General features: G+C 60.8%; 53 protein-coding genes and 2 pseudogenes. 22 read left to right on the forward strand and 33 right to left on the reverse strand.

Annotated elements, in window-relative coordinates; translation table 11 throughout:
* Nucleotides 1–1317 (forward strand): RHS repeat domain-containing protein (locus tag BB029_RS12235; protein WP_141696525.1); only part of this gene is annotated, 1317 nt, incomplete at its 5' end.
* Nucleotide 1318: 1 nt separating this feature from the next.
* Complete coding sequence (locus BB029_RS12240; protein WP_065939350.1) at nt 1319–1702, forward strand: hypothetical protein; 384 nt, start codon at nt 1319–1321, stop codon at nt 1700–1702.
* Between the two features lie 420 nt (nt 1703–2122).
* Here the strand turns inward: BB029_RS12240 and hemB are convergent, their stop codons facing one another.
* The 3 genes from hemB to BB029_RS12255 all read right to left on the reverse strand — a co-directional run bounded on the left by hemB (nt 2123) and on the right by BB029_RS12255 (nt 4757).
* A complete protein-coding gene (gene hemB, locus BB029_RS12245) occupies nt 2123–3097 on the reverse strand; it encodes a porphobilinogen synthase (RefSeq protein WP_065939351.1) in 975 nt (324 codons plus the stop codon).
* A gap of 118 nt (nt 3098–3215) precedes the next feature.
* Nucleotides 3216–4055, reverse strand: a complete 840-nt coding sequence (locus BB029_RS12250) for a PhzF family phenazine biosynthesis protein (RefSeq protein WP_065939352.1) — start codon at nt 4053–4055, stop codon at nt 3216–3218.
* A 3-nt stretch (nt 4056–4058) separates the two neighbouring features.
* On the reverse strand, nt 4059–4757 hold the full coding sequence (locus tag BB029_RS12255) for a glutathione S-transferase N-terminal domain-containing protein (protein ID WP_065939353.1): 699 nt from the start codon (nt 4755–4757) through the stop codon (nt 4059–4061).
* 253 nt (nt 4758–5010) lie between these two features.
* On the opposite strand from BB029_RS12255, the gene BB029_RS12260 reads away from it, so the two are divergent.
* Both BB029_RS12260 and BB029_RS12265 read left to right on the forward strand, forming a co-directional pair.
* Nucleotides 5011–5712, forward strand: a complete 702-nt coding sequence (locus BB029_RS12260) for a histidine phosphatase family protein (RefSeq protein WP_065939354.1) — start codon at nt 5011–5013, stop codon at nt 5710–5712.
* Between the two features lie 45 nt (nt 5713–5757).
* On the forward strand, nt 5758–6813 hold the full coding sequence (locus BB029_RS12265) for a permease (protein ID WP_065939355.1): 1056 nt from the start codon (nt 5758–5760) through the stop codon (nt 6811–6813).
* Here BB029_RS12265 and mnmH read toward each other — a convergent pair.
* From mnmH to BB029_RS12285, 4 genes are all read right to left on the reverse strand, one after another.
* The gene (mnmH, locus tag BB029_RS12270; RefSeq protein ID WP_065939356.1) at nt 6803–7903 is read right to left on the reverse strand and encodes a tRNA 2-selenouridine(34) synthase MnmH; all 1101 of its coding nucleotides are present in this window, start codon (nt 7901–7903) and stop codon (nt 6803–6805) included. The two genes, BB029_RS12265 and mnmH, sit on opposite strands and share 11 nt — an antisense overlap.
* Nucleotides 7903–8937, reverse strand: a complete 1035-nt coding sequence (gene selD, locus BB029_RS12275; RefSeq protein ID WP_065939357.1) for a selenide, water dikinase SelD — start codon at nt 8935–8937, stop codon at nt 7903–7905. Before selD ends, mnmH begins: the two co-directional genes overlap by 1 nt.
* A 94-nt stretch (nt 8938–9031) precedes the next feature.
* Nucleotides 9032–9781, reverse strand: a complete 750-nt coding sequence (locus BB029_RS12280) for a TerC family protein (RefSeq protein ID WP_065939358.1) — start codon at nt 9779–9781, stop codon at nt 9032–9034.
* 29 nt (nt 9782–9810) lie between these two features.
* Nucleotides 9811–10062: a hypothetical protein gene (locus BB029_RS12285; RefSeq protein ID WP_027603160.1), complete on the reverse strand. Its 252-nt coding sequence runs from the start codon at nt 10060–10062 to the stop codon at nt 9811–9813.
* A 134-nt stretch (nt 10063–10196) separates the two neighbouring features.
* On the opposite strand from BB029_RS12285, the gene nhaR reads away from it, so the two are divergent.
* A complete protein-coding gene (nhaR, locus tag BB029_RS12290) occupies nt 10197–11099 on the forward strand; it encodes a transcriptional activator NhaR (protein ID WP_065939403.1) in 903 nt (300 codons plus the stop codon).
* Nucleotides 11100–11103: 4 nt separating this feature from the next.
* Here the strand turns inward: nhaR and BB029_RS12295 are convergent, their stop codons facing one another.
* Nucleotides 11104–12261: an MFS transporter gene (locus BB029_RS12295; RefSeq protein WP_065939359.1), complete on the reverse strand. Its 1158-nt coding sequence runs from the start codon at nt 12259–12261 to the stop codon at nt 11104–11106.
* A gap of 232 nt (nt 12262–12493) precedes the next feature.
* On the opposite strand from BB029_RS12295, the gene sstT reads away from it, so the two are divergent.
* From sstT to BB029_RS12310, 3 genes are all read left to right on the forward strand, one after another.
* On the forward strand, nt 12494–13714 hold the full coding sequence (gene sstT, locus BB029_RS12300) for a serine/threonine transporter SstT (protein WP_065939360.1): 1221 nt from the start codon (nt 12494–12496) through the stop codon (nt 13712–13714).
* Nucleotides 13715–13881: 167 nt separating this feature from the next.
* Nucleotides 13882–15615 (forward strand): DEAD/DEAH box helicase, encoded by a 1734-nt coding sequence (locus BB029_RS12305; RefSeq protein WP_065939361.1) that lies wholly within the window; start codon nt 13882–13884, stop codon nt 15613–15615.
* Nucleotides 15612–17603, forward strand: coding sequence for a 3'-5' exonuclease (locus BB029_RS12310; RefSeq protein WP_065939362.1), 1992 nt, complete (start codon nt 15612–15614; stop codon nt 17601–17603). Before BB029_RS12305 ends, BB029_RS12310 begins: the two co-directional genes overlap by 4 nt.
* 58 nt (nt 17604–17661) lie before the next feature.
* On the opposite strand, the gene BB029_RS12315 is transcribed toward BB029_RS12310, so the two are convergent.
* Nucleotides 17662–18171, reverse strand: a complete 510-nt coding sequence (locus BB029_RS12315) for a DUF1993 family protein (RefSeq protein WP_065939363.1) — start codon at nt 18169–18171, stop codon at nt 17662–17664.
* Between the two features lie 116 nt (nt 18172–18287).
* On the opposite strand from BB029_RS12315, the gene BB029_RS12320 reads away from it, so the two are divergent.
* On the forward strand, nt 18288–18938 hold the full coding sequence (locus BB029_RS12320) for a YceH family protein (protein ID WP_065926946.1): 651 nt from the start codon (nt 18288–18290) through the stop codon (nt 18936–18938).
* Between the two features lie 120 nt (nt 18939–19058).
* Here the strand turns inward: BB029_RS12320 and BB029_RS12325 are convergent, their stop codons facing one another.
* Nucleotides 19059–19877, reverse strand: coding sequence for a shikimate 5-dehydrogenase (locus BB029_RS12325; RefSeq protein WP_065939364.1), 819 nt, complete (start codon nt 19875–19877; stop codon nt 19059–19061).
* Nucleotides 19878–20033: 156 nt separating this feature from the next.
* On the opposite strand from BB029_RS12325, the gene BB029_RS12330 reads away from it, so the two are divergent.
* The 3 genes from BB029_RS12330 (at nt 20034) to BB029_RS12340 (ending at nt 21089) form a co-directional block, all read left to right on the forward strand.
* Nucleotides 20034–20387 carry a hypothetical protein gene (locus BB029_RS12330; protein WP_027603153.1) on the forward strand — a complete coding sequence of 118 codons (354 nt, stop codon included), beginning with the start codon at nt 20034–20036 and terminating at the stop codon, nt 20385–20387.
* Nucleotides 20388–20620: 233 nt separating this feature from the next.
* Nucleotides 20621–20815: a hypothetical protein gene (locus BB029_RS12335; RefSeq protein WP_027603152.1), complete on the forward strand. Its 195-nt coding sequence runs from the start codon at nt 20621–20623 to the stop codon at nt 20813–20815.
* Between the two features lie 91 nt (nt 20816–20906).
* Entirely contained in the window at nt 20907–21089 is a 183-nt protein-coding gene (locus BB029_RS12340; protein ID WP_065939365.1) for a hypothetical protein, read from the forward strand.
* Between the two features lie 3 nt (nt 21090–21092).
* Here BB029_RS12340 and BB029_RS12345 read toward each other — a convergent pair whose 3' ends face one another.
* A complete protein-coding gene (locus tag BB029_RS12345; RefSeq protein WP_027603150.1) occupies nt 21093–22160 on the reverse strand; it encodes an AI-2E family transporter in 1068 nt (355 codons plus the stop codon).
* Nucleotides 22161–22321: 161 nt separating this feature from the next.
* On the opposite strand from BB029_RS12345, the gene yegQ reads away from it, so the two are divergent.
* The gene (yegQ, locus tag BB029_RS12350; protein ID WP_065939366.1) at nt 22322–23641 is read left to right on the forward strand and encodes a tRNA 5-hydroxyuridine modification protein YegQ; all 1320 of its coding nucleotides are present in this window, start codon (nt 22322–22324) and stop codon (nt 23639–23641) included.
* Here the strand turns inward: yegQ and BB029_RS12355 are convergent.
* From BB029_RS12355 to BB029_RS12375, 6 genes and pseudogenes are all read right to left on the reverse strand, one after another.
* Entirely contained in the window at nt 23638–24846 is a 1209-nt protein-coding gene (locus tag BB029_RS12355) for a pyridoxal phosphate-dependent aminotransferase (protein ID WP_065939367.1), read from the reverse strand. The two genes, yegQ and BB029_RS12355, sit on opposite strands and share 4 nt — an antisense overlap.
* Entirely contained in the window at nt 24843–25502 is a 660-nt protein-coding gene (locus BB029_RS12360) for an RraA family protein (protein ID WP_065939368.1), read from the reverse strand. The genes BB029_RS12355 and BB029_RS12360 overlap by 4 nt, the downstream gene beginning before the upstream one ends.
* Entirely contained in the window at nt 25499–26167 is a 669-nt protein-coding gene (locus BB029_RS12365) for an RraA family protein (protein ID WP_065939369.1), read from the reverse strand. The genes BB029_RS12360 and BB029_RS12365 overlap by 4 nt, the downstream gene beginning before the upstream one ends.
* Nucleotides 26168–26268: 101 nt before the next feature.
* Nucleotides 26269–27090, reverse strand: coding sequence for a methyl-accepting chemotaxis protein (locus BB029_RS34180; protein ID WP_371856068.1), 822 nt, complete (start codon nt 27088–27090; stop codon nt 26269–26271).
* A 36-nt stretch (nt 27091–27126) separates the two neighbouring features.
* Nucleotides 27127–27948 (reverse strand): annotated as a pseudogene (locus tag BB029_RS34185) (cache domain-containing protein); the annotation flags it as partial.
* Between the two features lie 61 nt (nt 27949–28009).
* Nucleotides 28010–29329 (reverse strand): Na+/H+ antiporter family protein, encoded by a 1320-nt coding sequence (locus BB029_RS12375; protein WP_168166809.1) that lies wholly within the window; start codon nt 29327–29329, stop codon nt 28010–28012.
* Between the two features lie 1380 nt (nt 29330–30709).
* Here BB029_RS12375 and BB029_RS34190 point away from each other — a divergent pair.
* A pseudogene (locus BB029_RS34190) lies at nt 30710–30856 on the forward strand (HAMP domain-containing protein); the annotation flags it as partial.
* A 102-nt stretch (nt 30857–30958) separates the two neighbouring features.
* Entirely contained in the window at nt 30959–31714 is a 756-nt protein-coding gene (locus BB029_RS34195) for a methyl-accepting chemotaxis protein (RefSeq protein WP_371263343.1), read from the forward strand.
* 174 nt (nt 31715–31888) lie between these two features.
* On the opposite strand, the gene BB029_RS12385 is transcribed toward BB029_RS34195, so the two are convergent.
* Genes BB029_RS12385 through BB029_RS12400 form a run of 4 tightly spaced genes read right to left on the reverse strand, consistent with a single transcriptional unit; the run spans nt 31889 to nt 34486 of the window.
* Complete coding sequence (locus tag BB029_RS12385; RefSeq protein ID WP_065939373.1) at nt 31889–33208, reverse strand: sensor histidine kinase; 1320 nt, start codon at nt 33206–33208, stop codon at nt 31889–31891.
* Nucleotides 33205–33873 carry a response regulator transcription factor gene (locus BB029_RS12390; protein WP_027603141.1) on the reverse strand — a complete coding sequence of 223 codons (669 nt, stop codon included), beginning with the start codon at nt 33871–33873 and terminating at the stop codon, nt 33205–33207. Before BB029_RS12390 ends, BB029_RS12385 begins: the two co-directional genes overlap by 4 nt.
* Nucleotides 33873–34184 carry a PepSY domain-containing protein gene (locus BB029_RS12395; RefSeq protein ID WP_065939374.1) on the reverse strand — a complete coding sequence of 104 codons (312 nt, stop codon included), beginning with the start codon at nt 34182–34184 and terminating at the stop codon, nt 33873–33875. The genes BB029_RS12390 and BB029_RS12395 overlap by 1 nt, the downstream gene beginning before the upstream one ends.
* Nucleotides 34184–34486, reverse strand: coding sequence for a PepSY domain-containing protein (locus tag BB029_RS12400; RefSeq protein ID WP_065939375.1), 303 nt, complete (start codon nt 34484–34486; stop codon nt 34184–34186). The genes BB029_RS12395 and BB029_RS12400 overlap by 1 nt, the downstream gene beginning before the upstream one ends.
* 194 nt (nt 34487–34680) lie before the next feature.
* Between BB029_RS12400 and BB029_RS12405 the strand changes: the two genes are divergently transcribed.
* The 6 genes from BB029_RS12405 to codA all read left to right on the forward strand — a co-directional run bounded on the left by BB029_RS12405 (nt 34681) and on the right by codA (nt 40831).
* The gene (locus BB029_RS12405; protein ID WP_065939376.1) at nt 34681–35760 is read left to right on the forward strand and encodes a hypothetical protein; all 1080 of its coding nucleotides are present in this window, start codon (nt 34681–34683) and stop codon (nt 35758–35760) included.
* Nucleotides 35761–35836: 76 nt separating this feature from the next.
* Complete coding sequence (gene queD, locus BB029_RS12410; protein ID WP_003237990.1) at nt 35837–36193, forward strand: 6-carboxytetrahydropterin synthase QueD; 357 nt, start codon at nt 35837–35839, stop codon at nt 36191–36193.
* A gap of 96 nt (nt 36194–36289) precedes the next feature.
* Complete coding sequence (locus tag BB029_RS12415; RefSeq protein WP_065939377.1) at nt 36290–36913, forward strand: NUDIX hydrolase; 624 nt, start codon at nt 36290–36292, stop codon at nt 36911–36913.
* Between the two features lie 190 nt (nt 36914–37103).
* Entirely contained in the window at nt 37104–38366 is a 1263-nt protein-coding gene (gene codB / locus BB029_RS12420) for a cytosine permease (RefSeq protein ID WP_065939378.1), read from the forward strand.
* On the forward strand, nt 38363–39568 hold the full coding sequence (locus BB029_RS12425; protein ID WP_065939379.1) for a PucR family transcriptional regulator ligand-binding domain-containing protein: 1206 nt from the start codon (nt 38363–38365) through the stop codon (nt 39566–39568). The genes codB and BB029_RS12425 overlap by 4 nt, the downstream gene beginning before the upstream one ends.
* A gap of 27 nt (nt 39569–39595) precedes the next feature.
* Complete coding sequence (gene codA / locus BB029_RS12430; RefSeq protein WP_027603134.1) at nt 39596–40831, forward strand: cytosine deaminase; 1236 nt, start codon at nt 39596–39598, stop codon at nt 40829–40831.
* Nucleotides 40832–40840: 9 nt separating this feature from the next.
* Here codA and BB029_RS12435 read toward each other — a convergent pair whose 3' ends face one another.
* The 5 genes from BB029_RS12435 to BB029_RS12460 all read right to left on the reverse strand — a co-directional run bounded on the left by BB029_RS12435 (nt 40841) and on the right by BB029_RS12460 (nt 47928).
* Nucleotides 40841–42991: a lipase family protein gene (locus tag BB029_RS12435; protein WP_065939380.1), complete on the reverse strand. Its 2151-nt coding sequence runs from the start codon at nt 42989–42991 to the stop codon at nt 40841–40843.
* Nucleotides 42992–43003: 12 nt separating this feature from the next.
* Nucleotides 43004–43786 (reverse strand): hypothetical protein, encoded by a 783-nt coding sequence (locus BB029_RS12440; protein WP_065939381.1) that lies wholly within the window; start codon nt 43784–43786, stop codon nt 43004–43006.
* Entirely contained in the window at nt 43779–44615 is an 837-nt protein-coding gene (locus BB029_RS12445; RefSeq protein WP_065939382.1) for a DUF4123 domain-containing protein, read from the reverse strand. Before BB029_RS12445 ends, BB029_RS12440 begins: the two co-directional genes overlap by 8 nt.
* Nucleotides 44615–46630, reverse strand: a complete 2016-nt coding sequence (locus tag BB029_RS12450) for a type VI secretion system tip protein VgrG (protein ID WP_065939383.1) — start codon at nt 46628–46630, stop codon at nt 44615–44617. The genes BB029_RS12445 and BB029_RS12450 overlap by 1 nt, the downstream gene beginning before the upstream one ends.
* Nucleotides 46631–46941: 311 nt before the next feature.
* A complete protein-coding gene (locus BB029_RS12460) occupies nt 46942–47928 on the reverse strand; it encodes a diaminopimelate epimerase (protein WP_065939385.1) in 987 nt (328 codons plus the stop codon).
* Between the two features lie 342 nt (nt 47929–48270).
* Between BB029_RS12460 and BB029_RS12465 the strand changes: the two genes are divergently transcribed.
* Nucleotides 48271–49422: an MFS transporter gene (locus BB029_RS12465; RefSeq protein ID WP_065939386.1), complete on the forward strand. Its 1152-nt coding sequence runs from the start codon at nt 48271–48273 to the stop codon at nt 49420–49422.
* A gap of 58 nt (nt 49423–49480) precedes the next feature.
* Here the strand turns inward: BB029_RS12465 and BB029_RS12470 are convergent, their stop codons facing one another.
* The 7 genes from BB029_RS12470 to BB029_RS12500 all read right to left on the reverse strand — a co-directional run bounded on the left by BB029_RS12470 (nt 49481) and on the right by BB029_RS12500 (nt 56817).
* Nucleotides 49481–50386, reverse strand: a complete 906-nt coding sequence (locus BB029_RS12470; RefSeq protein WP_256558219.1) for a hypothetical protein — start codon at nt 50384–50386, stop codon at nt 49481–49483.
* A 127-nt stretch (nt 50387–50513) separates the two neighbouring features.
* A complete protein-coding gene (locus tag BB029_RS33705) occupies nt 50514–50831 on the reverse strand; it encodes a hypothetical protein (RefSeq protein ID WP_065939387.1) in 318 nt (105 codons plus the stop codon).
* 141 nt (nt 50832–50972) lie between these two features.
* Nucleotides 50973–51905, reverse strand: a complete 933-nt coding sequence (locus BB029_RS32005; RefSeq protein ID WP_083236375.1) for a hypothetical protein — start codon at nt 51903–51905, stop codon at nt 50973–50975.
* Nucleotides 51906–52103: 198 nt separating this feature from the next.
* On the reverse strand, nt 52104–54509 hold the full coding sequence (locus tag BB029_RS12485; RefSeq protein ID WP_065939388.1) for a TonB-dependent receptor: 2406 nt from the start codon (nt 54507–54509) through the stop codon (nt 52104–52106).
* Between the two features lie 97 nt (nt 54510–54606).
* A complete protein-coding gene (locus tag BB029_RS12490) occupies nt 54607–55560 on the reverse strand; it encodes a FecR family protein (protein ID WP_065939389.1) in 954 nt (317 codons plus the stop codon).
* Between the two features lie 29 nt (nt 55561–55589).
* Nucleotides 55590–56090: a sigma-70 family RNA polymerase sigma factor gene (locus tag BB029_RS12495; RefSeq protein ID WP_065939390.1), complete on the reverse strand. Its 501-nt coding sequence runs from the start codon at nt 56088–56090 to the stop codon at nt 55590–55592.
* A gap of 91 nt (nt 56091–56181) precedes the next feature.
* Nucleotides 56182–56817 (reverse strand): CGNR zinc finger domain-containing protein, encoded by a 636-nt coding sequence (locus BB029_RS12500; protein WP_065939391.1) that lies wholly within the window; start codon nt 56815–56817, stop codon nt 56182–56184.
* Between the last annotated feature and the right edge of the window lie 78 nt (nt 56818–56895).

Here is a 56895-nt window from a genome sequence, read left to right on the forward strand (position 1 = left end):
GCCCACGCGATCACCCAGCAACAAGACCATCTCTACCAACGTCAATACGACTACGACAAAACCGGCAACCTCACCCGCCTGCTCGACACCCGCAAAGGCGAACACCACTACCACTACGACCAGCTACACCGCCTGACCCGCGCCGACCACTCCCAAGACCTGCAGGAACGCTTCGGCCACACCCCGGCCGGCACCCTGCTGATGCAAGACCGCCCCGGCCCCGATATCGTCGCCGGCAACCGCCTGATGATCCAGGGCGACCGCCACTATGACTACGATGCCTTCGGCAACCTGATCCGCGAACGGCGGGGTCGTGGGCACACGTTGATTACCGAATACCGCTACGACTGCCAGCACCGGCTGATAGGCCTCACCCAACCCAACGGCCAAACCGCCAGCTATCGTTATGACCCGTTTGGGCGACGCATCAGCAAAACCGTGGACGGCCTAACGACGGAGTTTTTCTGGCAAGGCGACAGGCTGATTGCCGAGCACCATGCAGATCGCCTCCGCAGCTATCTCTATGAACCCGACAGTTTCCGTCCGCTGGCACTGCTGGAAGGTTTCGGCCCAGAAGAAACGAAGCCGTATAACTACCAACTCGACCACCTCGGCACGCCGCAGGAACTGACAGACCCAGAGGGCGAAATCGTCTGGTCCGCCCACTACCGCGCCTACGGCCAGATCAGCCGTCTCGACAAAGGCACAATCGACAACCCGCTACGTTTCCAGGGCCAGTACTTCGATCAGGAAAGCGGACTGCACTACAACCGCCATCGCTACTACAATCCAGATATTGGGTGTTACCTGACGCCGGATCCGGTGAAGTTGGCGGGTGGGATCAACGCGTATCAGTACGTGCCTAACCCTATGGGGTGGGTGGATCCGTTAGGTCTGAGTACCTGTCCAGGCGGGGATAAATGCAAGCCGAACCCCAGTGTTGAAGATCCAGCGGGAAAAGCACAGGTTAATGAAGGCAGCCCACTCAGTCCCACAAGCTCCAACTCTCTACCTACACTGGGCTACCATAAGGAGACCTTTGCCAATAAACCTGTAAAGCCGGAAGAAACCATTCAGAAATGGGATGAATTTCTAGGACCTGGCCCTCACACAAACACCAACCCACGAACTGGGAAGCCCGACCGCGACAGAATTGTTTCCAGCGACGCAAAAAGAAGTATTCGTTACGGGGCTCATGAAATGAATAGCAAGCCAAGCAAGCATCACTATCATGAGGAGACATGGACGTTCGAGATAAAAACCAACACCATGAACGTTGACAATACAGTTGTACGCGTTCCCCTGACGAAGAAGTGAAATGAAGATACAAATAACTGATATCTTTTCTGACAAAGGCACTGTGAGAGTAAAATTCAACTCACCTTTTGGAAATGCCACAGCCTTATGGAGCGGGACCAAGTTAAAAACTGGTGAAACTCTGGATGTAGAGTTAGAACTTGATGAAATATTTTCATGGGGACAAAACATCATGTCCTCATCTGTAAAAACACCACAGATCGCTTCTGCGAATGGGGCTCATAAAATTATCGGCGAGCTTATCCAAGATGCAGACCAAAGTTGCTCAATACTAAAAATCGGCGATTCAGTAATTTTGATTGAAATTGACAAGCCAATCACCGGCAAGCCCAGCTTTGTTGAAGTGATAGCAACTGACATTCTTCTTCACCCAACAAATGTTTGAGCATAAGCTCACTTACTCTACAGCCGTAAATTATATATACAAAAAAATGCTCAACCAGCGGAAATCAATCGGAGAGAGCTATAAAAAATACACATTTTTGAATATGTAACATAAAGAAAATCAACAGTAATACTAGATACAGACGAAAACCCAATCACCTGTACGGACTACTGAAACGAAACATCAACCTAAAATTTAAATCCCCCGCAGCCTTCTATTCAAAAGCCAGGAAAAACATATAAAATTCAGACAAGCGATTACCCCACCTTCATCCAATCACACAATTCAAACTTCACAGAATGCAGCTAGTCAGGCAGATGAAGTATTTAAGGTAGATCGTGGGCATGGGGCTGCTACGCAGCCCAACGCGAGCAAGCTCGCTCACCACCAGTGTTCGCTCACCAGGGGGTTACGTTGCCCTTAGATCCCAGCCAACGCCAAGTCCATAGCAAAGTAAGTAAAGATCAAATCCGCCCCCGCACGCTTGATCGACCCCAACGTCTCACGCACGACCCGATCCTCATCAATCGCCCCCGCCTGCGCGCCGAACTTGATCATCGCGTATTCGCCGCTGACCTGGTACGCCGCCACAGGCAGGCGCGAGGCTTCGCGGATGTCGCGGATGATGTCGAGGTAGGCACCGGCCGGCTTGACCATCAGTGCGTCCGCGCCTTCCTGTTCGTCCAGCAGCGATTCGCGCACGGCTTCGCGGCGGTTCATCGGGTTCATCTGGTAGCTTTTGCGATCGCCCTTGAGCGCGCTGCCGCCGGCTTCGCGGAAGGGGCCGTAGAGGGCCGAGGCGAATTTGGTGGAGTAGGCCATGATCGGGATGTGAGTGAAACCGGCTTCATCCAGCGCACGGCGGATGGCCTGGACCTGGCCGTCCATGGCGGCCGAGGGGGCGATCACGTCGGCCCCGGCGCGGGCAGCGGCAACGGCTTGCTTGCCGAGGTTGACCAGGGTCGCATCGTTGTCGACATGGGCACCGTGCATCACGCCGCAATGGCCGTGGTCGGTGTATTCGCAGAAGCACGTGTCGGACATTACGACCATGTCCGGCACCGCGTCCTTGATGATCGAGGACATCCGCGAGACCAGGCCGCGTTCCTTCCAGGTGTCGCTGCCGTTGGCGTCCAGATGATGGGACACGCCGAAAGTCATCACCGACTTGATACCGGCACGGGCATAGCGCTCGATCTCGGCAGCCAGCTTCTTTTCCGGGATGCGTTGCACGCCGGGCATGCTGGTGATCGGCACGAAGTCGTCGATTTCTTCTTCGACGAAAATCGGCAGCACCAGGTCGTTGAGGGTGAACTCGGTTTCCTGGAACAAGCCACGCAGCTCCGGGGAGCGGCGCAGGCGGCGTGGACGGGCTTGGGGGAACTGGCTGGTCATGGCTGTCCTGAAAAAGTGGCGGGAAATCTTTGGGGCGAAAGCTTATGCCCCAAGGCCCCGGCAGCACAAATGCCCAGGGGCCAACAGTGTATTGCGGGGGCCGTAATAATGTATTGATCTAGAGCTGTAGACGCCCTTCGATGCACACCGCAACGGCGCCGCCGACCCAGATTTCATCACCCTGGCGCTCGACGCGAATACGCCCCGCACGCCCCATGGCCGTGCCCTGGCTGACCACGTAGCACTCAGGTGCGAGTCCTTCGCTGAGCAGCCATTGCGCGACGCCGGCATTCAGGCTGCCGGTGGCCGGGTCTTCCTGGGCCCCGTCGCCTGCGACAAAGGCACGCACCTCAAACTGCGCGTCCACGTCGTCAGCCGGGTTGCAAGGAGCAATCACGCCGACGGCCAGCCCCAGCAGCTGCGAATAGTCCGGCTGCAAGGCCAGGACCTGATCACGGTCAGCCAGCATCACCGCGAGCCACCCCGCGCCATTGTCAACCCACTGGCTGCGCACAATGGCCCCCGGCGCCAGGCCCAATCCCAGGCGAACACGCTCCAGCAACGCGGAGTCCACAGCGCCGGCGCGCATCAACGGCGGTGCAATAAACGCCAGTTCATCGCCTTGACGACGAATACGCACCAGGCCGATTTCACACTCCTGGATAATCTCTTCGCCTTGGGGCACCCCACCCGCCTTGAGCCACACATGGCAACTGCCCAGGGTCGGGTGCCCGGCGAATGGCAGCTCCTGCAAGGTCGTGAAGATCCTCACCCGGTAGTCCGCCCGAGCATCGCGCGGTGTCAGCAAAAACGTGGTTTCACTGAGGTTTGTCCATTTGGCGAAGTCAGCCATCTGTTGGTCGCTGAGGCTGTCGGCGCCCAGCACGACCGCCAGCGGATTGCCCTTGAGCGACACGCTGCTGAATACATCCAGTTGTTTGAAATCGAAAGTCGGCATGTGTCAGCTCGGAATATTCAGGCCACGGATGACCGCCGGCCGGGCGACAAAGCCGTCCAGCGCGCGCAGTACGTTAGGGAAGTCGGCAATGCCGACCAGATCGCCCGACTCATAGAAACCGATCAGGTTGCGAATCCAGGGGAAGGTGGCGATGTCGGCGACGCTGTAGTCGTCGCCCATGATCCAGGTGCGGCCGAGCAGGCGTTTTTCCAGCACCTCCAGCAGGCGACGGGATTCGGCGGCGTAACGGTCGCGGGGGCGCTTGTCTTCGTAGTCCTTGCCGGCGAACTTATTGAAGAAACCCAGTTGGCCAAACATCGGACCGATGCCCCCCATCTGGAACATCAGCCATTGAATCGTTTCATAACGTGTCGCCGGATCTTCGGAAAGCAACTGGCTGGTTTTTTCCGCCAGGTAGATCAGGATTGCGCCTGACTCGAACAGCGCCAACGGCTGGCCCGCCGGGCCGTCGGGGTCGATGATCGCGGGGATTTTGTTGTTGGGATTCAGGGACAGGAACTCGGAGGAAAACTGGTCCTGGGTCTCGAAACTGACCTTGTGCGCCTCATAAGGCAGGCCCAGCTCTTCGAGCATGATCGAGACTTTTACCCCGTTGGGCGTGGGCAACGAGTACAGTTGCAGGCGCTCCGGATGCCGGGCGGGCCATTTGCTGTTGATCGGGAACGCGGCGATCGGGTTCATCGGGAAACTCCCTGGCGGAAAGCCCTCATGATAATCATCTGTCCCACGTCCTGCATGGGTCATCAATGCGCAACATCAGCGGGCTATTATCCCCCGTGGGCGAACCAATACGCCCGCGTGCACTCTTAAGTGCGCTCAAACGGTGAATGGAGGCACCTCGCTATACCGACACGGAACACCCGCAGGACGCCCCAGGCGTCATTGGGGCCAGGCTTGTCCGCCTTAACGTGACGCACGAAGACTCGAACCCATAATGACGATCAAGCCTCTGCGCCTTGTGCAACGACTGAAACACTACGCCTACATCCTGTTGCCCCTTTTGCTGGTGAGCGGCGCCATGGTTGCCGCCCTCGACGCCCGGGAAAGCCGTGCCCAACCGGTGGATGGCGTGCAAACCCTGGTGTTCCTGCGCCACGCTGAGAAACCGGCCGGCGGCCTGGGCCAACTCAATTGCCAGGGGTTGAACCGAGCAATGAACCTGGCCACCCTGCTGCCGGAAAAATTCGGCAAGGCCAACTTCGTGTTTGCCGCCAACCCGACGCGCAATGTCGAGGAAGGTGAGCTGGACAACTCCTACAGCTATATTCGCCCGTTGATGACCATCAGCCCCAGCGCCATCAAGCTGGGCCTACCGGTGAACATCAAGTTCTCGGCCAACGACACCAGCGACCTGGCCGACGAACTGGTGGAAGACAAATACCACAATGCCACCATCTACACCGCGTGGTCCCACGGCTACCTGCCGGAGTTGATCAACAAGGTGGCCAGTGAGGCCTCCGGCGAAAAACACACGATTACCGACGACTGGTCCGGCAGCGACTACGACACGCTGTATGTACTGACGCTGACCTGGCACAACGGCAAAGCCTCGCTGCTCAGCCGCAACTACAAGCAAGGCCTGAACGACGGTGAAGAAACCTGCCCGCAGCCAACACAGGTGAGTGCCGATAGCTGAGGGCGTATGATGCACCGCTATTGACTCATCTGCGGACCCTCCCCCATGCCCAACCTCGCCTCCACCCAGCCCGTCCGGGGCTGGTCGTTCTGGTGGAAACCTGCCCTGTTCCTACTGGTAGCCTGTGTCGGCCTCTACTACGTGAAGTGGTCGCCCTACTACTTCAAAGCGTTTGTTGCCGCTGACAACCACAGCATCGGCGCCTCGATCCTCAACGATCAACAAAGTTCGCCATTGGCGGCAGCGCTGGCCTACGCCCAGGTGTATTTCCTGGCGATCTGGAAGGCTGCCGTACTGGCGGTGATCCTCGGCTCATTGCTGCAAGTGCTGATCCCCCGCGACTGGTTGCTGCGCCTGTTTGGTCGTGCCGGCCTCGGCTCGACCTTGCGCGGCGGGCTGTTTGCCTTGCCGGGGATGATGTGCAGTTGCTGCGCGGCGCCCGTCGCGGCAGGTATGCGCCGCCAGCAGGTGTCGGTGGGCGCGGCACTGGCCTTCTGGATTGCCAACCCGGTGCTGAACCCGGCCACGCTGGTGTTCATGGGCTTTGTGCTGGGCTGGGGCTTTACCGCCTTGCGGCTGGTGGCGGGCATTGTGCTGGTGGTCGGCGTGTCACTGGTGGCACAGCGCATTGCACGGCCGGACCAGGTGCCGGAAGTTGCCTTGGACGCGGTGGCCGAGGCCAGCCAGGTCGAAGCACAACCCTTCTTCAGTCGCTGGCTGCGTACCCTGTGGCAGCTGTTCTGGAGCACCATACCGATCTATATCCTGGCGGTGCTGGTGCTCGGTGCCGCACGGGTGTGGCTGTTCCCCCACGTGGACGGCGCCATGGCCAACAGCCTGGTGTGGCTGGTGCCCCTGGCGATTGTCGGCACGCTGTTTGTGATTCCTACAGCGGCAGAGATCCCCATCGTACAAACCATGATGACCCTGGGCATGGGCACCGGCCCGGCCATGGCCTTGCTGATGACCCTGCCCAGCGTGAGCCTGCCGTCGCTGTTGATGCTGCGCAAGGATTTCGATGCGCGGGTACTGGTGACGGTGGCCGGGCTGACCATGCTGGTGGGCGTGGTGTGCGGGTTGATCGGCGCGCTTATCCTCTGAGGGCGCGCTCGCGCAGATAGGCCGTGACGGCGCCCTGCTCTCCCGCAAACTCGATGCGTGCGCCTTTGCTTTCACGTTGGAAGGCGTACATCGGGTCGTAATACTCGCGCAACAGCCCTTCAATCCAGGCGCGATGCAGGTCCACGGCGCCGCTGCGCAGCTGTTCCGCCAGGGCATCCTGCATGATCGCCTGTAACCGCTGGAAACGCTCGCCGCCCAGGCGCTTGTGGATATTGGCCAGGCCCTGGGTCAGGCGTTCGGCAAACAGCGCCTGGCCCTGCTCACCAAATACCGCGATGAACTCCGCGCACAGGTCAATCACGTAATCGCGCAGGATGCGCTCGACACGGCCTTCGACGCTGTCTTCCAGCCACACCATCGGAAAGGTCTGCATGCCCTTGTGCAACGGCAACGGCAGCGCGCAGCTGCCGATCATGCGGCTTTCATCCTCGACCACGAACTGCTCGATACCGCCTGCGCGTTTTTTCAGCAGGTCCACCGCCAGGCGGTTTTCGAAGTCGATAGTGGAGGGTTGCGCCGTGGCGCGTTTGCCGAAGCTGGAACCGCGGTGGTTGGCATGGCCTTCCAGGTCCAGGGCGTTGCGCAACTGGCCCAGCACCTCGGTCTTGCCGGTGCCGGTCATGCCACCCAGCAACACGAAATCACATTGAGCTGCCGCCTGGTCAAGGGTATCCAGCAGGAAGGTCCGCATGGCCTTGTAGCCACCGCCGACCCGCGGGTACTCGATGCCGGCTTCGGTCTTCAACCATTGCTGCACGATCTGCGAACGCAGCCCGCCCCGGAAGCAATACAAGTAACCATCAGGATTGGCCTGGGCAAACCGTGCCCATTGTTCGATACGCTCAGCCTTGATCGCCCCCGACACCAACTCATGCCCCAGCACAATCGCGGCTTGCTGGCCCTGCTGCTTGTAGCAGGTGCCGACGCGTTGACGCTCGTCATCGGTCATCAGCGGCAGGTTGATCACGCCGGGGAACGCGCCCTTGGCGAACTCGACCGGCGCGCGGGTGTCCATCATCGGCCGGTCGTTGAGGAAAATGTCGCGGTAATCGGTGATGTCAGTTGCCATCAAACCACCTCTACCGCGTGGGTCTGTCGCTCAACCAATTGGCCGATCGGCTCAAGGCCCAAGCCCAATTCAGCCGCCGTCGCGCGGAACTCGGCGTCGCCTTCAGGGGTGACCGCGATCAGCAGGCCGCCGCTGGTCTGCGGGTCGCACAGCACGCGTTTGTGCAATTCCTGCAGGCGCCCGACCTTGCTCGAGTAGCTGTCGAAGTTGCGCAAGGTGCCACCCGGCATGCAACCCTGGTCCAGGTAGTCCTCGATCCCGGGCAGACGTGGGACTTTGTCGTATTCGATGCGTGCGGTCACGGCGCTACCGTCCGCCATCTCCACCAAATGGCCCAACAGACCGAAACCGGTGACATCCGTCATTGCCGTCACACCGGCCAGCTTGCCGAAACGGCTGCCGGGTTTGTTGAGGGTGCACATCCAGTCACGGGCCAGGCCGATATCCGCCTCACGCAACTTGCCCTTCTTTTCGGCGGTGGTGAGGATGCCGATGCCCAACGGTTTGGTCAGATACAGACGGCAGCCCACGGTGGCGGTGTCGTTGCGCTTCATATGGCGCTTTTGCACGATGCCGGTGACGGCCAGGCCGAAGATCGGCTCGGGCGCGTCAATGGAGTGCCCGCCCGCCAACGGAATGCCGGCTTCGTCGCACACCGAGCGGCCACCACGGATCACTTCACGGGCGATCTCCGGCGCCAGCACGTTCACCGGCCAGCCAAGAATGGCGATGGCCATCAACGGGTCGCCGCCCATGGCGTAGATGTCACTGATGGCATTGGTGGCGGCGATGCGGCCGAAATCGAAGGGATCATCGACAATCGGCATGAAAAAGTCAGTGGTGGAGACCACGCCGCGCTCATCATCGATGGCATACACCGCCGCGTCGTCGCGGGAGGCGTTGCCCACCCACAGGTTGGGGTCAAGGTTCTGCGCACCGCTGCCCGCCAGGATCACTTCCAGCACCTGGGGCGAAATCTTGCAGCCACAACCCGCGCCGTGGCTGTACTGGGTAAGGCGAATCGGCTCGTTCATGGTGGACCTCAAGCTATCAAGTGGGCGGATTCTAACAGACAGCAAAAGGCCGGCTGGGCTCTTGTGAGCACAGCCGGCCTTTGGGGTTGCAGCGTTACTGCCGGGCAGCGAGCAGACGCTTGTGACGGTTGCGCCGAGCGATGTTCAGGCACTCGATGGCGGCCGAGAAGGCCATGGCCGCGTAGACGTAGCCTTTAGGCACATGGGCACCGAAGCCTTCGGCGATCAGCGTCATGCCGATCATGATCAAGAAGCCCAGGGCCAGCATCACCACGGTCGGGTTGTCGTTGATGAACTTGGCCAACGGCTCGGCCGCCACCAGCATCACGATCACCGAGGTCACCACGGCGATGATCATGATCGGCAAGTGCTCGGTCATGCCCACGGCGGTAATGATGCTGTCGATGGAGAACACCAGGTCAAGCAACAGGATCTGCCCGATGGCTGCGGCAAAGCCGATGGCCACGACATTGCCGGTACTGGTCTTCTCTTCGGGCTCCGGGTCCATGCTGTGATGGATCTCGGTGGTGGCCTTCCAGACCAGGAACAGGCCACCGGCGATCAGGATCATGTCCTTCCACGAGAACGCCTGGCCGAGCACTTCGAACACCGGCGCAGTCAATTGCACGATAAACGCAATGGTGCTCAACAGGCCCAGGCGCAACACCAGCGCCATGCTGATACCGATGCGCCGCGCCTTGGCCCGATGTTTCTCAGGCAATTTGTTGGTGAGGATCGAGATAAAGATCAGGTTATCGATGCCCAGCACGATTTCCATCACGATCAAGGTAGCCAGGGCAATCCAGGCGGTAGGGCTGGCGGCCAGTTGTAAAAGGTAATCCATAGGTCAGTCCTGACGTTGCGCTGGGGAGATTAGGTTTCTTTGGTGTTCGATTCAGACTCGTTTTCTTCCTGATCATCCTTTTTTTGTGGATTGATCAGGCCGTTTGTCGCTTCACTCAATGCCTGCTCGGCCGCTTTCTGGGTGTCATCGATGGCTTGCTTGGCCGACTCGGTGGCTTTGCCCATGACCTGTTGCGCGCTTTTTTCGACCTGATCGCAACCGCTGATCATCACCAATGAAAGCGCAAGCAACGATGCCGCGCCCAGGGAATTGAGTTTCATCATGTCTTCCTCGTTAGAACCATTGGGTCCAAATAGTGGCCCCGCGATAGCGAGGCATTCTATGCAGGCAAACAGTTCAGGAAAATTCGTATTTTTCTCGCGTATACTTCGGTTTTTACGAAGTGACGATCATCGTGCTCAATTACCGACAGTTGCATTACTTCTGGGTAGTGGCCAAGACCGGCAGCATCGTGCGCGCCTGCGAGCAGCTGAACCTCACGCCCCAGACCATCAGCGGGCAGATCAGCCTGCTGGAGCAAACCTACGGGATTGCGCTGTTTCAGCGGGTAGGCCGCCAGCTTGAACTCACCGAAGCCGGGCGCCAAGCCCTGCCCTATGCCGAACAGATGTTCCAGACCGGCAATGAACTGGAGGCGATGCTGCGCGCGCAGCCCAATGAGCAACAGATCCTGTTTCGGGTCGGTGTGGCGGATGTGGTGCCCAAGTCCATCGTGTACCGGCTGATCGCACCGACCATGGAATTGAGCGAGCCGCTGCGCATTACCTGCCGGGAAGACAAACTCGAACGTTTACTGGCTGACCTGGCGATCCAGCGCCTGGATCTGGTGATCTCCGACAGCCCCATGCCCTCGCACCTGGACATCAAGGGCTACAGCCAGAAACTGGGGGAATGTGGCATCAGTTTTTTCGCCACCCAGGCATTGGCTGACAGGTACGCCGGTGACTTCCCACAGTGCCTGCACGGCGCGCCCCTGTTGATCCCCGGCGCGGAAACCGTAGTACGCAGCCGTTTGCAGCGCTGGTTTGCCGAGCAGCAGATCCTGCCCAGGATCATCGGCGAGTTCGATGACAGCGCCTTGATGCAGGCCTTTGGCCAATCCGGCAGCGGGATCTTTATCGCGCCCAGCGTGATCGCCGATGAGGTGGTGCGCCAGTACGGGGTAGCGTTGATTGGCCAGACCGATGCCGTCACCGAGTCGTTCTACGCGATCTCGGTGGAACGCAAAGTCAAGCACCCCGGCATCGTGGCGATTACCGAAGGTGCACGGCGAGAATTGTTCACCGCCCTGCCCTGAGCGTTCAGGCGTTGGACGCGACCGCTTGCCTGGCGGTCATCAGCCACAGCGCCAGCAGGATCGACACCAGGATAAATCCGGAAGCGGCAAAGCCCAGGCTGCCGAGGCCGAGGGTGTCGATCACATGCCCGCCGACCATGGCCCCCAGGCCAATGCCCAGGTTGGCCCCGGCGATATTCAACGACGCCGCAAACGCCGGGGCATGGGGTGCGGCCTTCATCAACCGCACATGGCTGACCAGGAACAGCGCCGCCTGGGTCACGCCCCACACCGCCATCGCCGCCGCCAGGCCGACCGTGGAATGGATCGCCGGTACCAGCGCGACCATGCCGGCGATCATGAAACCGCAGAACACCATGGAAGCGATCAGCGGGTGACGGTCCACCGCACGCCCGCCCAAGGCGTTGCCGATCAGCCCCACTGCGCCAAAGCCCATCAGGCACCAGCCCACCAGCGTGCCGTCGAAACCGGCCAGGCGCTCAAGGATATCCGCCAGGTAGGTATACGCCGTGAACATGCCGCTGAACACCAGGACCGACAACAGGATATGGCCTTGCATCAGCGGGTTGCGCAGGATCTTGAACTGCGAGCGCAACGACACCTGGTCGTTCTTCGGCTGGGTCACCGGCAGGTAGATAAACAGCAGCAAGGCCTTGGCCAGTGCGACCACGGCGAGGATCGCAAACGCGGCGCGCCAGCCGAACATATCGGAAATCAGCGTGCCCACTGGAATCCCGAACACCGTGGCGCAGACGATGCCGAAGCCGATCTTCTCGATGGCGCGCCCGGCGTATTCGGGGCCGACAATATCCACCGCGGTTTCACTGGCCAGGGCCCAGAACACCGGCAGGCCCAGGGCCGGGATCAAGCGTGCCAATGCCATCACCCAGATATTCGGCGCCAATGCGGCCACGGTATTGGCCACGCCGAACAGGAGCAGGATGCTGATAAACAGACGCTTGCGGGGGAAACGGGCGCAGTACGCGGTCAGAAACGGACCAAAGGCCGCCACGGTAAACGCAAACAAGGTCACCAGCAGGCCGGCCTGGGACACGCTGACGTTGAGGTCCCGGGCGATGGACGGCAACAGGCCGACGATAACGAATTCTGTGGTCAGCACGGTAAAACCGGCGGCCGACAGCAGCAGGATGGGAAACAGCATGAAAACTCCAGAAACGACGACATCAACGACAGCCCGAAGGGCCCGCTGACGGAGAGGAAAGGTGAGAGGGGAGAATCTTAACAGAGTATGTCCGGCTTTTGCGAAGCCCCGGTGACCCAATGCCGCAGCGGCCGGGACAGGTCCAGCGGCATGCTAGACTTCGCGACCTGCTTCCTACAGACCTTTCTGCCTGCATTGCCGCGCCCTTAAAAAAACTAGAGACAACCTTTATATGACTGCTGCCCCTTCCCTTTTCCAACGCCTGGCCCGCATCAGCCTGGTCACGCAAATCGTCATCGGCTTGATCGCCGGCATCCTGCTGGCCCTTCTCTTGCCGGAGGCGGCCAAGGCCACCGGGTTTATCGGCAAGGTATTTGTTGCCGCGCTCAAGGCCGTGGCGCCGATCCTGGTGTTTGTACTGGTGATGGCGTCGATCGCCAACCATAAACACGGCCAGGAAACCCATATCAAGCCGATCCTGTTCCTGTACCTGCTGGGCACCTTTGCCGCCGCCGTGGTGGCGGTGATTGCCAGCATGTGGTTTCCCTCATCGCTGGTGCTCGCTACCCATGACGCCACCGTGAGCGCTCCCGGCGGCATCGGCGAGGTCTTGCAAAGCCTGCTGTTGAGCGTGGTGGACAACCCCATCAGCGCACTGATGAACGCCAACTTCATCGGCATCCTGGCCTGGGCCATCGGCATGGGCATTGCCATTCGCCATGCCGGCGAAACCACCCGCACGGTGCTCGACGACCTGTCCAACGGCGTGACCCTGATCGTGCGCGTGGTGATCCGCTTCGCCCCGCTGGGTATCTTCGGCCTGGTGGCTTCGACACTCGCCACTTCGGGCTTCGGCGCCCTGCTCGGCTACGCCCACCTGCTGGTGGTGCTGATCGGCTGCATGCTGTTCGTGGCACTGGTGGTCAACCCGGCCATCGTGTTCTGGAAACTGCGCCGCAACCCGTTCCCATTGGTGCTGATGTGCCTGCGCGAAAGCGGCATCACCGCGTTTTTCACCCGCAGTTCGGCGGCGAATATCCCGGTGAACCTGGCCTTGAGCAAACGCCTGGGCCTGCATGAAGACACCTACTCGGTGTCGATTCCACTGGGCGCTACGATCAACATGGCCGGTGCTGCGATCACCATCACCGTGTTGACCCTGGCGGCCGTGCACACCTTAGGCATTGCCGTGGACCTGCCGACTGCCGTGCTGCTCAGCGTGGTCGCGGCGATCTGTGCCTGCGGCGCGTCGGGTGTGGCCGGCGGCTCGCTGCTGCTGATTCCCCTGGCATGCAGCCTGTTCGGTATCCCCAGCGAGATCGCCATGCAGGTGGTGGCCGTAGGCTTCATCATCGGTGTGCTGCAGGATTCGGCGGAGACCGCACTCAATTCGTCCACCGATGTGCTGTTTACCGCGGCCGCGTGCCTGGGCAAGGAAACGCAGCCGGTTTAAAACCGCCAACGTAAAAAAGCCCGGCGCCGTTCTTCAATGAAGAACGGCGCCGGGCTTTTTGGTAATGGCTCATTGGGCTTTCCGTGCCACGTGTTGGCTCGCAACCACGACAAACATTATGTAACACTGCCAACAGATGCCTCGGTCGATAAGGATTGTTCACCGCCATGCTCGGACAGCACCCTCTGATTCAAAAACTGTACGACTTCGTATACGCCGAACAGGCCGCCAACTGGCAAAAACTTCAAGAGGTATGGGAACGTCCCTTGAAGGACAAGTTGCTGCAGGGCTGGACACAGGGCTTCGTTCGACTCGAACGAGGCGATACAGCCAAATTACTGTGGGCCTACCTCGACGACAACGAATCGCGCTTTCGTGCAGGTGACTTGCTGCGTCTGCATCTGGGCGATGCCCAAGGCCCGCTGCTATGCCAGGCCATGAAGTTCGAAAAGGAAGAGGACGATCGCTGGCTTCTCAGTTCGGATCAGGCAATGCTCATCTGGGAGAGCTATCAGCAAGGTGTTTGCTACGCGGACCCTGATGGCATGGACCTGACGCCGAAATACCTTCAAACCTTGCAGGATATTGAGAGCGACGTACACGGTAACAACGCGATTCTTCCTTTGCTCGGCGATGCTCCCAATATCGGCTTCCATGACGCGGACCTCGAGTACGCCGAGCAGATCGCGCTCAAAGAGGGCTGCAACCAGAAACAAGCCGAGGCCGTGGGTTTTGCCTTCGGGGCTGAACAGGTCGCCTGCATTCAAGGTCCACCCGGTACCGGCAAGACCAGAGCCCTGGCCCTGATCGCTCAGTTGCTGGTCGAGCGCGGCGAACGGGTGTTCGTCACTTCGCATACACACATGGCCATCAACAACGCCTTGAGTAAGATTGCTGCGCGCGATGTGCCGACCGTCAAGGTCGGTGGCCGCCGGGAAGACCTCGACAAACACGTGGATTGGGCAGCCGAACCGGCCAGATGGGAAGGGATGCCAGAGGCAGGTCAAGGTTATGTGATTGGCGCCACGCCTTTTGCAACGTGTTCCTCGTTGTCCAATTACAATTTCGACACGGTGATCTTCGACGAGGCCAGTCAGATCACCGTACCTCTCGCCCTGATGGCGATGCGCAAGGGCAAACGCTTTATTTTCATCGGCGACCAGAAACAACTTCCCCCCGTACTGCTTTCTCGCTCGGTTCTGTCAAAAGAATCCATGTCTGTGTTCGCCCGCCTGACGGCTCAGGATGCCGATCACACGGTAATGCTTGAAGAAACCTACCGGATGAATCGCTGGCTGACCCAGTGGCCCAGCCAAATGTATTACGGCGGGCGATTACGCGCCGCCGGGCGAAACAGGGACCGTCTCCTGTCGCCTATTCATCAGGTAGATGTCAGCGAAGCGCTTGACCCGCAAACCTGCGCGGTGTTCATCCCGACGCAGGACGCAAAAGCGCGGAACCGCAACCCGGCAGACGCCAGATGCGTCGTCCAGTTGTGCCGGCAAGCGCACGACATGGGGCTGCCACTCCATGAAATCGGGATCGTGACGCCCTACCGTGCTCAGGGTCGAGCCATTCGCAAGGCGCTGGCCAAACAGTTCGGCAGCGAGGCCGCCAGTACAATCGTCGCGGATACCGTCGAGCGTATGCAGGGTCAGGAGCGGGAGTTGGTGATCCTGTCCCTGTGCAGTGGCGACGAAGCGTTTATCAGTGCAATCGGGACATTTTTCTTTCAGCCTGAGCGCCTGAACGTTTCCATCACGCGCGCGATGACCAAGCTGATCATCATCGGGCCGGAGCTGCAGCACGGGATCATCTGTTCCAGCGAAGCCGCACAGGCCTGGGCTGAGCAATACCGCCAGTTGATCAGCCAATGCCATAAGGTAAATGTCCCGCTATGACGCTTTTCATACCTGAATGGCAGCGCAGCAGCGGCTCCCAGCAACAGTGCAAGCGGGTACTCAAGAAGCTTGAGGATGACTACGTCGTCCGCAAATGCCTGACTCAAGACAGCTGGGCACCGGATTTTTTCCTGCAGCGCGGTGAGCTTGAGTGGCTGGCGCTGATGGTGTGCGAGTTGCCGTACGATACGCTGGACCCGGACCAGCTGTTTTTGACCGCAGAGCAGACAGCATTCAGCCAGATGCTGGAGAAACTGGAAACATTCGAAACCCAGGCCGGTATCCCGGCCATGCGCAAGATGGTGGTGATGTGGGGCTGCGACTCCGAGCAAAGTAAAATCCTCTGGTCACGGCATTGCGAAGGTCGGGGAATCTGGCTGATGTCGAAGAAGACGTTCCTTGAGTCCGGTGCAGAACAACTGCCCAAGCTGCTCAAGGCACTGTCATCGGAAACCCGGCAGACCCTTATGGGCCGTTACTTTTCCGAGGCCGAAATAGCCGGGCTCCGCTCAACACGCCGTCAGTTTTCGCGCGACAACAGTGCCCGCACGCTGCGCTACTTTCTGGACCCTCAGCAAGAGTGGGCCAGCAAGCTCGACCTGGACCTTCCGGATGAGCAAACGGAAATGGCGGGGGATTTTTCCGTGCGGCTGATCAATGGTGTAGCGGGCAGCGGCAAAACGCTTATTGCTGCCAGTCGCGCCTATATCCTGGCCAGGAAATTCCCTGACCAGCAGGTTCTCATGCTGATTCACAACGTTCCTGTCGTGAAAGATCTGAAACACCGCCTGCAGCGCGTCTATGGAGAAATCCCCAAGAACCTCACCATCATGACGGCGCTGGGCTGGATCTCAAGGCAATGGAGGGCGCTGTTTAAAGAAACACTGAAGATGCCTAAGTTCACTACCGAAGCCATAGGCCTTATTCAGCATTTTCGCGACACGGAATACCGGGAACTGAAACCGGACAATAACCAGTTGCTTGATGAGTTCAACTTTATAAACGACAACGTCGTCATCGACGAGCCTGATTATCTCAAGGCAGAACGGGCAGGCCAGGGCTTTGCGCTGCGCAAAGAGGAGCGACAACAGGTCTGGGCGCTGTACGAACGGGTGACCAAAGCCCTGTTCAATCAGCATGGGCTGCGTTTATGGAGCTCTCTGCCCCGTGATCTGTGCCTGGCCAATCGCCCAGACACGCTGGAAGCCTATCAGCACATTCTGGTGGACGAGGCGCAGTTCTTCGCACCGTCGTGGTTCCAACTGATCAAACTCACCCTGGAAAAAACCGAGGGGACGCTGTTTTTATGCGCTGATCCGAATCAGGGCTTTCTGAAGAGCCGCCTTAGCTGGAAACGAGTCGGCCTGGATGTGGCGGGCAAGACCAAAAAGCTGCGCAAATCGTATCGCACCACCCAGGCCATACTAAGCGCTGCCAGCCAGATGCTGGCCGACATTACACAGACCGATCCGGACGAGTATCTGCAACCAGACTTCGACGGTATGGAAGCAGGTACGCCGCCGCTGTTTGTTCTGTCGCCCTCTCCACAGGATGCCGTTGTCCAGGCCTGCAATGAAATTGGAGCGCATCGGAACAGCTATGAATTACCGTTGTCGGCAATGTTGCTGCTGTATGGCAAGGGCATAGACAAAGCGTTGTTAATGAAAACCCTGAAAAAGAGTTTCGGCACCGAGCGAATCTGGGACATGAATGATCCAGACGTCGTACCCGGTCATGATGAAACGCTGCGAATCGCGACGGTTGAAAGTGCAACCGGACTGGAAGCCAACGTAGTGTTTCTGGTTGGGCTGGAAAAATTGCTCAGGATTATCGAGCAGAAGGCTGGCATCACGGCGGACGAGCTGGAACAGAATGCTCGCAAGCTGTATATGGCGATGACTCGCGCAGGCCAACGGCTTGTGCTGATCTCGTCTACCCCGCTGCCGGAGAAAATTGCGGGGGTGTTTGTCCACACCGGGATGGAATAAAAAACGCCCAGGGCCATTCGGCAAAGAACAGCTCCGGGCGTTTTTCCGATGCCTGGGCTTAGAAAGCGCCCATGTAGTCACGCTTGCCCACTTCCACACCGTTGTGACGCAGCAAGGCGTATGCGGTGGTGACGTGGAAGAAGAACTGCGGCAGGCCGTAGGTCAACAGGTAGGACTGGCCGCTGAAGCGCTTCTCTTTCGGTGTGCCTGGGCGGGTGATGATCTCAATGCCTTCCTTGCCGTCGACTTGCTCGGGCTTGATGGTGTCGACAAACGCCAGCACCTTGGCGATCAGCGCTTGCAGATCGGCGAAGGTGACTTCGGTATCTTCGTATTTCGGTACTTCGATCTCAGCCAGGCGTGCGGAAACGCCCTTGGCGAAGTCGACGGCGATCTGCACCTGGCGCACCAGTTGGAACATGTCCGGGAACAGGCGTGCTTGCAGCAAGGCGTTGGGTTCGATGTTCCTGGCGGTGGCGTGGGCTTCGGCTTTGTTCAGCACATCGCTCAGGGCGGTGAGCATTTGCTTGAAGACGGGGATGGAGGCGGCGTACAGGGAAATAGTCATGGCAGTCTCATGGGTAATGGCAGGGTTGGAACCAGCGGCGATTATAGACACGCCAGGCGCTTGTCTTTTATTTTTTCCGGCTTAGGCTAGTGCGTTCACTGCATAGGGAAAGCGCGATGACCGCCGAGCACGACACCGACACCCCTGAGCCGCGCCTGAACAGCACGGAAATTCGCGTCCTGGGTTGCCTGATCGAAAAACAGGCGACCAACCCGGAAACCTATCCCCTGACCCTCAACGCCCTGGTCCTGGCCTGCAACCAGAAGACCAGCCGCGAGCCGGTGATGAACCTGAGCCAGGGCCAGGTTGGCCAGAGTCTGCGTGCGCTGGAAGGCCAAGGCTTCACGCGCCTGGTGATGGGCAGCCGCGCCGACCGGTGGGAGCATCGCGTGGATAAGGCGCTGGAACTGGTACCGGCCCAGGTGATCCTGACCGGGCTGCTGTTCTTGCGTGGGCCGCAGACGGTCAACGAACTGCTGACCCGCAGCGGGCGCATGCATGACTTCGAGGATGCCGAGCAGGTGGTGCACCAGCTGGAGCGCCTGATTGCCCGCGGGCTGGCGCTGCTGGTGCCGCGCCAGGCAGGGCAGCGGGAAGATCGCTATACCCATGCGCTGGGGGATCCGGCGGACATCGAGGTGATTATCGCGGCGCGGGGAAGCCCGGTGGAGCGCTCTGCCGGCGCAGTCTCGCTGGATCGTATCGAAGAGCTTGAAGCACGAATTGCAGCTCTGGAAGAGCGATTGGCGCAGCTGGAACAGGCATGACTCGGTAAAAATGTGGGAGGGGGCTTGCTCCCGATAGCGGTGTATCAGGCAATGAAAGTGTTGACTGACCCAGCGCTATCGGGAGCAAGCCCCCTCCCACATTTAGAGCAGCAGCGGCCTTCAGTTGCGGGCGAAGGCTACTGCTGCCTGGAACTGTTCATCCGTAGGCCGCACGCCGGTGTACAGAACGAATTGCTCCAACGCCTGGATCGCAATCACCTCCAACCCGGTGATCACCCGCTTGCCTTTGGCCCGCCCGCGCACGATCAGGGGTGTTTCGGCGGGGATCGCTACTACATCGAAGACAGTGTCCGCTGCATCCACGGCATCCGCGTCGAACGCCAGGGCATCCGCCTCGGCCCCGCCGGTCATGCCGATGGGGGTGACGTTGATCAGCATCTGCGGGCGCAAATCGCCCAGTTCAGCCTGCCACTCATACCCCAGGTTCTGCGCCAGCGCCCGGCCCGCCGCTTCGTTACGTGCCACGATCACACCATGGGCGTAACCGCCATCCCGCAAGGCGCTCGCCACGGCCTTGGCCATACCGCCGCTGCCACGCAGGGCGAAGGTCGAATCCTGCGGCACGGCGTGTGTCTTGAGCAATTGTTCGACGGCGATGTAGTCGGTGTTGTAGGCCTTGAGATGGCCATTGGTATTGACGATGGTATTCAGGGAGTCGATGGCTTGAACCGAATCGTCCAGTTCGTCCACTAAGGCAATGGCGGCCTCCTTGAAGGGCATGGACACCCCGCAACCCCGGATGCCCAACGCACGGATACCACCTATCGCGCCGGGCAAATCCTGGCTGCTGAAGGCTTTATAGTAGAAATTCAGCCCCAGCTGTTCGTACAGGTGGTTATGAAAACGCAAGCCAAAATTCCCAGGGCGGGCCGACAGCGACATGCACAGTTGGGTGTCCTTGTTGGGGTGCATCTGCATGGATAACTCCTTTGAGTAAGCAAATCGGTACAGACCTTACACAACCTTTACCTAGCGGCCGTGCTGTTTTTCAGAAATACGTTGTCTTAAAAGTATCCCCGCGACATTACTTGAGTCTATTGATTGCAGACCACAAGCGCAGGGGCTAACCGAGGAATGACCATGATTCGTACAATCCCCAAGATCGCCTTGCTGGTAGGTGCACTCGCTATGGCAGGCCAAGCCTCCGCCCATGGTGGTGGATGGGGTGGCCCAGCCGTCTTGGGTGCCCTGGTCGGCGCCGCCGTAGTGGGCTCCGTGGTGGCCAGCCAGCCCCGTGAGGTCTATGTGCAGCAGCCGGTCTACGTGCAACCGCAGCCGGTGTATGCCGCGCCGCCGCCCGTCTACTACGCACCACCGCCGCCGGTGTACGTGCAGCAGGAGGTCTATTACCGCCCTGCGCCGGTCTACTACGGCCCACCGCGTGGCTACTATGGCCCGCCCCACGGTTATTACCGCCGCGGCTGGTAAGTCTCAACCGTCAGCTATGCAACAGGCCTCGCCCACCCGCGGGGCCTTTTCTTGTGGGTAACGTCCGGATTTATCCTGCCAAGGTCGCTCTGAGGACAATGGCCGGGCTGCAATCCCACATGCTTAAGGTCGAAAGTCTACTTGCCCGAACGGGGCTCACGCTGTCATGTTTGTGTCACGCCACACTCCCACTATCAATCCTGTCCACTCCATAACAACAAGGACGACTGACCATGCCCACACAAAATCCGCACCGCACCGCTGGCCTGTGTACGTCCAGCAAGGTCTACAGCGCCCTCACGGAGCTCAAGCACCTGGAAGGCCACCGCAGCGCCAAGTTCCTCGCGCTGCTGGCGGAAAACCTGGTGCACAAAGGCCTGCTTAATGAGCAGGAAGTGGTGAGCATGCTCGATCAAGTGGTCGACTGAAGCCTTTTGTTGATGTCGACTATCGAGCCAGATGATTTTTCCTGAGCACCTGTGCCCCGTAAGGTGACCTCCATAGCGATTGGAGGTCCTTATGCCCACTGTTCAAATCATGTCCGTCATCGGCAGCGCCGTACCCGCCCCGCTTCGGGAACTGGGTTTGCTGGCCTGCTGGTATGTGGTGCGCGACGGCGAAGCCATCAGCGGCCCGCTCACGTCCCTGTCTGCCGCCGAAAAACAACTGCAGCAAGCCTCGAACTTCCGCCTGCACGCCTGAGACTCAAGGCAACGGCAACTTGACCCGCGGCTTGCTCTCGACAAACAACGCCCAGCTGGACATGAACAGCGCCGCCACCAGCGGCCCGATCACGAACCCGTTGAGGCCGAATACCGACAGGCCGCCCAGGGTCGAGATCAGGATCAGGTAGTCCGGCATCTTGGTGTCCTTGCCCACCAGGATCGGGCGCAGCACATTGTCCACCAGGCCGATCACAAACACGCCGAACAGGCCCAGCACCACACCCTGCCAGATCGAACCGCTCAACAGGAAGTAGGCGGCCACCGGCCCCCACACAATGCCCGCACCCACGGCCGGCAGCAGTGATAGAAACGCCATCAGCACCGCCCAGAGCAACGCACTGGGAATGTCCAGGAACCAGAAGATCAAACCACCCAGCGCCCCCTGGGTCACGGCCACCAGCACATTGCCCTTGACCGTGGCGCGCACCACCCGATTGAACTTGAGCTGCAACCGACGCTTCTGCGGCTCGGCCAGCGGCACCGCCGTGCGGACCTTGCGCACCAGTTCCGGGCCGTCGCGCAGCAGGAAAAACAGCAGGTACAGCATGATGAAAAAACTCACCAGGAAATCAAACGTGCCCTGGCCGAAGCTGAACGCCTGGGTCGCAAAGAACTGGCTGCCCTGCATCGCACTCTTGACGATCTTCTCGCGCAGCCCTTCCAGGTTGCCCATGCCGAAGCGGTCCAGCAGGTGCTGGAAGTACGGCGGCAGGAAGTTCTTGAACTGCTCGATATAGCCGGCCACATCCAGCTTGCCGCTCTCGACGTTTTTGTAGAGCGTGGCGCCCTCTTGCACCAGCAATGCACTGGTAATGATCACCGGCAGGATCGCGATCACCAGGCACACCATCAAGGTGGCCAGGGACGTCAGGTTGCGGTTCCAGCCGAAGCGCTGCTGCAGGCGACGCTGCATCGGCGCAAAGATGATGCCGAGGATCACCGCCCAGAACACTGCACCGTAGAACGGCAGCAATATCCAGATAAAGGCGACGGTCACCAGGGCCAGCAGTAGCAGCAGGGTCTTGAATTGCAGGTTGGTTTGATTCATGTCCGATCCATGTCAGAAAAGCAGGCCGCGCGTGTACGTCCAGCTGCTTAGTCCACCGCAAATCCTGGGAGTGCCATCTTTGTTGCGGTAAGCGTAGACCCAGATCAATAAAGCCCGGTACACGTTGGGCTACGCTCGCGGCCTTTTGCGATCCGATCCCCATGCCTCTCGTCCTTGCCCCCGAACTGCTCGCACCCGCCGGCACCCTGAAAAACATGCGCTACGCCTTCGCCTACGGCGCCGATGCGGTCTACGCCGGCCAGCCGCGCTACAGCCTGCGGGTGCGCAACAACGAGTTCGACCACGCCAACCTGGCGCTCGGCATTCAGGAAGCCCACGCGCTGGGCAAGCGGTTCTACGTGGTGGTAAACATCGCGCCACACAATGCCAAGCTCAAGACCTTCCTCAAGGACCTCGCCCCGGTGATCGCCATGGGCCCGGATGCGCTGATCATGTCCGACCCGGGCCTGATCATGCTGGTGCGCCGGCACTTCCCGATGATGCCGATCCATCTGTCGGTGCAGGCCAATACGGTGAACTGGGCCAGCGTCGAGTTCTGGCAGCAGCAAGGGATTTGCCGGGTGATCCTGTCGCGGGAGCTGTCCCTGGAAGAAATCGGAGAGATTCGCCAGCAGGTGCCGGCCATGGAGCTGGAAGTGTTCGTCCACGGTGCCTTGTGCATGGCCTATTCCGGGCGCTGCCTGCTCTCGGGCTACATGAATAAACGTGACGCCAACCAGGGCACCTGCACCAATGCCTGCCGCTGGAAATACCAGGCCACCCCGGCGGTGGAAAACGCCACGGGCGATATTGTCCAGGTGTATCAACCGGAACCCACACTGGGGATCGGCGCGCCCACCGACCAGGTGTTCCTGCTGCAGGAAGCCAACCGCCCCGACGAACAGATGCCCGCCTTCGAGGATGAACACGGCACCTACATCATGAACGCCAAGGACCTGCGCGCCGTACAGCATGTGGAGCGCCTGACCCACATGGGCGTGCATTCGCTGAAGATCGAAGGCCGTACCAAATCGCATTTCTACTGCGCCCGCACGACCCAGGTGTACCGCCAGGCAATCGATGATGCGGTGGCCGGCCGAGCGTTTAACCGCAACTTGATGACCGACCTGGAATCCTTGGCCCAACGCGGCTACACCGAAGGTTTCCTGCGCCGCCACGTGCACGACGAATACCAGAATTACCAGAACGGCAGCTCAGTGTCCGAGCGCCAGCAGTTTGTCGGCGAATTGACCGGCGAGCGCCGCGGCGAGTTGGCCGAGGTCAAGGTGAAGAACCGCTTTGCCGTGGGTCATCACCTGGAACTGATGACCCCCGCCGGCAACTTCCACTTTGACCTGGCCAGCCTGCACAACGCCAAGGGTGAAGCCATCGATGCGGCGCCGGGGGATGGGCACACGGTGTATGTGCCCCTGCCGACCGAAATGGACCTGCGCTTCGGTTTGCTGATGCGCGACGTCTAACGGGTCGCAGCACAGAACCGGTGGATCGCCTCGCAGGCCTGGCGCAACGAGGCGTCGTCCAACGCGTAGGCGATGCGCAGGTACGGCGCCAGCCCGAACGCACTGCCGGGCACTACGGCCACATGGGCTTCGTCGAGCAAGGCATCGGCCACGTCTTCGTCGGTGTGCAGCCGCTTGCCGGCGCGCGTGGTGCGGCCCAGCAGACCGGCGCAGGACGCAAAGGCATAGAACGCACCGTCCGGGTTCATACATTCCAGCCCCGGGCTGGCGTTCAGCAAGGCCACTACCAGGTCACGGCGCTGCTCGAATACCGCCCGTGACTGCTGGATAAAGTCCTGCGGGCCGGTCAATGCAGCAATCGCGGCCTGCTGGGAAATCGCACTGGCCCCCGACGTCTGCTGGCCCTGGAGTTTTTCCATGGCGGCCAGCAACCAGCGCGGGCCGGTGGCGAAGCCGATGCGCCAGCCGGTCATGGCGTAAGCCTTGGACACGCCATTCATGGTCAGCACCCGTGGCGCCAGGCGCGGCTCGACGTGCGCCAGGGTGTGGAAGGTTTGCCCGCCGAACAGCAAGTGCTCGTAGATATCGTCCGCCAGCACCAGCACATGGGGATGTTTCAACAGCACCTGCGCCAGGGCCTGCAACTCCAGCCGGCTGTACACGGCGCCGGTCGGGTTGGACGGTGAGTTGAGGATCAGCCAGCGCGTGCGGGGGGTGATCGCCTGCTCCAGCGCCGCCGCGGTCAGCTTGAACCCCTGCTGGGCGGCGCACGGCAAAATCCTTGCGGTACCGCCGCACAGTTCGACCATTTCCGGGTAGCTGACCCAATACGGCGCGGGCACGATCACCTCGTCGCCTGCATTCAAGGTGGCGGCCAGGGCGTTGTAGATCACATGCTTGCCGCCGTTGCTGACCAGGGTGTCCTGCCAGGTGACGTCCAAGCCGTTTTCGCGACGGAACTTCTGCGCCACCGCTTCACGCAATGCACGCACTCCGGCGACCTGGGTGTAACGCGTATGGCCGTTACGGATCGCATCGATACCTGCCTGGCGGATGTGTTCCGGGGTGTCGAAATCCGGCTCCCCGGCACACAACGAGATGAGGCTTGCGCCCTCGGCGCGGCGTGCGGCCACGCGGTCGATGATGCGGTACGTGGCAGACGGTCGGGCCTGGGCCAGACGCGTATTCAGGCGTTCAATGGTCATGCGTCCTTCCTCTGCAAGGTGTGATAACCCAGGGACTCACGCGCCTGCTGGAGTGTCCTGCCGGCCTCGATCTGCGCGCGGATCCGGGCTTCCACCGCCTCGATCTGCCGGGCCGTACGCGCGACCTCCTCTGCACGGGCACGCGGCACCACCAGTACGCCATTGGCGTCGGCCACCACGATGTCCCTTGCACACACGCGCGCGCCGCTGATCGCCACCGGCTCGTTCACCGCCAGCACTTCCACACGGTCCTTGCCGGTACGCATATAGCGGCCCTTGGTGAACAACGGATAGCCATCGCCGAGGGCTTTGCTGACATCCCGGCACACCCCGTCGATCACCGTAGCGGCAATGCCCCGGCTGCCTGCGTACTGGGTCATGATGTCGCCCCACACCGTGCAATCGCTGCGCCCGGCGTTGGCGATAACCACCACATCCCCCGGCAGCACGTCTTCGATAAAGTCACCGACCGAGCCCGGCGGCATGCTCGCCGGGACGTATTGCACGGTAAACGCCGGGCCCACCACGGTGCCCCGGTAGTTATCCAGGGGCGCGATGCCCAGGCATTGGCCGGCAATCCCGAGTTTATCCATGGCATCCGACACACCCGGTGTGTCGAGCCCGGCAAACAGGGCGACAAGGTGTTGATCGTTCATCGGGCAGGCTCCACGCGGATGGCTTCGAAGTGGCTGTCGTGCATCACATCGGCCACCGAACGGCCGCTGCGCACGGCCTCCACCATGCCGGCTTCACGGGCGGCGATGCGCTCACCCAGGTCCAACACCTGCTCGATAACGGAAGTGGGGATGAACACCGTGCCGCAGCGGTCGGCAATCACGAAGTCGTCCTCCGACACGTTCACACCGCCCACGCTGACAGTGACGCCGGAATCGACCTGCACCACCCGATTGCGCGCGCTGATCATGGTGACCCCACGGCCATAGACCGGGTAGCCGATGGACGCACTGCCGTCGATATCGCGACTGCAACCGTCGATCACCGAGCCACGAATGCGCCTGGCCACGGCGGCATTGGCGATGATGTCGCCCCAGCAGGAGATACCCTCCAGCCCACCGGCGATCACCAGCACACGGTCGTCGGTGGTGATCGCGTCGATCACCGGGGAAATCAGGTGCACGGCGGGCGCGGCGTCAGTCTTGGGCGCCAGCTTGACCGTGCTGGCCCGGCCCACCACCTTGGGGCAGTCCCACAACGGGCGGATGCCCACCACCGCCCCCGGCAGTTGCAGGAAATCCAGTGCGTCGGAGACCGTATTGGTGTCGAGTTCAGCCAGGCGCTGAAGCGGGTCGGGAAGTGGCATGAGGTGAGCCCCTGTGGTGAGTGGGGCTCAAGTCTCACTGAGGGGCGTTGATAGGTATATTCGTATTAACGGTGGATAACCATACGCTTAACCTATGAGAATCAGATCCTGAACTGGCCGACCAATTGGCCCAAGCGTTGACCCAGGTCCGCCAGACTGCGCGACGTCTGGGCGCCCAGCTGAGTTTCATCGGCCACGCTGTCCACCGCCACGGCGATCTGATGCACACTGCGGTTGATCTCTTCGGCAACGGCAGTCTGTTCTTCGGCAGCGCTGGCAATCTGCGCGTTCATCGAGTTGATGGTGCCGATCAACTGGGCCATGGTGTCCAGGGACGCCCCGGCTTCGTTGGCCTTGGCCGAGGTGCCGTCGCCGGCATCGCTGGAGCGGCGCATGGCATCCACGGCCGCCTCGGTGCCTTTTTGCAGGCGGTCGATCATGCCCTGGATTTCCTGGGTGCTGGTTTGCGTGCGGCTGGCCAGGGCGCGCACCTCGTCGGCGACCACGGCAAAACCGCGCCCGGCCTCCCCTGCCCGCGCGGCCTCGATCGCCGCGTTGAGGGCCAGCAGGTTGGTTTGTTCGGCAATCGAGCGGATCACGCCGAGCACGCTGACAATCGACGACACGTCCTGCTGCAGGCTGTCGAGGGACACACCGCTGCTGCGGATGTCATTCACCAGCGCATGGATCTGCGCGATGCTGCCGTCCACCACGCGCTTGGCGGCCTGGCCTTCGGCATCAGTCTGTTGCGCGGCCACGGAGGCGCCCTGGGCACTGCGCGCCACTTCTTGCGCCGCGGAGGACATCTGGTTGATGGCGGTGGCCACCTGGTCGGTCTCGTGACGCTGGCGTTCCATGGCCTGCTCAGAACGCTGGGCCTGGTCGGACACCTGGCTGACCAGGCCGGTGAGTTGGGTGGTCATCTCGGTGATCTGGCGCACCAGGCCATGGATCTTGTCGACAAAGCGGTTGAACGCACCAGCCAGGTCGCCCAGTTCGTCCTGGCTGGTGATGGCCAGGCGGCGAGTCAAATCGCCTTCCCCGGCAGCGATGTCGTCGAGGTTGGCTTTCATCAAATGCAGCGGGCGCAAAATGGTGTTGGCCAGCAGCATGCCGACGGCGGCGATCACCAGCAACACTACCACGGCCACGCCGAGGATGCTCAGCAGCACGCCTTCCATGCGTGTTTTCACTTTGGCTTCGACCACCGCCACCTGGGCTTCGATGCCATCCAGGTTCACCGAGGTGCCGATAACCATGTCCCACTTGGGCAGGTATTCGGTGTAGCCCATCTTGGGCACCAGTTCGGTCTGGCCGGGCTGGGTCGAGCTGTATTGCAGGTAGTGGGTGCCGTCCTTGCCGACCTTGACCAGGTCGCGGTTGACGTAGACACCGTTGGGATCACGGTTGTCCTTGAAGCTCTTGCCCACGCCGTCGGGGCTGTTGCCCTTGAACAGGCGGATGGTCTCGGAGTCGTAGCCGAAGAAGTAACCGTCCTTGCCATAGCGGGTGTTGGACAGCAGCTTGACCACCTCGGCCCGCGCCGCCGTATCGCCCGGGGCGGCGGCGTCATAGAGCGGCTTGATGGTGGTCATGGCCACTTCCACATAACTTTGCAGGGTGGCCTTGGCGTCGTTGAGCAGACGCTGGCGGGTTTCATCCACCTCGTTGCGCGCCTGGCCCTGGAGGATCCACACGGTGGTCAGGCTGATGACCACGGCGAACAGCAACACCGGCACAACGGCGAGGGACAGGACTTTGGCCTTCAGGCTCAGACGCATGGCTTTTCTCTCTTATTGGGCGACTTGAGAGGTTATCGGCCAGCGCCGGTGAATCTGTAGATCAGAGCGTCATCGCCGCCAACCAGCCAAACGCCAGCAATGGGAGGTTGTAGTGCAGGAACGTCGGCACCACGGTGTCCCAGATATGGTGATGCTGGCCGTCGATATTCAGGCCGGAGGTCGGGCCGAGGGTGGAGTCCGAGGCGGGCGAACCGGCATCACCCAGCGCCCCGGCGGTGCCGACGATGCACACGATGGCCAGCGGGCTGAAGCCCAGTTGTACACACAGCGGCACGAAAATCGCCGCCAGGATCGGCACCGTGGAAAACGACGAGCCGATGCCCATGGTCACCAGCAGCCCCACCAGCAACATCAACAACACCCCCACCCCACGGCTATGGCCGATGAACGCCGCCGAGGTTTCCACCAGCGAGCGCACGTCGCCGGTAGCCTTGAGCACTTCGGCAAAGCCTGACGAGGCGATCATGATGAAGCCAATCATCGCCATCATCTTCATGCCTTCGGTAAACAGGTCGTCGGTGTCGCGCCAGCGCACGATGCCCGAGACCGAGAAGATCAGGAACCCGGCCAGGGCACCGATGATCATCGAGTCCAGCCACAACTGTATGATGAACGCCGAGGCAATCGCCAGGCCCGCCACCAGCAGGGTCAGCGGGTTGTACTGCACCGCCACTTGCTCGACCCGCTCGATTTTCTCCAGGTCATACACGCGCTTCTTGCGGTAGCTGATAAACACCGCCACCAGCAGCCCGACCACCATGCCCAGCGCCGGCAGGCTCATGGCGTGGGTGACGTTGACCTGGCTGATGTCCACGCCGCTCTTGGCCACGTTGGCCAGCAGGATCTGGTTGAGGAAGATATTGCCGAAGCCCACCGGCAGGAACATGTACGGCGTGATCAAGCCGAAGGTCATCACGCAGGCGATCAGGCGGCGGTCCAACTGCAATTTGGTCAGCACATACAGCAGGGGCGGCACCAGCAACGGGATAAACGCGATATGGATCGGCAGGATGTTCTGCGACGCAATCGCGACCACCCACAGCAGGCCGATCAGCAGCCATTTGACGTGGTTGCCGCCGCTGGCTTCCTGACGGTCGACCAGCAGCAAGGCCTTGTCCGCCAGGGCGTGGGCCAGGCCGGACTTGGCAATCGCCACGGCGAAAGCGCCGAGCAAAGCGTAGGACAAGGCCACGGTCGCCCCCCCTCCCAAGCCACCGTTGAACGCCTTGAGCGTGGCCTCGATGCCCAGGCCACCGGTCAGGCCGCCCACCAGGGCGCCGACAATAATGGCGATGACCACATGCACGCGGGACAGGCTGAGCACCAGCATGGTGCCGACCGCGGCGATGACTGCGTTAATCATGGTTACCTCAAGCAGAAACATAAAAACAGGCATGCCCGCGCCCGGGCGGCCATCGGATGGCAGCCGGCGTGCAGGCTTGAAGGAGGTCTTATTAGAGGGCGCGCACTGTGCAGCAGGTCGCGCCCCATGTCAAAAAGCGGCGCCGCTTTCAGGTTTAAATTGATCGTATGAATAAAGAAAATGCCAGATCGGCCGATAACCGGGCTCTATGTGTTTTCAGGTAAGGATGTGCCGATGTCCCTCAGACAGCTCTCCATTCAATGGAAAATCACCCTGCTCGCCGGCCTGTGCCTGCTGGGGATCGTGACCCTGCTGGTGGGTTTGTCGTTGTACCGCATGGTGCAGAGTTCCGAGCAGGTCAAGGCTTCCAGCATGCAGATGCTCGATGAAGCGGCCCAGGCTCGCATCGAGGCCCAAGGTGAGGTGCAGGCCGCGGGCATCCGCCGGCAATTCATGGACGCCTACCAATATGGGCATGGGTTTTCCCGCCAGGTCCTGTTCCTGCGTGAACAAGCCGAAAAACGCTTCCTCGACGCCTTCGACACCCGCGAAGACCTGACCCGCCAGGTCAAGGCCGCCCTGCAGGCCAACCCGGAACTGCTGGGGCTGTCCCTGGTATTCGAAGCCAATGCGCTGGATGGCAAGGATGAGTTGTTCGCCGGCCAGGCCGAACTGGGCAGCAACGACAAGGGCCGCTTCGCCCTGTACTGGTCGCAGCCGACGCCGGGCACGCTGACGTCGATGGCACTGCCGGAAAGCGACATGTCCGACACCCGCGTCGGCCCCAGCGGCGAACCGGCCAACGCCTGGTTCACCTGCCCGCGCAGCACCCTCAAGCCGTGTGTGATCGAACCGTACTTTTATGTGATCGACGGGCAAAACGTGCTGATGACCAGCATCGTGTTTCCGTTGACGGTCAATGGCAAGGTGATCGCTTCGCTGTCGGTGGACATCAACCTCAACAGCCTGCAGGCCGTGAGCCAGCAGGCCAGCCAGAAGCTGTATGACGGCCAGACCCAGGTCAGCATCCTCAGCCCCACCGGTTTGCTTGCCGGCTACAGCGCGGACGCCAGCCAGTTGAGCAAACGCCTGGATCAGGTCGATACGCAAAGCGGCGCGCAATTGATCAGCGCCCTGGCCGGCGGGACACAGACCCGCAGCCTGCGCACCGACCATCAACTCAAGGTGCTGGCGCCGTTCGCGCCGATTCCCGACGGCAAGCCATGGGGCGTGTTGCTGGATGTACCGGAAAAAGTCCTGGTGGGGCCGGCTGAAGCACTGAAGACCCAGATGGACGCCGATAATACCCGCGGCACCCTGCTGGAATTGGGCTTGGGCCTGCTGGCCGCCGTGATCGGCCTGATCCTGGTCTGGCTGATGGCCCGCAGCGTGACCCGACCGATCCTCGGCGTGGCCCATATGCTTGAAGACATCGCCAGCGGCGAAGGCGACCTGACCCGCCGCCTGGCGTATGACAAACAGGACGAACTGGGCCAGCTCGCCGGCTGGTTCAACCGTTTCCTCGATAAGCTGCAACCCATCATTGCCGAAGTCAAACGCTCGGTGCAGGACGCCCGTGGCACCGCCGACCAGTCCGCCGCGATTGCGACGCAAACCAGCGCCGGCATGGAGCAGCAGTACCGCCAGGTCGACCAGGTGGCCACCGCCTCCCACGAAATGAGCGCCACCGCCCAGGACGTGGCCCGCAGCGCCGCCCAGGCGGCCCATGCCGCGAGGGATGCCGACCAGGCTACCCGCGACGGCCTGACAGTGATCGACCGCACTACCACCAACATCGGCCAACTGGCGGCCGATATGAGCACCGCCATGGCCCAGGTCGAAGGCTTGTCCGCCAACAGTGAGAAGATCGGCTCCGTGCTCGAAGTGATTCGCGGCATCGCCGAGCAAACCAACCTGCTGGCGCTCAACGCGGCAATCGAAGCCGCCCGCGCCGGTGAGGCCGGCCGAGGGTTTGCCGTGGTCGCCGACGAGGTCCGCAACCTGGCACGGCGTACCCAGGAGTCGGTGGAGGAAACCCGCCTGGTGATCGAACAATTGCAGAGCGGCACCGAAGAGGTCGTCGGCTCCATGGGCAACAGCTATCGCCAGGCCCAGGGCAGCGTCGAACAGGTCGGCGAGGCCGTTACCGCCCTGCGCCAGATCGGCGATGCGGTCACGGTGATCAGCGACATGAACCTGCAAATCGCCAGCGCCGCCGAAGAGCAAAGCGCGGTGGCCGAAGAGATCAACCACAATGTGGCGACCATTCGCGATGTGACCGAGTCGTTGTCGGAACAGGCCAATGAGTCGGCGCGGGTGAGCCAGGCATTGAACAGCCTGGCGAATCAGCAGCAGGGGTTGATGGACCAGTTCCGCGTCTGAGGGTCGAAGACAAGTCCAATGTGGGAGGGGCTTACTGTGGTGAGGGGGCTTGTCCCCCGACGGGTTCACTGGAGATCCATTGGGGCTGCTGCGCAGCCCAGCGCGGGCGGTGCGACGATTCGACAAGCCCGCTCGCCACAGCAAGCACCCTCGCACATTTTGATCTACGGCGTGTCAGCCATGGCGTTTGGGTAATTCGATCAGCGCCTTGAGCCCGCCCAGCTCGCTCTCCTGCAACTGCAACACCCCACCCCACACCTCGACAATATCGCGCACGATCCCCAGCCCCAGGCCATGGCCGTCGATCTGTTCGTCCAGGCGTGCACCGCGGCTGAAGACCTGGTCACGCTGGGCCTCGGGAATGCCGGGACCGTCATCTTCCACCGCCAGCAGGTAAGCGTGCGGCGTCTCGCTGACGCTCACGCGCACCTCGGCATCCGCCCATTTGCAGGCGTTGTCCAGCAGGTTGCCGAGCAGCTCCAGCAAATCCTCGCGGTCCCAGGGCAATTGCAGCCCCGGCGCGACGTGGTAGCTGAGGTCCAGGTGTTCGCCATGGATCATGTTCAAGGTGGCAAGCAGGCCGGGCAGTTCTTGTTCACAGTCGAACAAGGCACCCGGCAGGGTTTCGCCGGCCAGCCGGGCGCGATTGAGTTCACGGTTGAGGCGTTGTTGCACCTGCTCCAATTGCTCGCGCAGCAGTTTGCTCAGTTCGGGGTGATCCTTGAGCGCCTCGCTCGAGGCGGCGCTCAACAGCACCGCCAGCGGGGTTTTCAGCGCATGCCCAAGGTTGCCGAGGGCATTGCGCGAACGTTTGAGACTGTCTTCGGTGTGGGCCAGCAGGTGGTTGATCTGGGCGACCAGTGGCTCCAGTTCCAGCGGCACCTGGGTGTCGAGTTGCGAGCGTTGGCCTTGTTGCAGTTGGGCGATCTGGTTACGCGCGTTTTCCAGCGGGCGCAAGGCACGACGTACGGTAACTCGCTGCAAAAACAACACCAGCAGCAGTGCCGCCAGCCCCAACACCAGGCCGATCCGACGCATCAGGCGAAAACTTTCCCGCACCGGGGTGTAGTCCTGGGCCACGCTGATGGAAATCGATTGGCCAAAGCGCTTGTAGTCCGAACGCAGGACCAGCAATTGCTGGCCTTCGGGGCCCAATTGCAGGTTGCCCTTGAGCCCGGCCTCGGGCAGTCGGGGCAATTCCTGGTCCCACAGCGAACGGGAGCGCCAGTGAGTGTCGGCAAAATCGATGCGGAAGTAATGCCCGGAAAACGGTCGCTGGTAGGCCGGCGACAGGCGCTGCTCATCCAGTTGCACACCGTTGGGCCCGCGTACCAGGGCGACCAGCAGGTTCTCGGCATCGTTGCGCAACCCGGCTTCCAGGTAGCGTTGCAAACCGGCCTCGAACAACCACAGGCTGGTTTGCGCCAGCACCACGCCGACGATCACCATCACGCTGATCAGACCCAGGCTCAGGCGGCGCTGAATCGACTTCATGCAGGGCTGGCGCCAAACCGGTAACCCTGGCCGCGCCGGGTTTCGATCACGCTACGCCCGAGTTTGCGGCGCAGGTGGTTGACGTGCACTTCCAGCACGTTGGAGTCGCGCTCGGTCTCGCCGTCGTACAGGTGCTCGGCCAGGTGGCTTTTCGAGAGGATCTGTTCGGGGTGCAGCATGAAGTAGCGCAACAGGCGAAATTCTGCGGCGGTCAGTTGGATCTCGTCGCCATCGCGCAGCACGCACTGGCGGCCTTCGTCCAGGTGCAGGCCGGCAGCCTGCAAGGTGGGTTGGTTGGCCTGCCCGTGGGAGCGGCGCAGCAGTGCCTGGATGCGCAGGTGCAGCTCTTCGGGGTGAAAGGGTTTGCTCAGGTAATCGTCGGCACCGGCTTTGAGCCCTTCGATACGCTCGGCCCAGGAATCACGGGCGGTGAGGATCAACACCGGGGTGGCCAACGCGGCGGCGCGCCATTGCGCCAGCACCTCAAGGCCGGGCAAACCGGGCAGGCCGAGGTCGAGGATGATCAGGTCGTAGGGTTCGCTGCGGCCCTGATACGCGGCGTCACGGCCGTCGGCCAGCCAGTCGACGGCATAACCCTGGCGCTGCAGGCCGGCCAGCAGTTCATCGGCCAGGGGTACGTTGTCTTCCACCAGGAGCAGGCGCATCAGTCTTCCTCATCTTTGATCAGTACACCGTTGGTGGCGTCGAGTTTGATCTCGCGCACCACGCCGTCGGTGGTCACCAGTTCCACTTCGTAGGCATATTGGCCGTGCTTTTTCTCAAGCTCGGCTTCCAGCAGGCGCGAGCCGGGATACCGCGCCATGGCCTGCTGCAACAGGTGCTCCAGAGGCAGGATCACCCCCTGCTGGCGCAGCGCCAAGGCTTCGTCCTGGTTGAGGTCGCGGGCCTGCAAGCCTGAGCAGAACACCACCAGCACCAACGCCACTCGACTGCCGGCGCGTAAATTTACCTTCATTACGTATCCTGATGATTCTTGAGAACCTGCCCGGTGAGCGCGTCCAATTCGACCTCCCATTCAATGCCGTCGGCATCTTGCAGTTCGACTTCATAGACATACTTGCCGTAAGCCTCGTCCAGGTCGGTGTCCAGCAGTGTTGAACCGGGGTGCAGGGCCTGGGCTGTGGCTTCGAGCTGGTCGAACGCGACAATTGTAACAGTGGCGGGCACGGTCAGTGGTTTGTCGGGTTCCACGGCTCCGGCGTGGGTCGCCGTGGAGGCGATGATAGCGGCGGCGACCAGAGCAGTGAGGCGTTTCATGATGAGTCTCCGTTACACGATGTTTTTCCTACACCGGCCACGGTAGCGGCTGCAACTTAACTGAAACTGAATTGCCACCATGGCAATTTCCAGCACGTGCGACAGGCTACGATGCTTATTCAGGATTCACGCGGTATCGTGAACGTTTTTCGCGAGCACGCTTGCGCCTGCACCTCGCTTCAACAGAGACCGGTATGACAGCCATCCACATCAAGTTCCCCGCCCTGACCCTCAAGGCCGGCAAACGCGCCTTTGCGCGCATTCGCGAACAGGGCCTCAAGCCTGCGGATGTCGGCATACTCCCCGGAGCGGCCGGCGGCCCCAAGGCGCTGGGGATCCAGGGCCTGGACCTGGCGCTGTTCGGCGACTGGCTGCCGCGTGCGCCACGGGAGCGGGCGCTGATCGGTGCATCGATCGGTTCCTGGCGGTTTGCCAGCGCCTGCTTGCCCGACCCGGTGCAAGGCCTGCTGGACCTCGGCCGCCTGTACAACGAACAACGCTTTGCCAAAGGCGTGACCATGGCCGAAGTCAGCCGCAGCTGCCAGCGCATGCTCGACGACCTGCTGGCCGGCCGCGATGCGCGGGTGCTGGACAACCCCGACTACCGACTGAACATCATGGTGGTCAAGAGCCACGGCCTGCTCGCCGATGACCACCGCGGGCGCCTGGGTTTGGGCCTGTCCTCGGTGATTGCCGACAACCTGCGCGGCCGTGCACGGCTGGCGCGGCATTTCGAGCGGCTGATCATCCACGACCCACGCCAGGCACCGCCGGTGCACCCGCTGAAGGATTTCCCCTCGCGCTTCCTTGCGCTGGACATGGGCAACCTGCGCCAGGCGCTGCTGGCGTCCGGATCGATCCCCATGGTGATGCAAGGCGTGCGCGACCTGCCCGGAGCCGGCACCGGCACTTACCGCGACGGCGGCCTGCTGGACTACCACCTCGACCTGCCCTACCACGGCGACGACATCGTGCTGTACCCGCACTTCACCGACCGGGTCATCCCCGGCTGGTTCGACAAGGGCCTGCCATGGCGGCGCAGCAACCCGCACGGCTTGCAGGATGTGTTGCTGCTGGCGCCGTCCAAGGACTACCTGGCCCGCCTGCCCCACGGCAAACTGCCGGACCGCAGCGACTTCAAGCGCTTCATGGGCGACGACCCGAGCCGCAACAAGTACTGGCAAACCGCGATGAGCGAGAGCCGGCGACTGGGGGATGAGTTTCTGCAACTGGCCGATAACGGTGGCCTGGGCGAGCGCTTGCAGGCGCTTTGACCCAGCGGTATGCGCGGCATGGGATCAAGCTGTTAAACTCGCCGCCTGCCAGATACCTGACCGAGCTGAAAATACTGTGGAAATCTTCAAAGAGTTTACCTTCGAGTCCGCCCACCGCCTGCCCCACGTACCGGAAGGCCACAAGTGCGGGCGCCTGCATGGGCATTCGTTCAAGGTGGCGATCCACCTGAGTGGCGACCTGGATCCCCATACAGGCTGGATTCGTGACTTCTCGGAGATCAAGGCGATTTTCAAGCCGCTCTACGAACGCCTCGACCACAACTACCTCAATGACATCCCAGGCCTGGAAAACCCCACCAGCGAAGTGCTGGCCAAGTGGATCTGGACTGAACTCAAGCCGCTGCTGCCGGAGCTCAGTGCGATCCGCATCCACGAGACCTGCACCAGTGGCTGCATCTATCGCGGCGAGTAAGCCTGCGCTGTTAAAAAACCACCCTTGCGGTGGTTTTTTTGTACCTCCCGTAGCACCCTTCCACCCTTGCCCTTCTTCGCGACCGAGGAGATGTCCATGGAAACTACCTGGCTGGCCCAGGCCAAACGCTTGCAAGCCTTGGCCTCCACGGGGCTGCACTTTTGCACCGATGATTTCGAGCGCGAACGCCTGGAAGAAATCGCCGAGATTGCCCACAGCATGCTGGCACAGCTGGGCAATGTGCCCCTGGAGCGCATCACCGGGCTGGTGTCGGATTTCGCCCAGCGCTATTCGACGCCGATGATCGACGTGCGTGGCGCGGTGATCGAGGGTGAGCGGATTCTGCTGGTGCGCGAGGCCACCGACGGTTGCTGGGCGCTGCCCGGTGGTTATGCCGATATCGGGTTGTCGGCGGCGGAAAACATCATCAAGGAAATTCGCGAGGAAGCCGGACTGAATGTTACTGCGCGGGCACTGTATAGCGTCACCCACAAGGCCAAGGGGCTGTACCGGCCGGATGTGCGGGATTTCTACAAGTTGTATTTCCTGTGTGAACGGGTGGATCAACTGGCGCCAGTGGCCGGGTTCGAGACCACCGAGGTGGGCTTTTTCAGCCTGGACGACCTGCCGCCGCTGTCCCGTGGGCGCACCATCGAAAGTGATCTGGAGGCGGCGTTCGCCTTTCATCGCGGCGAGACCACGCAGACGCTGTTCGACTGATCCAATTTGTATCACTGCTGCACCGCTTTCGTGCCCGACTGGGCACAACGAACACTCCCGCCTGCGTTCCCCGCCTGTTTGGCTATAAATACTGTGCACGGTGCACAGCGGCGACCGTGCGCCTGTCACTGCCGGTGATTTGGCACGCCCGGTGCAACGGGCCTGCGTCACTCATTCAGGGAGCACGCACATGACGCAGCAAGAACCGGGCAACGATTACCCCTTAAGCGAAGTCCCCATGCATGCGCGCAAAGGCCTGGCGTCGACCGCCATGGTGCTGCTGGGCTTTACCTTTTTTACCGCGACCATGTTTGCCGGCGGCAAGCTCGGGGTGGCGTTCAGTTTCACCGAGATGCTCGGCGTGGTGGCCCTGGGTAACCTGCTGTTGGGTATCTACGCCGCAGGCCTGGGTTACATCGCGTTCAAGAGCGGGTTGAACTCGGTGTTGATGGGCCGTTTCTGCTTTGGCGAGGTGGGCAGCAAGCTCAGTGACTTGATCCTCGGGTTCACCCAGATCGGCTGGTACGCCTGGGGCACCGCCACGGCGGCCGTGGTGCTGGGCAAGTATTTCGAGCTGAGCCAGGGCAGCGTGCTGGCGTTGATGGTGCTGTTCGGCCTGGTGTTTTGCGCCACGGCCTACGTGGGCTATCGCGGGCTGGAGATTCTTTCCTACATTGCGGTGCCGGCCATGGGCCTGTTGCTGTTGCTGTCGATGTGGGTCGCCACGGTGAAAGTCGGCGGGCTGGACGGGCTGCTGGCGGTGGTGCCGACCGGCGAGCTGGATTTGTCCACGGCGATCACCCTGGTGTTCGGCACGTTTGTCAGCGGCGCCACCCAGGCCACCAACTGGACGCGGTTTTCCCGCTCGGCCAAGGTCGCGGTGCTGGCCAGCCTGATCGGGTTCTTTATCGGCAATGGTTTGATGGTGCTGATCGGCGCCTATGGCGCGATCGTCTACCAACAGCCCGACGTGGTCGAAGTGTTGCTGCTGCAAGGCTTCGCCATGGCGGCAATGGCCATGTTGCTGCTCAATATCTGGAGCACCCAGGACAACACCATCTACAACTTCGCCGTGGCCGGTTGCAACCTGCTGCGCACCAAGCGCCGCAAAACCGTGACCTTGGCGGGTGCGGTGATCGGCACCTTGCTGGCGTTGCTGGGCATGTACGACATGCTGGTGCCGTACCTGATCCTGCTGGGCACGGTGATTCCGCCGATTGGCGGGGTGATCATGGCGGACTTCTTCTACCGCTGGCGCGGCCACTACCCGCGCCTGGCGGATGCGCGCCTGCCAGCCTTCAACTGGGCCGGGCTGGTGGCGTACGCGGTGGGTACCGTGCTGGCGTTCAACTCGCCGTGGGTCGCGCCGTTGGTGGGCATCGCTGCCGCGTCGCTGACCTACGTCGCGCTCACCGCCGTGCTGCGCGTGCCTTTGGCTGATGCCCGGGCATGAGCCTGACCATTGCGGAGGTACTGGCGTTGCCGGGGCTGGAATCCATGCGCCTGCGCGCCGGGGCTGCCGCCCTGGATAACGTCGTGCGTTGGCCTTATGTGGCGGAAAACAGCGGGATCGCCGAGTGGGTGCTGGGCGGTGAATTGGTGTTCGTCACCGGCATCAACCACCCACGGGATGAGGCCAACCTCCTGCAACTGCTGGACGAAGCCTGCCAGCGCCAAGTGGCCGGGTTGGTGATCCTGACGGGAGCGGCGTATATCCAGGCGATTCCCCAGCGCTTGCTCGACGCCGCCGAAGCCGCCGGCATGCCGCTGATCGAACAGCCCTACTCGCTGAAAATGGTGCTGGTGACCCAGGCGATTGGTTCGGCGCTGATCCAGTCCGAGCAACTGGGACGCTCGCGGCACGACGTGCTGGAGCGCTTGCTGAGCGGGGATTATCAATCCCTGGATTTGCTGCTGCATCGGGCCGTGCAATTGAATATGCCACTGGCCGGGCATTGGCAGGTCGCCCAACTGCAATTGGAAGGCAGTGAGCTGCTGTTTGCCCAGGGGGACGCGGCACAGGTGGAGGCACAGCTGGCGCGACAACACGACGCTATCAGTCGGCGCTTGCGTCAATTATCGGCGGTACTGCCGGTACTGGGGCGCGCCGGACAATGGACCCTGCTGCTGCCGGCACCGGATGCCGTCACGGCCTTGGTCAACCGCCAGCAACTGGCCAACTGGCTGAACCCGCTCAACCTGCGCCTGGCGCCGCTGAAATTGTTTATCGGCCTGAGCGCCGCTGCACACCCACCCGCGCGCCTGGCCCAGGCGCAGGACGAAGCACGCCAGGCATTGGTGGCCGCACGACGCTTCAGCGAGCGTGCCGGGCTATGCGTGTATGACGAACTGGGCGTGCTCAAGCTGCTCAGCGGTGTGCGTGATCGCGCCCTGCTCGACCAGTTCCTCAATGAACGCCTGGGGCCGCTGCTGCGTCACGACCTGCACCACGGCCCCAGCCTGATGCCAACCCTGGAAGCCTGGTTTCACGAGAATGGTAACCTTGTGGCTGCCGCCCAGCGCCTGGCCTTGCACCGCAATACCCTGACACACCGTGTCCAGCGCATCGAAGCCCTGTGCGGTCTGACACTGGATAACGCTTATGACCGCCTGGACATCGGCATCGCCCTGATGATCTGGCGGCTGTCTGCCTGATTGTTTTTAGCCAAGAGGAACTTGCCCATGCACATCATCAACGCCCGCCTGCGCAACCGTGAAGGCCTGCATGATCTGCACCTGGAACACGGCCGGATCGCCAGCATCACCCCACAAACAACAGCGCCGGCAGTGGGGCCCAATGATCTGGACGCAGCCGGCAACCTGGTGATACCGCCCTTCGTCGAACCGCACATTCACCTCGATGCCACCCTCACCGCTGGCGAACCACGCTGGAACATGAGCGGCACCCTGTTCGAAGGCATCGAGTGCTGGGGCGAACGCAAGGCCACCATCACCGAGGAAGACACCAGGACACGCGCCAAAAAGACCATCCAGGCCCTCGCCGCCCACGGCATCCAGCATGTACGCACCCATGTCGATGTCACCGACCCCGACCTCACGGCGCTCAAGGCCATGCTGCAAGTGCGCGAAGAAAGCTCGCACCTGATCGACCTGCAAATCGTCGCCTTTCCCCAGGAAGGCATCGAGTCGTACCGCAACGGCCGCGAACTGATGGAAGAAGCCATTCGCCTGGGCGCCGATGTGATCGGTGGCATCCCCCACTTCGAATACACCCGCGACCAAGGCGTGAGTTCGGTGAAGTTCCTGATGGATCTGGCCGAACGCACCGGCTGCCTGGTGGATGTGCACTGCGACGAAACCGACGACCCGCACTCACGCTTCCTCGAAGTACTCGCCGAAGAAGCCCGCAGCCGCGACATGGGCGCCCGCGTCACCGCCAGCCACACCACGGCCATGGGTTCCTACGACAATGCCTACTGCGCCAAACTGTTCCGCCTGCTGGGGCACTCCGGGATCAGCTTCGTCTCTTGTCCCACCGAAAGCATCCACCTGCAGGGCCGCTTCGACAGCTTCCCGAAACGCCGCGGCGTCACCCGGGTCAACGAGCTGCTGGAGGCCGGCATGAACGTATGCTTTGGCCAGGACTCCATCGTCGATCCCTGGTACCCGCTGGGCAACGGCAACATCCTGCGCGTGCTGGAAGCCGGTTTGCACATCTGCCATATGCTCGGCTACCGTAACCTGCAAAGCGCCCTCGACCTGGTGACCGACAACAGCGCCAAGGCCATGGCCCTGGGTGACCGCTACGGCCTTGAAGCCGGGCGCCCGGCCAACCTGCTGATCCTCTCGGCCGACAGCGACTACGAGGTGATTCGCAGCCAAGGGCTGCCGCTGTACTCGATTCGCCACGGCAAGGTGTTGATGAAACGCCAGCCGGCGCAGGTGGAGTTTGTCTAAGCACCCAGGTCAGACGATCGAGTCGAGATCCAGCGGTTGCGCCCTCCCCAGCTCACTCTGCGCAGCGGGAGGGATGCTCGCGACCTGAGGCAACGCCTGGTTTTCACGATGGCGGAACCAGCGCTTGAGACTGGGTTGCAGGTTGGAGGAATGGCTATGGCTGCCGTAGACATCACGCGCTTCAAGACGACGCCAGCGCAGGGCTTGCAGGCGTTCGCGACTGGTGTGCAGGCGGTCGATCTCAGCGTTTAGCGGCTCATGGTATTCATAGACACGGTCGTTGGCCGGGCGTTGTCGAGTCAGTTCACGCCGCTTGTCTTGCAGTTGCTTGCGCATGGTCGCAAGGGCGTGGTCGAGCAGTTCAAACTCCCGTTGGGTCACCAGAGGACCGTTGCTATCCACGGCTTGTTGCCAGCGACGCAACGTCGCCCAGGCGGCGGGGATGTAGCTGGCGGTCATGAAATGCTGCTTGTATTGCACCAACTGTTTGATCAGGCCTTCGCGATCGGGCATGTCACCGCGCGTTTGCCATGCCCGGTTGCGGCCAGCTTCTTCAATGGACTCGCAGCCCGGCTTCCACAGCACGGACGAATGCGTACCGTCCGGGAGCACGATCGGCATGAAGTGCTGTTGATCGCCGTGGTGTTGGTAGGGGTTGCCGCCAATACGCACCAGGCCGGCGGCGAACAACAGGCCCCCGGCCGTGGGGGCGCTGAATAGCGTGACGGCACCGGGGATCCAGAGTTTGGCGGTGGTGTTCATCCAAGGGGCCGGGACGCTGGGGATCGGGTCGTTGTGGTTGACGATGCGGTGGTGGACCAACGTGGAAGCGCCGGCAGTGAACTCGGCATCGGCGGCGCGGGGGGCGCCGTAGGTGTAGAGGAGGATGTTGTAGTTACGCTCAGGAATACGACGTAACGCTTCTGCCAGTAACAACGCAATTGCGCCGCCCAAGCTATGACCGCAAATGACTATTCGTTGGCCTATGTGAAATTGACTGAGGTAACGCAGTACGAAGTCACGCACAGCCCGGTAAGCCTGATAGAAACCTTCGTGTGCCTTGCCGACCCCGTCGGCGAATGCAACCTGATGGGCGTTTGCATCCCGTAGTGCGTCGGCCGTGCTGAACGTTCCGCGCACTGAAATCAGGATCACCTCATCGTGATGGGTGATGAACGCCTGGGTGTCAGTGCCGTCTTTTTCGTCATCAAAGAAGTGCAAGCTTGCGGGATGTTCCTGTTTCTCGCCCAACTCCGGGCGATTTTGCAGGTACAACTCAGGGTCGAAGGGCAGGATTTCGAAGCGCCTGGAATAAGGGACATCTTCATAAAGAGGGAGAAATCGCCGGGTTTGCTCGGGATCAACTCGCCAGGCTTCACGGTATCCAGACAGTTGCTTGCCAAACAGATTCCCAACGCTGGGGTCCAGCGGGAAATGGACTTTATCAACGGGTTTCTTTGAGGGTTCCTGCCCAAAATCGCAGTAACTCAACGCGGCAAACAAAGCCAACTGATACAGGTTCAAAGCACAGAACTCATCTTCAGTGGAGAGCATCGGGCGCAGGGCTCGCAGCGGTCGAACTTCGAGAACGGTATGCTGGCTGGGGAACAGCACGATACCCGACAAGGTTGGCTGGGGCGGGCCAAAGCCCAGGTCGGCCATCATTTTTAATGCGTGGCGCTGGGGGCGGTGGGGTGTTTTTTCCACGGGGGGAAGATGGGCGATATGGCGAACCAGATCGCTTACTTCAACCTGGTAAAACCGATCTGAGCTCTGTCGTCCTGGATTGCTTTCAGTTCGCCGACCATCGACGCTTGAAAAACGGGTTTGTTCAGCTCGGACTTGAAGATCGGTGATCGGTAATGGATAGCTGTCTCGCTGCTGCAATGTTGAATAGTAGCCCCTCCCCGCCTCATATGGAGCATCTAAAACCAGCACGACAGGACCGCGACACTGCCCCTCCAACCGTGCAAACCCTTCTCCATTCAAATGGCCTTTGTACCGCTGCCCTGCACTGTCAACAACCTCATATCTAAGCCCTCCATAGGCTTTTCCATCACCCGATTCATCCACCAGACAAAAACTCAGCCAACCTCCATGCAATGCGCAAGCAGGCATACTTTCATCAAAAAAAGGGTGCTTCCATTCTTCCATCGTCATGCCTGGATATCCTTATTCAGTACAAGTTGGATAGATGTCGCATATACGCCCATCGGGCATTGTGATGGGCTTGAAATCGGTAGTATTCCCGTTACAGAACGCATAAAGATCATCAAAATCCGTCCCTAGACAACGCTTCCACCCACCAGGAAAACGAATCCAGTTATCGCCCATGTAAGGTCGCTCTTCGGGATTGAGTCCTACTTTTATAAGTACCTTTTGTCCTCCCAGTTCATCTCGCAGCAAACCACCTCTTGTACCAGCGTTAGGTAGCGCGCCACTGTCACTCAAATATCCACATTTAAGGACCTTTATGATTACGTGCTTCCGCCCCACAGTCCGAAACAACCACTGACACTGCCAAGACAGCTCCTTAACTCCCGACTCCGGTATTCCTGGCCGATCCCCCTCCAGATGATCCCTAATGGAAATCCCCCCTATATCCCCCCCAACGTCCGAATCCCGCTTGCCCCACTTCGCATAAAGATCAAAATCCACACTTCGCAGCACCAACGGACACCCCTGTACCGTTTCACTCAGAGGCAACTCATAACTCGCACGACTCGCCACCGGCACGTACTCAGTAAAAAAGACCTTCCGCTCCGGCCTCTTGCCTCGGCGCCTTGGCAAGGTGCAGGTCTCACCCGTTGCGGGCCCATAGTTGGCGGCCGTTTTAAGTTTAAATTCCGCAGGTAAATCCACCTCCAACGTAAAGTGATCTACCGGTTTCATCGCACACCCCGAAAGTCCCGCCATCGCCAGTGCAAGCAGCACGCCCCATACACGCTTACTCATCCTTGTTCTCCAACATGTGCCACTGCTGCTTAACTCGTTCAAAGTGATCCTGCGGTGTTTCTCCAACCATCGGCTGCCAACGAATCACACTGCTGCAGGTGGCCTCTTCCAGCCGTCGCACGACCAGGAACTCCAGTTGTTCCGGGCCGCTCCATCGCCAGGCGCGAGCCTGTTCAAGGACCTGGGTCAGCCAAACCCTGGGGTCTTGGAATTCAACCAATGCCGCCAGGTCTTCACTGTGTTCAGCCAGCAGGTAACGCAGGATATTGGCGTGCAGGATGGCGCTGGCATTCGGGTTGGGCGTGTTCAGCCACGGGGCCGGCTCGGGCACCGGATAGTCACCGGGGGCTGGGTTGTCGCCACGGTGCCAACTGCCTTCATGCCAGTAGCACACACTGATCAGTGGGCCGAGGAATGCTGGCCAGTGTTCAAGGCCCAGATGGTTCAGTGCGCGCGCCAACGTACGATTGTCGTGAAGGCGGTATAGCGTCCGGTTATTCTCCGGTCCGACCAGCAGCCGGTCGCGCCAATGCCGGGACATGTCCGTCAGGTCCGCATCCGGCAAGCTGCCCAGCCACCCCCAATTCATCTCTGGTTCTTGCAGAAGATCGAGCAGCGCGGGCTCCCCTACCTGATCCAGTAACAGGATCACGGGGCCGGCCGTGGCCATTTCCGCCAGTGGGGTTTGTGCGTAGAGGTGGCAATACGCTGGAAAACCGCGTACCGCCAACATTGGCTGGCAGGCTGCGTTATTCCCCTCAAGTATCAGGCACAGCCTGTGCCCCGCCTGTTGCTGTTGGCTCATCCATCGGCTTGGAAGGTTTTCCATCAGGCAGCCCTCCCGCCGACGGTGCAGAGGCCGTCGCGGCAGCCCTCGCATAGCGGGCAGAAGTCCGCATCCAGTTGCCTGGCCAAGTGCATGATGGCGCCCTGTGTGGCCGAGATTTTCGGGCTCTGCGCAACCAACAGGGCGTTCGCCGACCCGGTCGCGGACGGGGTTCCACCGAGGGTGATGGGCCGACTGCTGAAAATGCCGCCTGCCTGGATCACCAGGTGCTCTCCGCCGGCCTTGAAACTCAGTTGTACGCCCGCGTCGATCACCAGGCTGGCGCCGGCCTTGAGATGTACCTGTTGCCCGGCTTCAATCACCAGGGTTTGCCCGACATAGGTCCGGCTGTCGCCCTGCACGTCAAGATGGTCGCTGGCCTTGAGCACAACCTTGCGGTCACCGGTGACGTGACGATGCTCCTCGCTTTCCAGATGCACCGAACTTAACCCTCGGATGATTTCACGTCGCTCACCGGCCACTTCCAGGCGACTGTCATGCCCCACCTGCTGCTCCAGGTCCCGCTGGGCACGAAGGTAGATGAGTTCCTTGCCACGGCGGTCTTCCAGGTGCAATTCGTTGCCGCCACCTCCGCCCGGGGTGCTGCGACTGCGCAAGACGCTGCGGGTCTTGTGTTGCGGCAAGGAATAGGTCGGCATGTTCAACGCATTGGCCAGGCAACCGTTGATCAGCGGCTGGTCCGGGTCGCCCTCCAGGAACGTCACCAGCACTTCCATGCCCACCCGAGGGATCATCGTTGCGCCAAACCCGTCTCCGGCCCAGCCAGATGCCACCCGCACCCAACAACTGCTTTTGTCATCGCTCTTGTCCAGTCGGTCCCAGTGAAACCGTACTTTCACCCGGCCGTATGCATCGCAATGCACCTCCTCACCGACAGGCCCGGTCACCGTGGCGGTCTGGGTGCCGTGGATGGTCGGCTTGAGGTGCTTGAGAGGGGGGCGATACGGTGCACTCCAAGGTGTCGCGGTGAAACGGTTGCGATACCCCTGGAATGTATCCACCTCACCAGTCGCATCCTCCAGCACCTGCGGTTGATAACCCTCGTGACGGACCGAAGTGATCAACCATAAATCATTGCAGGCCGGATCCGGATGGTCGTGCAGCTCAAGAAAATGCCCACTGCGCAGCACCGCTTGGTCGCTCTTGCCCAATGCCCGATATCCGCCGATCTGAAGGCGCTCCAACCCCCTGCGCGCCAGGCGAGCCCCCCGTGCATGGCCGGTAAACCCAGCCGGATAGCGGTAGTCCTCAAGTTGCGCTGAGGCAGAACCCGCGGTGTCTTGCAGGCATAAGGACGGATGCTCGAAGTCATGATCACGACGCACCGTTCGCTGGCTGCGGGTCGCCAGGCGTACGTCGAAACGCTGGATAACCCGTGTCTCGGCCAGCGGGCCGCCGGCAGCTGAATAACGCTGCGCAGGCAGGCGCTGAAATACGGTCTGGTCGTCGCCAAACACCAGCACATGCTGGTGCTCGCTGTGACGGAAGTGGTAGTGAATGCCCTCCTCTTCACACAGCCGCTGGATGAAATGCAGGTCGGTTTCCGCGTATTGCACGCAGAACGTACGCGGCGGGTAGACCACCGGCCCCAACTCAAAGGCATAGCGGTCGGCCAGGATGCCGTGGTGTTCGAGGACTGCCGCGATGATCTGCGGAACGCTGCGCTGCTGGAAAATCCGCTGGTCGCATCGATGGGCAAGGTAGGCGAGATGCGGCGCCAACGTCAGGTGATAACGGGTGAGCCGCCGCCCGGGATCATCGCGGCCAATCGCGTAAACCTGCCCGTGCAGGCCTTCGTCGGCGTCGCCAAACGCCAGGTAGGCGGGCTGATGGAGCAGTGACTCCAGGTCCAGTGAAGGGTTTTCGCTGACCACCTGCACCTGGATGAAAAACGGCTGATCAAGCACCTCCTGACCGTTGAACGCCAGTACTTGAAAGTCAGTCTTTATGCCTGGAAGGATTAATTTGAAACGTGACGAAACAAACGCGTTAACCATCCGTTGTTACCCGCCAATATCGATAGTTATTACCGGACTGAGATACTTCCCCCGCCAAACATGAAATAAGTTGCCGAGAAAAAGCGCCTGAACACCTTGAAGCTTAGCGATTTCAGGAAAAAATCGGCCCCGAAAAAAATAAAAAAGAAGTTTCGTACGACTGAGATTGAAGTGTCTTTTACAAAATAATAAATCGAGTCAATGAGCCACTTCTTAAACACAAGAAATGCCCTACACCAACTTTTATCTGATCAATTAATTAATAGCGAAACAGCTGACATCCGCTCAGGGCGCCAACTGTTCAAAAGACTTCATGTCTGAGGCCGTGCAGTCCCGAACAGACTGACGCTCAGCAGCGTATCGACCTGGGTATGCAAACGTACCGGCGCAGTGCCACCCGGCATCACCACCGCGACTTCCCCCCCCTCAACCCAACCCGCTCGCCACGCCGCACAGGCCACGGCACTGGCGCTGGTGCCGGAGGACGCCGTGGGGCCTTCTCCCCGCTCGAACACCCGGGCAACCACCCGGTTGCCGGATTGCCTGGCGACCCATTGCAAATTGACGCCGGCCAAGCATGGCTCGCCGCTTCCTGCCGGGGGGGCGAAGGCAATCGCCTGCAACGGTTCGAACAGCGCTGGCTGTTGCATCTGCAGATTGTCCGGCAAGGCTGACAGGTGTTCGACCAGGGTCACACAATGAGGATTGCCCACACGCACAAACTGACTGTGCGCCCACTGTGGGTTGATTGCCGCCAACGCCTTCACATGGCTCAGTTCAATGCCGTTCTGGAACACCTGCTCAACCCCCTGCGCCCCCACGGCCGACGGCCCGAACCCGGGCAAACCCAATGCCAGCCAGAATCCGGAGCGGTGTCCATAGACAGCAGGCTCGACCCGAGTCACCACCGGCGACACCCCGTCAGGCTGGTCATGATGCACGCGCAAATCACAGGCCTCGGTCATCAAGCCCTGGTCAGTAAGCGCCTGGGCAAAAATCGTCAACCCATTGCCACTGCGCTCGGCCAGGGAGCCGTCGGTGTTCACGATCAACAGGTCAAACGGCGGCTCGGCCTGGAACGGGCCCACCAGCAAGCCATCGCAGCGGTGGGCCTTGGCATTGGCCGGGCGCGGCGTCGAGCCCCACTCGCATTCGGACCTTATGGCGGATGCAGCCCACGCCTCGCGAGTCCTCGCGGCCTGCGCCGCGCTGTTGGGCACCTCGATACCCTGCTGCCGCAAAAAAAACGGGCTGGCGACCCCGTAAATGTTGCCCCGTGCGTCATAGAACTGGGTCATGGCGCCACTTGCCTCGCTCTCTTCATCGGTGCGTCCGCTCGGTTGACTACAGGATTGGACCAGCGGCGTATTACACCATGCAGGGTGTGTGGGAGGCGGTCTGGAAGGTGGTATCCACCATGAGAAACCCGGGGTTCACCAGTTCCCACGGCAGTTACACACCTTCCAGAACGCCTCCCGCGACAACCCATGTGTGGTTACCCACGCCTATAGCGTTCCCGAATTTGTAAAAAAAATTCAGCGCCGCTTATCTTGAGGGGAACCCGGCTCGCCCCTCAAGGCCTGATGTGCAAGGATGTCGCGCCGGACATCGTTCGTTGAACGCTAAACCAAGGATTTTTCATGACTGCCATCCCCACCTCTGCGCCCGTGGTTCCCGGGCGCCTGGAGCAAATGTCGACCCGCATCGCTTTCTTCATCGCCGGCTTCGGTATCGCCGCCTGGGCGCCCTTGGTGCCCTATGCCAAGGCGCGCGCAGACCTGAGTGAGGGCACGCTGGGCCTGTTGCTGTTGTGCCTGGGGGTGGGTTCGATCATCGCCATGCCGGCGGCGGGCGCATTGGCGTCGCGCTTTGGCTGCCGGCGGGTGCTGACCGCCGGCACGATCATGATCTGCCTGGCCTTGCCGATGTTGGCCACGGTCAGTTCGATTCCGCTGCTGATGGCCGGTTTGTTCCTGTTCGGTGCCGGCCTGGGCACAGTGGATTCCACGGTCAACTTGCAGGCGGTGATTGTCGAACGAGCCAGCGGAAAAACCATGATGTCGGGGTTTCACGGGTTGTTCAGCCTGGGGGGGATTGTCGGCGCGGCGGGTGTTGCCGGGCTTCTGGGGCTGGGCCTGTCGCCACTGCAGGCGACCTTGGTGGTGATCGCTGTCATGGTGGTGGCGCTGCTCAAGGCCGGCCCCCACCTGTTGCCTTATGGCAGTGAAAGCTCGGGGCCAGCCTTTGCGGTTCCCCATGGCGTGGTGCTGTTTATCGGCTGCCTGTGTTTTATTGTGTTTTTGGCCGAAGGCGCGGTGCTCGATTGGAGCGCGGTGTTCCTCAGCGCCGAGCGCGACCTGGATGAAGCCTACGCCGGGCTGGGCTACGCGGCGTTCGCCTTGACCATGACGGCGGGGCGATTGACCGGTGATGCCATCGTACGGCGCCTGGGCGCTACCTGGGTAATCGTGGCCGGTGGCGCGCTGGCTGCGGCCGGTATCTTCCTCGCCACGCTATCACCCGCCTGGGAAATGGCGCTGTTGGGTTACGCCCTCGTAGGAGCCGGCTGCTCGAATATTGTTCCGGTGCTTTACACCGCCGTCGGCAAGCAAAACGTCATGCCGGAACACATTGCCGTACCGGCCATTACCACCCTGGGGTATGCCGGCATTCTGACCGGGCCTGCCGTAATCGGGTTCATTGCCCATGGCAGCAGCCTGGCAACCGCCTTCCTGTTGATCGGAGTTCTGCTGGTAGCGGTGGCGGTCAGCGGGAAAATACTGCGGGTATGAGCCAAGAACACCATGAGCCTCTTGAATCGTTCAAGAAGCTCATTCACGCCTGGGCGATTTATCTCCCCTTCTCTTCCTTGTCGTTTTGCAACCAGCGATCAATGCTGTAGTTCTTCAACCAGCCATCATCGTTGTGGCTGCCGAAAATGTTGGTTCCGTTCGCCTTGGTGCTGTCCAGCGAAGCCAGCAGCCCGGGGCGTTCGACCAGATTCTTGGCCATGTATACCTGCTGCTCGCTGTATTTCTTCTTGGGGAACCCAGTGGCCATATCCCGCACAACCTGACCATTTTTGTCTGTTTCGTCAGGGTCCTTGCTCATCTCGATAATCGTCTCTTTCTTCACATACCGGTGCTTGTCAAAAGCAACGGTGCGGTCTTCCGACTTGTCCCGCAAGTCATCAAACATACCCCTGAACGCCTGGACGACCTGTGCGTCGGTTTTCGCATGGTAGGGGTCGGCGCTCTGAGTGTTGGGGTTGGTATTGCCAATCATCAAATCGGCGGCTTTTTCCAGGCTGTCCGGGGTGATTTCACCGCCCTTGCCAACAATCGCGTCGCCCAGTCGTGGGCGATTGAGTATCTCCCTGGCAAGCATGATTGTACGTTCGGGGACCTTGCTCTCGCTGGGCTGCTCGTTGGCGATGTCCGTCAATGACCTCAGGGTCAGGCGGCCATCTTTCTTGAAATCACCCAGCATGGAAAAGACGTTGTTCAGTTGAGTCGCCAGCAAGTGGTCGTCCGAACTGACATAGGGGTTCCCCACATTCGCCATGCCCCCGTAGAGGTTTTGACCGTCGAAATGCCGCTGGGCACCGTTCGCAAACCTACCATCAAATGAAGGCTGCTCCGTGGGGAGCGATTTGCCCAGCGCGCGGGCATCTACCCCGTATCGGGCATGGCCGTTCCCCGTCGCTGTATTCACCCCAGGTGGGAAGCCTCCTGGATTATTGATCCCGTAACTCATAGTTCATCTCCAGCATAGTTAGATTCCGTGGAAGCCAGCGATTAAGTGGCTCTCGGAAAACAGTGGTTCCGGAGAGAGGCTAAATGGACTCCAGTAAAATTTGAGTGTTTGTAACCGCACGGCAGCATCAACCCAGTTTTTGCTTTCGCCACCAAGCGGTCAGGCCATTGAGCAGGCCGGCGTTTTTCAGTGCAGTCGTATTGTCATGGGAGCTCTTTTCCTCCACCGGCAGGCCGCGGAAAAAGTCACCCGCTACGGGTGCCTGGAATTTGTGCTGGCCGACAAAAGCCTTCATCCGCTGGGCTTCGGCCGCATGTACATTCGAAGGGGCAAAGGGATCGCGCGATGCGGCATCCCTCTCCATCACTGTGGTGTCCTCTGCAGGGGGGTTGCGAAAAAGCTCTTGGCAGTTGGGCTGGGATGAACGAAACGAGGTTGAAGTCATTGGTTAGCCCTCACTCAGAATCTGAAAACCGCCGGAGTTGATTGATTCCGGAGGATAAAATCTATGTGGTGAATTGGCGTAAACAGTTCCTGAAAGGATGGATGCAGGCGCCGCATCCGATTCGCGGCGCCTGGGTGTCGCTCAGCGGAACAGAAAGTAAAGCCCAGCCCAACTGATCCTATCGTCACCCGGCCTGCTGAGCAGGTCATCCATCTGCCTCAGTACATCACTGCGTTTTACAATTTCCTTGGACAACTGGATCAGGTAATCCCTTTCAGAGTCGCCCGTCAGGTTTTCGTCAGCCAGGTTTTTCAAGTCGTTGACGTGCAGTTCTCGGTCCGAGTGGGGGCCTTTCAACTTCTCGAAATACTTGAGCATCTCATCGGCCAATTCCGCGTCAGTCTTGTACTTGAAGTAGCTTTGTCCGTAGATAACCGCGTTCACATTATTCCGGTCGATCAGACCATCGAGTGCACCGGTCGAGGTGTGCCGGTCAAGCGCGCTCATCAGTTCCGGACGTCGCAGCAGTTCTTTGGCCAGGCGAATGTTCTCGTTGACGCTGGGAAACGGAGACCACCCTTTATTCGCCATCGCTCGAATGCTGTCGGTGCTGATATACCCAGGGTTCCTGGGGTCCCTGAAGGCATTGAAGTTGTCACGCAACTGCACGGCCAATTGTTCATTGTTCTTGAGGGAATAATGCGGATCAGGCCTGCCTGGCACGGTAGGGAAAGGGCGCGGCGGAGGGTTGCTCGGGCCTGGACGGTGCGGTGGTCGCCCAAACCCAAAAATATGTCTCAATCGATCCTGTAAACCTGGCTGCTCAGGAGCGGTTTTCTGATGGGCCACCGGATCTGCAACACTATTACGCGCTGTCGCTGGCGATTGACTGCCGAACACTGGCCCGGCCACGCTTTCCCGGGACTGGAAGCTGACGTTTGCAGCGTTTTGACCGCTGAAGGAGGGTGCGGCCGGTGCCGCACGGCTATTGTTTGCCGCAGGGCTGGATTTGACCTGCGAGGGATCAGGGTTTGATGAAGTGGATACGGGTGTATCGAGCATCGATACCGACATAAATTTCTCCAATACGGTGAGCGCAATCTTCAGCCTGGCGCTCCAACCATGAAGTCGAAGCTTGTCAGCTAGCCCATGTGTGGTTTTTTGTCGGAATTGGTTCCTGATCAAGCAGCAAGATGCGCCGAAACAGTGTAGGAAATGGGCAGAAGAATCGCAGCCCGGCCAAGGACTGCGATATTTCCAAACCGGGACGAATCAGAACCCGACGCTGGCCTGAACGAAGAACGTACGCGGCTCGCCCAGGTACAAGCCGGCATTGTTATCACTGGAACGGGTGTAGTGCTGCTGGTCGAAGATGTTTTTCACGCCGACGCCCACCTTCAGGTTCGACAACTGTTCGCCGAAGTCATAACCGCTGCGCACATTGACCGAAACATAACCTGGAATATCGCCGAACTGCCCGTCCGCCGTACCTTGGGTGACGTAAGTGCTGGTGGTACCCGGTGCGCGTTGGCCGGACTGGGCGTACACATCCAGGTTGTGGGTCCAGTGATTGATGTCGTAGCGCAGGCCCAGGGTGGCCACCTCACGGGAGTACAGCGGCAGGTCACGCCCCTTGAAGGGTACGTCGCCTTCGGAGGTGGCTTTGGTGTAGGTGAAGCCGGCATTCGCCGTGAGGCCGTCGAGGCGCGGGTCCAGGTTCGACAGGTCGTAGTGGGCCGAGGCTTCGATACCCGTGTGTTGGGTAGCGCCGAGGTTGGTCCAGCCCACATCGTTGCTGACGTATTGCAGCTCATCCGAGAAGTCGATGTAGAAGAAGGTCAGCTCGCCGCCCCACACGCTGTCGTTGTAGCGTGTCCCCACCTCGTAGGTCTTGGCTTTTTCCGGGTTCAGGCCGTTGGCGGTCTGGTCGCCGGTGCCGCCCTGCCCGAGCTGGAAGTATTGCAGGCTGCCAAACGAGGTCTCGTAGTTGGCGAACAGTTTCCAGGCATCGGACACGTGGTACATCACGCTCAGTGCCGGCAGCGGTTCGTTGTTGTGGATCTCGCGGCGCTTTTCCTGAGTGCGAGTGCCGTTCAACGCAACCACCGGGCGGTCGTGCCATTCGGTGCGGATGTCTTCGAAGCGAATACCCGGGGTGATGGTCCACTTGCCGATATCGACTTTGTTATCGATATAAAAGGCGTTGGCCTCGGTGCCACCGGTGCGGTCCTGGTAGACATGACCATCACTCTGCCCGCCCGGTGTCGGTACGTTATTGACCAGGTTGAGGCTGGTGGCCTGCTCGTGCATGCCCTCCTTGAGGTAGCGATAACCGACGCTGACTTCCTGGGTGCTGGGGCCCACGTCGAACACATGGGACACCCGTGGTTCGATGCCGAAGGTGTAGTAGGTACGCGGGTAAGAGCCGAGGGTTTTCAGGTCGCGGTTGGCGATGTTGCTGCCACGGAAACTGTCGGAATAGTAGGTCAGCACTTCGGCCTGGGTACGGTCGTCGATCTGCCGGATGTACTTGAAGGACACGTCCTTGCGGCGGCCGCTGAAATTGTCCCAGTCACGCACCGATTGGTAGGGGTTGGCGTCGAACTGCTTCTGGGTCAGGCCACCAGGCATGTCGGCGCTGGCGTCGTAATAGTGGAAGTTCAGCGAGAAGTCGTCCTGGTCGGTCGGCGCCCAGTGGGTCTTGAAGATCACGTCGTCGATATCGTTGCCGTTGTTGCTGTTGCGATAGCCGTTGCCATTGACCCCGGAGTACAGCAAGGCCGCGCCGATGCCGTTCTCGGCCGTGCCGCCGAGAAAAGCGTTGTCGATGTGCTTCCAGCCGCCGTGGGCCGAGGTTTGCAGGGTGCTGCCGACTTCGCCGGAGAATTTCTCGGGGATCGCACGGGTCACAAAGTTGATCACGCCACCGACGTTCTGTGGCCCATAACGCACGGAGCCAGCGCCGCGTACCACGTCGATACTGTCCAGGTTACCGGCGGAAATCGGCGCCATCGACAATTGTGGCTGGCCATACGGGGCGAACGCCGCCGGTACACCGTCGATCAGCACAGTGGAGCGTGGCGACAGGCGCGACGTCAGGCCGCGTACGCCAACGTTGAGGGAAATATCACTGCCGCCAGTGCCGTTGGCTTCCTGCACCTGCACGCCGGGCACGCGGCGCAGTACGTCGCCGACGTTCATTGCGCCCTGCTCGACCATGGCTTCGCGGCGGATCACCGTGCGCGCGCCGGGGTGGTTCTGCACCACTTCGGCATCGGCATCGCCGAGCCAGTCACCGACCACCTTGATATCGGTGGTGCCCAGTTCCAGAGGCGCGCCGGCCTCGCCGGTACCGTTGCCCAGCGGGCGCAAGGTCACGGAGCCCGCATCGATCTGGTAGTCCAAGCCGCTACCTTGCAAGAGCTGGCGCAGGGCCTGTTCTGGAGAAAGGTTGCCGTCTACCGCCGGCGCCTGCTTGCCGGCGACCAACTCGGGGCTGAAGAACACTTGCAGGGAAGTCTGCTGGCCCAACTGGCTCAGCGCCGCGCCCAAGGGTTGGGCCTGGATATGAATACCCTCGGCAGCGTAAGCCAGAGGCAGGGAGGCGCTGACAGCGAGCACCAGCGCCAGAGGCACCCAGTGGGAGATTTTATTGTGATGGGCGGCAAGTTTTTTCACGTCGAACCTAGTCCTGTGATCGCAAGAGTGCACGGCTGTTAATACAAACCAGTTGCAGTTGCAGGAGAAGACGAAGAACTCGGAAAAAACCTGAATCTCAGCGTGAAATAATTTCCTGGCTGCCGTCCGGCAAGGTGCGTAGGGCCACGGGCAGGATATGGGGCAAGGCCTTGAGCAAGGCATCGGTGTCATTGGCCTTGAACACGCTGGTCAGTCGCAGGTTGCCAACGGCAGGTGTGCTGACGCGCAACGGGCGCTCGCGATAACGCGACACCTCACGGGCGACTTCGCCCAGGGAGGCGTTGTTGAACACCAGTTTGCCGCTGCGCCAGGCCGTCAGTTCCTCGGTATTCACTGCGTAGGACGCTGCCACCAGGCCTTGGTCATTGATATGGGTCCCCAGCCCCGCCGTCAGCGTCACCCCCTCGTTCGGTGAGCGCCCTTGCACCTTCACCGTACCGACCTCGACCACCACACGGGTCTGGTCGTCATCGCGACGCACATCAAAGCGCGTGCCGGTGACCGTCACCTGCCCTGCACCGGCGGCGACCACAAAGGGACGGCGGGTGTCATGCTCGACACTGAACATGGCCTCGCCCTGCTTGAGTTCAACACTGCGGCGGCCTTTTTCGTAGTGCACCGAGACAACACTGCGGCTGTTCAAATCCATAGTCGAGCCGTCGGGCAATGCCACCTGGCGATGCTCACCCAGGCGCGTGCTGAAATCGGCCCGGTAGGGCTTCGGATGATCAAGGCCGCTGAACAAGCCGAGTCCCAAGGCCACGGCGACCACACTGGCCGCGACGGCGTAACGCAACACGCCACGACGGTTTGGACGCTCGGCCGTCGCCTCGCCCAACGCCTGCAAGCGGGCCTTGGGCACCAGGTCGGCGGCGCTCCACAGGCCTTGCAGCACATCGAATTCATATTGGTGCTCGGGCTTTTCACTGCGCCACGCATCGAAACGCTCGCGCTCGGTGGCGTCCAACCCAGCGTCTTGCAGGCGTACAAACCATTGCGCGGCTTCGTCGCGGGCACGGTTATCCATCATGGAAGGTCCTGTTTCAGAGCGAGCGTGTGTCATGGGGCCATCGCGTCCAGGCGGTCACGCAAATGCCGCAGGGTGCGGATCATATACTTTTCCACCATGTTCTTGGACAAGCCCAGGCGCTCGGCGATCTCCTGCTGGGTGAGGCCCTCGATCTTCTGCCAGATAAAGATCCTGCGGCAGTTGAGCGGCAACTCGGCCAATGCCCGCTCGATGGAGTCCGCCAACTGGATCGCGTGCATGAAATGCTCCGGGTCACCGCCGTGGGGCTGGCTCTGATCAACGGCTTCCAACGCCATGGCTTCCCGCCGGTCTTCGCGTCGGTAGGCGTCCACGGCGATATTTCGCGCAGTTTGATGCAGATAAGCGCGCGGTTGCTCTACCTGGGAGGCGCTTGTTTCCAGCACTCTCACAAAGGTGTCATGGGCCAGGTCCTCGGCCTGCTGACGGTTTCTCAGGCGGCGTGTCCAGGTGCCGATCAACTCTTCGTAGTGCTCGAAAAAGCCTGTTCTGCGGGGCGGCTGAGGGATCATCGCGAGGGCACTGGGGAGGCGGGGCGTGAATAGTAATGCTTCCTATTAAGTGGAGCAATTGCTACCCGTCGACCGCGCCACTGCCTGGAAACTAAAGCGCCTGTTTAAGGCGACTCAATTTCTCCCGGCTGCCGCACACGCTCATCTGGCACCATTTGCGCAGTTTGTTCTTGGAGATATCCAGGAATAGCCAATCACAGTCGGTGGCCGTGCAGCACTTCAGCACGCGAAGATCACCGGACACCAGCAACTGCGTGGCCTCGATCGCCAGGCGCCCGATCAACATTGCACTCAGTTCCTGGGCAGAGGTGCAGGTTTTCCACGCCCAGGCCGGTGTCCCATCAACCATGCGCAGCACCCGCCAGGTGGTGCCTTGCTGGAAATTCAGGTTGATCTGCTGCAAGGCGTCATCGGCCGCAGCCTGGCGCAAGGACAACGGGTAAAACACGGCATACAGGCATTCGCGGAACGCAATGATGGCGTCCAGATCCGGCTGGTAGGAAATAGGCGACTCAAACACCATGGCCTTGTATTCAGCGAACTCCTGGGCGGAGATCAACGAGGCGTGCAGCGCCCATTCAAAGAAAAACTGAAAACTGGTAAGCCGCTCTTCCATGACCTTGAGCGGCGACCCAGGGCGGCGGCCGTTGGTGGTATTGATGAAGTCCAACACCTGGGCCCCGCCGATCAGACGGATGGATTTTGCAGTGCCGGTGAAATGCGTCATGCCTGCTCCTGAAAAAACGCGGTATGCCTGCGATGGCGCAGATTACCTTGTTTTCTGAAGGTGCAGGCACCGCCACCG

This window comes from Pseudomonas sp. S3E12 (genome assembly GCF_001702295.1).
Lineage (GTDB): Bacteria > Pseudomonadota > Gammaproteobacteria > Pseudomonadales > Pseudomonadaceae > Aquipseudomonas > Aquipseudomonas marginalis.

Bases quoted from the DNA above. Each gene is read 5' to 3' on its own strand.
- sstT (WP_065939360.1), top strand. From the start codon at position 12,494: ATGACTGCTGCCCCTTCCCTTTTCCAACGCCTGGCCCGCATCAGCCTG.
- BB029_RS12390 (WP_027603141.1), bottom strand. From the start codon at position 33,873: ATGCGCCTGCTCCTGGTGGAAGACAACGTACCCCTGGCCGATGAACTG.
- BB029_RS12340 (WP_065939365.1), top strand. From the start codon at position 20,907: ATGCCCACTGTTCAAATCATGTCCGTCATCGGCAGCGCCGTACCCGCC.
- BB029_RS12365 (WP_065939369.1), bottom strand. From the start codon at position 26,167: ATGCCACTTCCCGACCCGCTTCAGCGCCTGGCTGAACTCGACACCAAT.
- BB029_RS12460 (WP_065939385.1), bottom strand. From the start codon at position 47,928: ATGACCCAGTTCTATGACGCACGGGGCAACATTTACGGGGTCGCCAGC.
- BB029_RS12280 (WP_065939358.1), bottom strand. From the start codon at position 9,781: ATGGATTACCTTTTACAACTGGCCGCCAGCCCTACCGCCTGGATTGCC.
- BB029_RS12405 (WP_065939376.1), top strand. From the start codon at position 34,681: ATGACAGCCATCCACATCAAGTTCCCCGCCCTGACCCTCAAGGCCGGC.
- BB029_RS12395 (WP_065939374.1), bottom strand. From the start codon at position 34,184: ATGAAGGTAAATTTACGCGCCGGCAGTCGAGTGGCGTTGGTGCTGGTG.
- BB029_RS12360 (WP_065939368.1), bottom strand. From the start codon at position 25,502: ATGAACGATCAACACCTTGTCGCCCTGTTTGCCGGGCTCGACACACCG.
- BB029_RS12305 (WP_065939361.1), top strand. From the start codon at position 13,882: ATGCTCGGACAGCACCCTCTGATTCAAAAACTGTACGACTTCGTATAC.
- BB029_RS12260 (WP_065939354.1), top strand. From the start codon at position 5,011: ATGACGATCAAGCCTCTGCGCCTTGTGCAACGACTGAAACACTACGCC.
- BB029_RS12500 (WP_065939391.1), bottom strand. From the start codon at position 56,817: ATGACGCATTTCACCGGCACTGCAAAATCCATCCGTCTGATCGGCGGG.
- BB029_RS12240 (WP_065939350.1), top strand. From the start codon at position 1,319: ATGAAGATACAAATAACTGATATCTTTTCTGACAAAGGCACTGTGAGA.
- BB029_RS12345 (WP_027603150.1), bottom strand. From the start codon at position 22,160: ATGAATCAAACCAACCTGCAATTCAAGACCCTGCTGCTACTGCTGGCC.
- BB029_RS12255 (WP_065939353.1), bottom strand. From the start codon at position 4,757: ATGAACCCGATCGCCGCGTTCCCGATCAACAGCAAATGGCCCGCCCGG.
- BB029_RS12415 (WP_065939377.1), top strand. From the start codon at position 36,290: ATGGAAACTACCTGGCTGGCCCAGGCCAAACGCTTGCAAGCCTTGGCC.
- yegQ (WP_065939366.1), top strand. From the start codon at position 22,322: ATGCCTCTCGTCCTTGCCCCCGAACTGCTCGCACCCGCCGGCACCCTG.
- BB029_RS12335 (WP_027603152.1), top strand. From the start codon at position 20,621: ATGCCCACACAAAATCCGCACCGCACCGCTGGCCTGTGTACGTCCAGC.
- BB029_RS12490 (WP_065939389.1), bottom strand. From the start codon at position 55,560: ATGATGGATAACCGTGCCCGCGACGAAGCCGCGCAATGGTTTGTACGC.
- BB029_RS12310 (WP_065939362.1), top strand. From the start codon at position 15,612: ATGACGCTTTTCATACCTGAATGGCAGCGCAGCAGCGGCTCCCAGCAA.
- hemB (WP_065939351.1), bottom strand. From the start codon at position 3,097: ATGACCAGCCAGTTCCCCCAAGCCCGTCCACGCCGCCTGCGCCGCTCC.
- BB029_RS12355 (WP_065939367.1), bottom strand. From the start codon at position 24,846: ATGACCATTGAACGCCTGAATACGCGTCTGGCCCAGGCCCGACCGTCT.
- mnmH (WP_065939356.1), bottom strand. From the start codon at position 7,903: ATGGCAACTGACATCACCGATTACCGCGACATTTTCCTCAACGACCGG.
- BB029_RS34195 (WP_371263343.1), top strand. From the start codon at position 30,959: ATGGAGCAGCAGTACCGCCAGGTCGACCAGGTGGCCACCGCCTCCCAC.
- BB029_RS12435 (WP_065939380.1), bottom strand. From the start codon at position 42,991: ATGACGATGGAAGAATGGAAGCACCCTTTTTTTGATGAAAGTATGCCT.
- BB029_RS12315 (WP_065939363.1), bottom strand. From the start codon at position 18,171: ATGACTATTTCCCTGTACGCCGCCTCCATCCCCGTCTTCAAGCAAATG.
- BB029_RS12325 (WP_065939364.1), bottom strand. From the start codon at position 19,877: ATGCAGATGCACCCCAACAAGGACACCCAACTGTGCATGTCGCTGTCG.
- BB029_RS12320 (WP_065926946.1), top strand. From the start codon at position 18,288: ATGACCGCCGAGCACGACACCGACACCCCTGAGCCGCGCCTGAACAGC.
- BB029_RS34180 (WP_371856068.1), bottom strand. From the start codon at position 27,090: ATGACCACCCAACTCACCGGCCTGGTCAGCCAGGTGTCCGACCAGGCC.
- BB029_RS12470 (WP_256558219.1), bottom strand. From the start codon at position 50,386: ATGAGTTACGGGATCAATAATCCAGGAGGCTTCCCACCTGGGGTGAAT.
- BB029_RS12450 (WP_065939383.1), bottom strand. From the start codon at position 46,630: ATGGTTAACGCGTTTGTTTCGTCACGTTTCAAATTAATCCTTCCAGGC.
- BB029_RS12425 (WP_065939379.1), top strand. From the start codon at position 38,363: ATGAGCCTGACCATTGCGGAGGTACTGGCGTTGCCGGGGCTGGAATCC.
- codB (WP_065939378.1), top strand. From the start codon at position 37,104: ATGACGCAGCAAGAACCGGGCAACGATTACCCCTTAAGCGAAGTCCCC.
- selD (WP_065939357.1), bottom strand. From the start codon at position 8,937: ATGAACGAGCCGATTCGCCTTACCCAGTACAGCCACGGCGCGGGTTGT.
- BB029_RS12400 (WP_065939375.1), bottom strand. From the start codon at position 34,486: ATGAAACGCCTCACTGCTCTGGTCGCCGCCGCTATCATCGCCTCCACG.
- BB029_RS12465 (WP_065939386.1), top strand. From the start codon at position 48,271: ATGACTGCCATCCCCACCTCTGCGCCCGTGGTTCCCGGGCGCCTGGAG.
- BB029_RS12250 (WP_065939352.1), bottom strand. From the start codon at position 4,055: ATGCCGACTTTCGATTTCAAACAACTGGATGTATTCAGCAGCGTGTCG.
- BB029_RS12295 (WP_065939359.1), bottom strand. From the start codon at position 12,261: ATGCTGTTTCCCATCCTGCTGCTGTCGGCCGCCGGTTTTACCGTGCTG.
- BB029_RS12385 (WP_065939373.1), bottom strand. From the start codon at position 33,208: ATGAAGTCGATTCAGCGCCGCCTGAGCCTGGGTCTGATCAGCGTGATG.
- BB029_RS12330 (WP_027603153.1), top strand. From the start codon at position 20,034: ATGACCATGATTCGTACAATCCCCAAGATCGCCTTGCTGGTAGGTGCA.
- BB029_RS12285 (WP_027603160.1), bottom strand. From the start codon at position 10,062: ATGAAACTCAATTCCCTGGGCGCGGCATCGTTGCTTGCGCTTTCATTG.
- BB029_RS12445 (WP_065939382.1), bottom strand. From the start codon at position 44,615: ATGGAAAACCTTCCAAGCCGATGGATGAGCCAACAGCAACAGGCGGGG.
- BB029_RS12440 (WP_065939381.1), bottom strand. From the start codon at position 43,786: ATGAGTAAGCGTGTATGGGGCGTGCTGCTTGCACTGGCGATGGCGGGA.
- BB029_RS12265 (WP_065939355.1), top strand. From the start codon at position 5,758: ATGCCCAACCTCGCCTCCACCCAGCCCGTCCGGGGCTGGTCGTTCTGG.
- BB029_RS12495 (WP_065939390.1), bottom strand. From the start codon at position 56,090: ATGATCCCTCAGCCGCCCCGCAGAACAGGCTTTTTCGAGCACTACGAA.
- BB029_RS33705 (WP_065939387.1), bottom strand. From the start codon at position 50,831: ATGACTTCAACCTCGTTTCGTTCATCCCAGCCCAACTGCCAAGAGCTT.
- BB029_RS32005 (WP_083236375.1), bottom strand. From the start codon at position 51,905: ATGTCGGTATCGATGCTCGATACACCCGTATCCACTTCATCAAACCCT.
- codA (WP_027603134.1), top strand. From the start codon at position 39,596: ATGCACATCATCAACGCCCGCCTGCGCAACCGTGAAGGCCTGCATGAT.